Annotated in this window: 34 protein-coding genes and 4 pseudogenes; 24 read left to right on the top strand and 14 right to left on the bottom strand. The window is 69.1% G+C overall.

The features are described 5' to 3' along the window. The first annotated feature begins 255 nt into the window (after positions 1 to 255). The 10 genes from ACGFZW_RS36870 to ACGFZW_RS36825 all read left to right on the top strand — a co-directional run bounded on the left by ACGFZW_RS36870 (position 256) and on the right by ACGFZW_RS36825 (position 22,868). Positions 256 to 3,144 carry a type I polyketide synthase gene (locus ACGFZW_RS36870; RefSeq protein WP_393897696.1) on the top strand — a complete coding sequence of 963 codons (2,889 nt, stop codon included), beginning with the start codon at positions 256 to 258 and terminating at the stop codon, positions 3,142 to 3,144. Between the two features lie 27 nt (positions 3,145 to 3,171). Further along, complete coding sequence (locus ACGFZW_RS36865) at positions 3,172 to 14,718, top strand: type I polyketide synthase (RefSeq protein WP_393897695.1); 11,547 nt, start codon at positions 3,172 to 3,174, stop codon at positions 14,716 to 14,718. A gap of 80 nt (positions 14,719 to 14,798) precedes the next feature. Further along, the gene (locus ACGFZW_RS36860) at positions 14,799 to 15,569 is read left to right on the top strand and encodes a thioesterase II family protein (protein ID WP_393897694.1); all 771 of its coding nucleotides are present in this window, start codon (positions 14,799 to 14,801) and stop codon (positions 15,567 to 15,569) included. 115 nt (positions 15,570 to 15,684) lie between these two features. After that, positions 15,685 to 16,935 carry an activator-dependent family glycosyltransferase gene (locus tag ACGFZW_RS36855; RefSeq protein WP_393897693.1) on the top strand — a complete coding sequence of 417 codons (1,251 nt, stop codon included), beginning with the start codon at positions 15,685 to 15,687 and terminating at the stop codon, positions 16,933 to 16,935. Next, entirely contained in the window at positions 16,932 to 17,534 is a 603-nt protein-coding gene (locus tag ACGFZW_RS36850; RefSeq protein ID WP_393897692.1) for a dTDP-4-dehydrorhamnose 3,5-epimerase family protein, read from the top strand. Before ACGFZW_RS36855 ends, ACGFZW_RS36850 begins: the two co-directional genes overlap by 4 nt. Before the next feature lie 159 nt (positions 17,535 to 17,693). After that, a complete protein-coding gene (locus ACGFZW_RS36845) occupies positions 17,694 to 18,602 on the top strand; it encodes an ABC transporter ATP-binding protein (RefSeq protein WP_393897691.1) in 909 nt (302 codons plus the stop codon). Positions 18,603 to 18,711: 109 nt separating this feature from the next. After that, positions 18,712 to 19,449, top strand: a complete 738-nt coding sequence (locus ACGFZW_RS36840) for an ABC transporter permease (RefSeq protein WP_393897690.1) — start codon at positions 18,712 to 18,714, stop codon at positions 19,447 to 19,449. A gap of 100 nt (positions 19,450 to 19,549) precedes the next feature. Further along, on the top strand, positions 19,550 to 20,494 hold the full coding sequence (locus tag ACGFZW_RS36835; protein WP_393897689.1) for an NAD-dependent epimerase/dehydratase family protein: 945 nt from the start codon (positions 19,550 to 19,552) through the stop codon (positions 20,492 to 20,494). A gap of 11 nt (positions 20,495 to 20,505) precedes the next feature. Beyond that, positions 20,506 to 21,492 carry an aldo/keto reductase gene (locus ACGFZW_RS36830; RefSeq protein ID WP_393897688.1) on the top strand — a complete coding sequence of 329 codons (987 nt, stop codon included), beginning with the start codon at positions 20,506 to 20,508 and terminating at the stop codon, positions 21,490 to 21,492. Beyond that, positions 21,489 to 22,868 (top strand): NDP-hexose 2,3-dehydratase family protein, encoded by a 1,380-nt coding sequence (locus tag ACGFZW_RS36825; RefSeq protein WP_393897687.1) that lies wholly within the window; start codon positions 21,489 to 21,491, stop codon positions 22,866 to 22,868. Before ACGFZW_RS36830 ends, ACGFZW_RS36825 begins: the two co-directional genes overlap by 4 nt. Positions 22,869 to 22,946: 78 nt before the next feature. On the opposite strand, the gene ACGFZW_RS36820 is transcribed toward ACGFZW_RS36825, so the two are convergent. The 3 genes from ACGFZW_RS36820 to ACGFZW_RS36810 all read right to left on the bottom strand — a co-directional run bounded on the left by ACGFZW_RS36820 (position 22,947) and on the right by ACGFZW_RS36810 (position 24,624). Continuing rightward, entirely contained in the window at positions 22,947 to 23,804 is an 858-nt protein-coding gene (locus tag ACGFZW_RS36820; RefSeq protein WP_393897686.1) for a maleylpyruvate isomerase family mycothiol-dependent enzyme, read from the bottom strand. A gap of 290 nt (positions 23,805 to 24,094) precedes the next feature. Continuing rightward, the gene (locus ACGFZW_RS36815; protein ID WP_393897685.1) at positions 24,095 to 24,427 is read right to left on the bottom strand and encodes a winged helix-turn-helix domain-containing protein; all 333 of its coding nucleotides are present in this window, start codon (positions 24,425 to 24,427) and stop codon (positions 24,095 to 24,097) included. Further along, positions 24,424 to 24,624 carry a hypothetical protein gene (locus tag ACGFZW_RS36810; protein ID WP_393897684.1) on the bottom strand — a complete coding sequence of 67 codons (201 nt, stop codon included), beginning with the start codon at positions 24,622 to 24,624 and terminating at the stop codon, positions 24,424 to 24,426. Before ACGFZW_RS36810 ends, ACGFZW_RS36815 begins: the two co-directional genes overlap by 4 nt. Before the next feature lie 1,417 nt (positions 24,625 to 26,041). Between ACGFZW_RS36810 and ACGFZW_RS36805 the strand changes: the two genes are divergently transcribed. Next, a complete protein-coding gene (locus tag ACGFZW_RS36805; protein WP_393897683.1) occupies positions 26,042 to 26,590 on the top strand; it encodes an ATP-binding protein in 549 nt (182 codons plus the stop codon). Between the two features lie 66 nt (positions 26,591 to 26,656). Here ACGFZW_RS36805 and ACGFZW_RS36800 read toward each other — a convergent pair whose 3' ends face one another. Next, positions 26,657 to 29,302 carry a LuxR C-terminal-related transcriptional regulator gene (locus tag ACGFZW_RS36800; protein ID WP_393897682.1) on the bottom strand — a complete coding sequence of 882 codons (2,646 nt, stop codon included), beginning with the start codon at positions 29,300 to 29,302 and terminating at the stop codon, positions 26,657 to 26,659. Between ACGFZW_RS36800 and ACGFZW_RS36795 the strand changes: the two genes are divergently transcribed. After that, on the top strand, positions 29,196 to 30,221 hold the full coding sequence (locus ACGFZW_RS36795; protein ID WP_393897681.1) for a DUF4158 domain-containing protein: 1,026 nt from the start codon (positions 29,196 to 29,198) through the stop codon (positions 30,219 to 30,221). The genes ACGFZW_RS36800 and ACGFZW_RS36795 overlap by 107 nt on opposite strands. Next, positions 30,215 to 30,846 (top strand): annotated as a pseudogene (locus ACGFZW_RS36790) (Tn3 family transposase); the annotation flags it as partial. The gene ACGFZW_RS36795 and the pseudogene ACGFZW_RS36790, both read left to right, overlap by 7 nt. Before the next feature lie 379 nt (positions 30,847 to 31,225). Here the strand turns inward: ACGFZW_RS36790 and ACGFZW_RS36785 are convergent. Both ACGFZW_RS36785 and ACGFZW_RS36780 read right to left on the bottom strand, forming a co-directional pair. Continuing rightward, complete coding sequence (locus tag ACGFZW_RS36785; RefSeq protein WP_393897680.1) at positions 31,226 to 32,410, bottom strand: DUF418 domain-containing protein; 1,185 nt, start codon at positions 32,408 to 32,410, stop codon at positions 31,226 to 31,228. A 123-nt stretch (positions 32,411 to 32,533) separates the two neighbouring features. After that, complete coding sequence (locus ACGFZW_RS36780; RefSeq protein WP_393897679.1) at positions 32,534 to 32,887, bottom strand: hypothetical protein; 354 nt, start codon at positions 32,885 to 32,887, stop codon at positions 32,534 to 32,536. Between the two features lie 194 nt (positions 32,888 to 33,081). Between ACGFZW_RS36780 and ACGFZW_RS36775 the strand changes: the two genes are divergently transcribed. The 4 genes and pseudogenes from ACGFZW_RS36775 to ACGFZW_RS36760 all read left to right on the top strand — a co-directional run bounded on the left by ACGFZW_RS36775 (position 33,082) and on the right by ACGFZW_RS36760 (position 36,060). Continuing rightward, positions 33,082 to 34,245, top strand: a complete 1,164-nt coding sequence (locus tag ACGFZW_RS36775) for a sensor histidine kinase (protein ID WP_393897678.1) — start codon at positions 33,082 to 33,084, stop codon at positions 34,243 to 34,245. Between the two features lie 2 nt (positions 34,246 to 34,247). Continuing rightward, positions 34,248 to 34,910, top strand: coding sequence for a response regulator (locus ACGFZW_RS36770; protein WP_393897677.1), 663 nt, complete (start codon positions 34,248 to 34,250; stop codon positions 34,908 to 34,910). Positions 34,911 to 35,164: 254 nt separating this feature from the next. Next, a pseudogene (locus tag ACGFZW_RS36765) lies at positions 35,165 to 35,578 on the top strand (recombinase family protein); the annotation flags it as partial. Between the two features lie 113 nt (positions 35,579 to 35,691). Then, the gene (locus tag ACGFZW_RS36760) at positions 35,692 to 36,060 is read left to right on the top strand and encodes a hypothetical protein (protein WP_393897698.1); all 369 of its coding nucleotides are present in this window, start codon (positions 35,692 to 35,694) and stop codon (positions 36,058 to 36,060) included. A gap of 107 nt (positions 36,061 to 36,167) precedes the next feature. Here ACGFZW_RS36760 and ACGFZW_RS36755 read toward each other — a convergent pair. From ACGFZW_RS36755 to ACGFZW_RS36745, 3 genes and pseudogenes are all read right to left on the bottom strand, one after another. Beyond that, positions 36,168 to 36,370 (bottom strand): annotated as a pseudogene (locus ACGFZW_RS36755) (transposase); the annotation flags it as partial. 50 nt (positions 36,371 to 36,420) lie between these two features. After that, entirely contained in the window at positions 36,421 to 37,539 is a 1,119-nt protein-coding gene (locus ACGFZW_RS36750) for a lipocalin-like domain-containing protein (protein WP_393897676.1), read from the bottom strand. 32 nt (positions 37,540 to 37,571) lie between these two features. Then, positions 37,572 to 38,396, bottom strand: a complete 825-nt coding sequence (locus ACGFZW_RS36745; RefSeq protein ID WP_393897675.1) for a crotonase/enoyl-CoA hydratase family protein — start codon at positions 38,394 to 38,396, stop codon at positions 37,572 to 37,574. A gap of 59 nt (positions 38,397 to 38,455) precedes the next feature. Here ACGFZW_RS36745 and ACGFZW_RS36740 point away from each other — a divergent pair, with 59 nt between their 5' ends. After that, positions 38,456 to 39,418, top strand: a complete 963-nt coding sequence (locus tag ACGFZW_RS36740; protein ID WP_393897674.1) for a GlxA family transcriptional regulator — start codon at positions 38,456 to 38,458, stop codon at positions 39,416 to 39,418. Positions 39,419 to 39,535: 117 nt separating this feature from the next. On the opposite strand, the gene ACGFZW_RS36735 is transcribed toward ACGFZW_RS36740, so the two are convergent. Together ACGFZW_RS36735 and ACGFZW_RS36730 are read right to left on the bottom strand one after the other, a co-directional pair. Beyond that, the gene (locus ACGFZW_RS36735) at positions 39,536 to 40,339 is read right to left on the bottom strand and encodes a phosphatidate cytidylyltransferase (protein ID WP_393897673.1); all 804 of its coding nucleotides are present in this window, start codon (positions 40,337 to 40,339) and stop codon (positions 39,536 to 39,538) included. Further along, positions 40,336 to 42,114, bottom strand: a complete 1,779-nt coding sequence (locus ACGFZW_RS36730; protein WP_393897672.1) for an aminotransferase class I/II-fold pyridoxal phosphate-dependent enzyme — start codon at positions 42,112 to 42,114, stop codon at positions 40,336 to 40,338. The genes ACGFZW_RS36735 and ACGFZW_RS36730 overlap by 4 nt, the downstream gene beginning before the upstream one ends. 414 nt (positions 42,115 to 42,528) lie before the next feature. On the opposite strand from ACGFZW_RS36730, the gene ACGFZW_RS36725 reads away from it, so the two are divergent. The 4 genes and pseudogenes from ACGFZW_RS36725 to ACGFZW_RS36710 all read left to right on the top strand — a co-directional run bounded on the left by ACGFZW_RS36725 (position 42,529) and on the right by ACGFZW_RS36710 (position 46,318). Next, positions 42,529 to 42,675, top strand: a complete 147-nt coding sequence (locus ACGFZW_RS36725) for a hypothetical protein (protein WP_393897671.1) — start codon at positions 42,529 to 42,531, stop codon at positions 42,673 to 42,675. An 82-nt stretch (positions 42,676 to 42,757) separates the two neighbouring features. Beyond that, complete coding sequence (locus tag ACGFZW_RS36720) at positions 42,758 to 43,438, top strand: DUF4232 domain-containing protein (RefSeq protein WP_393897670.1); 681 nt, start codon at positions 42,758 to 42,760, stop codon at positions 43,436 to 43,438. Positions 43,439 to 43,640: 202 nt separating this feature from the next. Beyond that, a pseudogene (locus ACGFZW_RS36715) lies at positions 43,641 to 45,413 on the top strand (RiPP maturation radical SAM C-methyltransferase); the annotation flags it as partial. After that, on the top strand, positions 45,410 to 46,318 hold the full coding sequence (locus tag ACGFZW_RS36710) for a DUF5825 family protein (RefSeq protein ID WP_393897669.1): 909 nt from the start codon (positions 45,410 to 45,412) through the stop codon (positions 46,316 to 46,318). The pseudogene ACGFZW_RS36715 and the gene ACGFZW_RS36710, both read left to right, overlap by 4 nt. A gap of 79 nt (positions 46,319 to 46,397) precedes the next feature. Here ACGFZW_RS36710 and trpS read toward each other — a convergent pair whose 3' ends face one another. Together trpS and ACGFZW_RS36700 are read right to left on the bottom strand one after the other, a co-directional pair. Next, positions 46,398 to 47,510, bottom strand: a complete 1,113-nt coding sequence (gene trpS, locus ACGFZW_RS36705; RefSeq protein ID WP_393897668.1) for a tryptophan--tRNA ligase — start codon at positions 47,508 to 47,510, stop codon at positions 46,398 to 46,400. 337 nt (positions 47,511 to 47,847) lie between these two features. After that, the gene (locus ACGFZW_RS36700; protein WP_393897667.1) at positions 47,848 to 48,306 is read right to left on the bottom strand and encodes a winged helix-turn-helix transcriptional regulator; all 459 of its coding nucleotides are present in this window, start codon (positions 48,304 to 48,306) and stop codon (positions 47,848 to 47,850) included. A 120-nt stretch (positions 48,307 to 48,426) separates the two neighbouring features. Here ACGFZW_RS36700 and ACGFZW_RS36695 point away from each other — a divergent pair, with 120 nt between their 5' ends. Next, positions 48,427 to 49,701: an MFS transporter gene (locus ACGFZW_RS36695; protein WP_393897697.1), complete on the top strand. Its 1,275-nt coding sequence runs from the start codon at positions 48,427 to 48,429 to the stop codon at positions 49,699 to 49,701. Between the two features lie 758 nt (positions 49,702 to 50,459). Here the strand turns inward: ACGFZW_RS36695 and ACGFZW_RS36690 are convergent. Beyond that, the gene (locus ACGFZW_RS36690) at positions 50,460 to 52,133 is read right to left on the bottom strand and encodes a sigma-70 family RNA polymerase sigma factor (RefSeq protein ID WP_393897666.1); all 1,674 of its coding nucleotides are present in this window, start codon (positions 52,131 to 52,133) and stop codon (positions 50,460 to 50,462) included. A gap of 579 nt (positions 52,134 to 52,712) precedes the next feature. On the opposite strand from ACGFZW_RS36690, the gene ACGFZW_RS36685 reads away from it, so the two are divergent. Further along, on the top strand, positions 52,713 to 53,060 hold the full coding sequence (locus ACGFZW_RS36685; protein ID WP_393897665.1) for a hypothetical protein: 348 nt from the start codon (positions 52,713 to 52,715) through the stop codon (positions 53,058 to 53,060). The last annotated feature ends 268 nt before the right edge of the window (positions 53,061 to 53,328 follow it).

The raw sequence follows: 53,328 nt of genomic DNA, 5'->3' as shown, positions 1-53,328 counted from the left end.
GTGCGGGAGGCGGTGCGCTTTCACGACGGGATGCGTGCACTGTCGGCTCGCGGGGTGAATCGGTTTGTGGAGTTGGGTCCGGCCGGTGTTCTTTCGGCGATGGGTGAGTCGTGCGTTGAGGAGGGCGAGTTCATTGCGTTCTCGCGGAAGGGGCGGGGTGAGGAGGAGTCGGCGGTAGCGGCATTGGGCTGGATGCATGCTGCGGGGGTTGAGGTCGATTGGCGGGCGTTCTTCGAGGGGCGTGGTGCGCGTCGGGTGGATCTGCCGACGTATGCCTTCCAGCGTGAGCGGTATTGGCTGGATGTGCCGGTGGGTGTGGGGGATGTGGTGTCGGCGGGGCTGGGTGTGGGTGGTCATCCGTTGGTGGGTGCTGAGGTGTCGTTGGCGGGTGGTGATCGTCTGGTGTTGACGGGGCGGTTGTCGGTGCAGGCTCAGCCGTGGTTGGCGGATCATGCCGTGTCGGGTGTGGTGTTGTTTCCGGGGACGGCGTTTCTTGAGCTGGCGGTGCAGGCGGCGGACCGGGTCGGTTGTGAGCGGGTTGAGGAGCTGACGTTGGAGGCGCCTTTGGTGCTTCCGGAGCGTGGTGGTCTGGCTCTGCAGGTCACGGTCGATGCCCCCGACGACAACGGCATTCGCTCGCTGGGCATCTACACCCGGCCGCAGGACGACGACTCCTCGCAGGCGTGGACCCGGCACGCCACTGGTGTCGTCGGCCCGGAAGGGGACGAGGGTTCGTACGACCTCCAGGCGGCCTGGCCGCCGGAGGGAGCCACCCCGATCGATGTCAGCAATCTGTACGAGCGGTTCGCGGAGAACGGCTTCGGCTACGGCCCGGCCTTTCGGGGGATCCGGACGGCGTGGCTGCTCGGCGACGAGGTCTACGCCGAGGTGCGGCTGCCCGAGGACCAGCAGACCGCAGCCGGCGACTACGGACTGCATCCGGCACTGCTCGACGCAGCCCTGCACAGCATCGCCCTCAGTCCGTCGCTGCAACTCGGCGGAGGGAAGCTGCCGTTCTCCTGGACGGGGGTGACCCCGCACAGCTCGGGCGCCGGTGAGGTGCGGGTACGACTGACCCCCGACGGGTCCGGCGCGGTGTCACTGCTCCTGGCGGACACGATCGGCCGGCCGGTGGCCACCGTCGATTCGCTCGCCCTGCGGGCGCGGCCCGAACAACTGGGCGCCCCCGCCTCGGAGAACTCGCTGTACCTCCTGGACTGGACCGAGGTGGCACCGGAAGATGTCACCCGGCAACCGGCCGGGAACACGGGGTGGGCCTTGCTCGGTGACGACGGCCTCGACGTGGTTGCCGGCCTCGGACTTCCCGCCTACCCGGATCTTGAAGCCCTTGCGGCGGCAGACCCGACGGCGCTGCCCGAGGTCGTGCTCGTGACCTGCCCACCGGAGTCCGGACCCCTCCCCGAGACCGTACGCACGGCCCTGGGGCGGACGCTGGAGCTGGTCCAGGGCTGGCTCGCCGATGAGCGGTTCGCCGGATCACGGCTGGTCTTTCTCACCCGCGGCGCTGTTGCCGTCGCCGGCGAGCAGGTGACCGATCTGTCGCACGCCGCGGTCTGGGGACTCGTCCGCTCGGCGCAGTCGGAGAACCCGGACCGGTTCGTCCTGGCCGACGTCGACAGCTCAACGGATGCCGCGGGCGTGCTCGCACTGCTCCAGGCGCTCACCGGTGACGAACCGCAGCTGGCGCTGCGCGGCGGTACCGTAGGGGCCGCCAGGCTGGCCCCTGCCCACCCACCGACCGGCGCCACCGAGCCGACGGCATCTGACCGGGGCACCGGGACGGTGCTGATCACCGGTGCCACCGGTGTGATCGGCGGCGTGATGGCACGTCATCTGGTGACCAGTGCCGGAGTACGTCACCTGCTGCTGACCAGCCGCCGCGGCAACGGAGCAGACGGTGCCGGGGAATTGTGCGCGGAGCTCAGGGCGCTCGGCGCCGAGGTCACCATGGCGGCCTGCGATGTCGCCGACCGCGAAGACCTCGCCGCACTGCTGGCCACCGTCGACGCGGCACACCCGCTGACCGCGGTGGTGCACACCGCCGGTGTGCTGGACGACGGCATCGTCGGATCCCTCACCCCCGAGCGGCTCGACGGGGTGCTCCGCCCCAAGGTGGATGCGGCGGTCAACCTGCACGAGCTGACCCGCGACCTCGGGCTCTCCTCTCTGGTGCTGTTCTCCTCCATCGCCGGCACCTTCGGTGGCATGGGCCAGGGCAACTACGCGGCGGCGAACGCCTTCCTCGATGCGTACGCCACCCACTGCCGGGCCCAGGGCTTCCCCGTCCAGACGATGGCCTGGGGCCTGTGGGAGCAGCGCAGTGAGATGACCGGAAAGCTCGCCGACGCGGACCTCTCACGGCTGGCACGTGGCGGCATCGCCCCGTTCTCCTCCGCCGAAGGCGTCGCACTCTTCGACGTCGCGCGGACGCTGGATGCCCCGGTCGTGCTGCCGATGCGGCTGGATCTCGCGGCACTCGCGGGCGGCCCCGGCCCCGTACCGCCGCTGCTCCGCGGCCTGGTCCGGACCCCGGTCCGGCCTGCCGCCCGCCGCGCCACGGCCGTCGGCGCCACGGCCACGGGCGGCACGGCCGCCGACGGCGCCGACGGGCTGATGGGACGGCTGGCCGGGCTTCCCGACGCGGAGCGTGACCGGTTGCTGCTGGACCTGGTCAGGACAGAGGCGGCAAGGGTTCTCGGGTTCACCGACTCCCATGCGATCGACGTGGACCGAGGGCTGCTGGAGCTGGGCTTCGACTCGCTCACCGCGGTCGAACTCCGCAATCAGTTGGGTCGGGCGACCGGACTGCGGCTACCCGCGACCCTGCTGTTCGACCATCCGACGACGAGCGCCATCGCGGAGCACCTCGCGGCGCAGGTCACACCGGCCGAGCCGGCGGCCGCCCCGCTGGCCTTCCCCGAACTCGACCGGCTGGAGTCGGACCTGACGCGGGTGGCCGCGGACGAGGCGTCCCGGACGAGACTCACCACCCGCCTGCAGGACCTCTTGTCGAAGCTGGGCCAGGCCCAGGAAGCGGCGGGCGAGGTCGAGGTCGCCGAGCTCGAATCGGCGTCCGACGACGAGATCTTCGACTTCATCGAAAACGAACTTGGCCTTTCCTAAGAAAGCGGCGGTTGAACGGTGAGCACCGTGAGTGAAGACAAGCTTCGCGACTATCTCAAGCGAGTGACGACGGACCTGCACCGCACTCGCCAGCGTCTGCAGAAGATCGAGGAGCGGGACCAGGATCCCATCGCGATCGTCGCCATGAGCTGTCGCTACGCCGGAGGCGTCTCGACCCCGGAGGACATGTGGCGGCTCGTGGTCGAGGGGCGCGACGCGGTCGGTCCGCTCCCCGCGGACCGGGCATGGGACACCGAGGCCCTGTACGACCCGGACCCGGACGCGAAGGGCAAGAGCTACGTCGAGGAGGGGGCGTTCCTCGACGGGGCGTACGACTTCGACCCGGGGTTCTTCGGCATCTCGCCCCGGGAGGCGCTGGCCATGGACCCCCAGCAGCGGCTGCTGCTGGAGACCGCCTGGGAGACCTTCGAGCGGGCCGGCATCGACCCGACGACGCTCAAGGGCAGCCGGACCGGTGTGTACGCGGGAGTGATGTACCAGGACTACGGCTCCCGGCTGACCACGGTGCCCGAGGACGTCGAGGGCTACCTCGGCGCGGGCGGTTCCGGCAGCGTCGCCTCGGGCCGTATCTCCTACACTTTCGGGCTCGAAGGGCCCGCCGTCACGGTCGACACGGCGTGCTCGTCGTCGCTGGTGGCGTTGCACCTGGCCACCGAGGCACTGCGCCGCGACGACTGTTCGATGGCCCTGGTCGGGGGCTCGATGGTGATGTCCACTCCGGTCGCGTTCATCGAGTACGCCCGGCAGCGGGCGCTGTCCTCGGACGGCCGGTGCAAGGCATTCGCCGACGGGGCGGACGGGACCGGCTGGGGTGAGGGCGTCGGCACGGTGCTGCTGGAGCGGCTGTCCGACGCGCGACGCAACGGGCACCCGGTGCTCGCGGTGGTGCGTGGTTCGGCCGTCAACCAGGACGGCGCAAGCAGTGGGCTGACCGCGCCGAACGGGCCCTCGCAGCAGCGGGTGATCCGCGCCGCGCTGGCCAACGCCCGGCTCTCCGCATCCGAGGTCGAAGTGGTGGAGGCGCACGGCACCGGCACCAGGCTCGGCGACCCCATCGAGGCCGGTGCGCTGCTGGCCACCTACGGCCGGGAACGCGCCGAGGGCCGGCCGCTGTGGCTGGGCTCCCTGAAGTCCAACATCGCGCACACCCAGGCCGCGGCCGGAGTCGGTGGCGTCATCAAGATGGTGCTGGCACTGCAGCACGCGATCCTTCCCAAGACGCTGCACGCCGGCAACCGCACGGCCATGGTCGACTGGGAGTCCGGCGGCGTCGAGCTGCTGACCGAGTCCCGGCCTTGGCCGCAGACCGGAGCCCCGCGCCGGGCCGCCGTGTCCGGGTTCGGCTTCAGCGGCACCAACGCGCATGTGATCCTGGAACAGGCCCCGGAGCCCGCGGCCGCCGACGAGGACACGGCCGCCGCCGCTTCGCCGGGCGCGGCCGACGCCCCCGTCCACGAAGGCCCCTCGGCGCTGCCCTTCCTCGTGTCCGGCAAGACCGATCAGGCGATACGGGCCCAGGCCGCGCGGCTCCTCGACCATCTGACCGCCCACTCGGACGTGGCCACCGCCGACTTCGGGTATTCGCTGGCCCTGGAGCGCGCCGCTCTTGACCACCGCGCCGCGGTCATCGCCCAGGATCGGGACGGGCTGCTGGACGGTCTGCGGGCCCTCGCCGACGGTGAACCCGCCGCACAGCTCGTCCAGGGCCTGGCCGGCGGCCGACGCAAGACCGTGTTCGTCTTCCCCGGCCAGGGATCGCAGTGGGTCGGCATGGCCCGGCCGCTGCTGACGTCCTCTCCCGACTTCGCGAAGCAACTGCACGCATGCGACCAGGCATTGGCCCCGTACCTGGACTGGTCCGTGGTCGATGTCCTCCAAGGCGGGGCCGGCGCGCCCTCGATCGACCGCATCGACGTCGTCCAGCCGGTGCTGTTCTCCGTGATGGTGTCGCTGGCCGCCCTGTGGCGCGCACACGGCGTCGAGCCCTCCGCGGTCGTCGGCCACTCCCAGGGCGAAGTGGCCGCCGCCTACGTGTCGGGTGCACTGTCGCTGCCGGACGCCGCCCGGGTCGTCGCGCTGCGCAGCAAGGCGTCGCGGGAGATCGAAGGCAAGGGCGGCATGCTCTCGGTGCTGGCCTCCGCGGAGCAGATCGCACCGCGGATCGAGGACCGGGCCGACCGGATATCCCTGGCGGCGAGCAACAGCCCCGCCTCCGTGACGGTCGCCGGGGATCGCGACGCCCTCGACGAGTTGCTGGCGCAGCTCACCGCCGACGGCATCAAGGCCCGCAGGGTCCCCGGAGTGGAGGTTGCCAGCCACTCGGCGCACGTCGACCCGCTTCGTGAGCGGCTGCTCGCCGACCTGGCCCCCGTCGAGCCGCAGGCTTCGCAGATCCCGTTCTACTCCACCGTGACCGGCGCACCGCTGGACACCCGGGAACTCGACGCCGGCTACTGGTACCGCAACATGCGCCAACCGGTCGAGTTCGAACGGGCCGTTCGGGCGCTGCTCGCCGACGGCCACAGCGCCTTCATCGAATCCAGCCCGCACCCCGTACTCGCCATGGCGATGCAGGAGACCTTCGAGGACGCCGCCTCAAGTGCCGTCACCGTGGGGACGCTGCGGCGCGAGGAGGGCGGCCATGACCGCTTCCTCACCTCCCTCGCCGAAGTACACGTCATGGGTGGCTCCGTGGACTGGCAGGCGGTCTTCGCCGGTACCGGGGCGCGCAGCACCGAACTGCCCACGTACGCCTTCCAGCGACAGCGCTACTGGCTGGAGGCTCCGGTGACCGCCGGCGATGTGGCGTCGGCCGGTCTCGGCGCGGCCGACCATCCGCTGCTCGGGGCGGCTGTCCATCTGGCGGACGCCGACCGGCTGCTGCTGACCGGCAGGCTCTCCCTGGAGACCTCCCCCTGGCTGGCCGACCACGCCCTCACCGGCACCGCGCTCCTGCCCGGAACGGCCTTCCTGGAGCTCGCCGTGCAGGCCGCCGACCGGGTCGGCTGCGCCCGGGTCGAGGAACTCACGCTGCACGCCCCGCTGCTGCTGCCCGCGACGGACGGCGTGGCCGTGCAGGTCACAGTCAGCGAGCCGGACACCGCGGGCCGCAGGACGGTGGGTATCTATTCCCGTACGGAGGACGCCGCGGAGAACGCCTGGGTCGCGCACGCCTCCGGCACCGTCCTGCCCGAAGCGTGCCCGGCTTCCTTCGACCTCTCGGAGTGGCCCCCGGCCGGCGCCGTACCGGTGGCCGTCCAGGACCTCTACGAGCGGTACTCCGAGAACGGCTTCGGCTACGGCCCGGCCTTCCGGGGCCTGCGGGCGGCCTGGCGGCTCGGTGACGACGTCTTCGCCGAGGTACGGCTGCCGGAGGAGCACCAGGAGGACGCCCGTTCCTTCGGTCTGCACCCCGCACTGCTCGACGCGGCGTTGCACGGCATCGCGCTCGGGCCGCTGTTCGAGGGCGCGGGGGACAAAAGCGCCGGGGGGACCGGGCGGCTGCCGTTCTCGTGGGCAGGCGTCACCCTGCACGCCGACGGCGCCGCCGAGCTGCGGGTACGTCTGTCCCCCGCGGGCCCGGAAGCGGTCGCCGTCCAGGTCGCCGATTCCGTCGGCCGGCCGGTGGCGTCGGTCGACGCGCTGCTGCTGCGCGAGATACGGCCGGAGCAGCTCTCCGGTACACAGGCCGGACTCACCGACGCGCTGTTCCGGGTGGACTGGAAGCCGCTGACAGCCACCACCGCCGGACTTCCCGCCCCGTGGGGCGTCTGGGGCGAGGACCGGCTCGGGCTCGGCGCGCTGCCGGGCCTGGAGCCGCTCGACCTGCCCGCCCTGGAGGCCCTCGGCCGCCCGGTGCCGGAGGTCGTGCTCGTCCCCTGTGCCCCTCAGTCGCACGCCTCGGGGACCGGTGACGGGGCCGACGGCCACAGCTCCGCCGACGCCGGGGCGGCGCACGCCGCAGCCGGACGAGCCCTGAGCCTGGTGCAGACCTGGCTGCGCGACCCACGCTTCGCCGCGTCCCGGCTGGTGTTCGTCACCCGCGGTGCCACTGCCCTGCCCGGCGAGGACGTGCCCGACCTGGCGCACGCCCCAGTGTGGGGACTGGTGCGCTCCGCCCAGACGGAGAACCCCGGCCGGTTCGCCCTGATCGACATCGACCATCACCAGGACTCCGTCCGTGCTCTCCGGGCCGCGCTGGCAACCGGCGAGCCGCAACTGGCCGTCCGCGAGGGTGTCGTACACGCTGCCAGACTGGCCAGGGTGACCGCCGTGTCCCCGGCCGAGGCGCCCCTCGGCTGGGACGTCGACGGCACCGTGCTGATCAGCGGCACGGGCACGCTCGGTGGCCTGCTCGCCCGCCACCTGGTCACCCGTCACGGCATTCGCCACCTGCTGCTGACCAGCCGCCGCGGTCCTGAAGCCGACGGCGCCGACGCGCTGCGCGCCGAACTCACGTCGCTCGGCGCCGAGGTCACCATGGCCGCCTGCGACACCGCGGACCGCGACGACCTCGCCGGGCTGCTTGCCCGCATCGACACGGCACACCCGCTCACGGCGGTCGTCCACACAGCCGGCGTGCTGGACGACGGCGTGGTGGACGGACTGACCTCGGGTCAACTGGAGCGGGTCCTGCGCCCCAAGGTCGATGCGGCGGCCAACCTGCACGAGCTGACCGCGGGCCTGGACCTGTCCGGCTTCGTGCTGTACTCCTCGGGAGCCGGCGTCCTCGGTGGCCCCGGTCAGGCGAACTACGCCGCGGCGAACGCCTTCCTGGACGCGCTGGCTCAGCACCGCCGTTCCCGTGGCCTGGCCGGCCAGGCCCTGGCCTGGGGCCTGTGGGCCGACCGCAGCGGCATGACCGACCACCTCGACGGCACGGACACCGCGCGCTCCACTCGCTCGGGAGTGGCCCCGCTCTCCGCCGAACAGGGCATGGCGCTCTTCGACATGGCCGCGGACCGCGACGAGCCCGTGCTGGTGCCGGTCCTGCTCGACACCGCCGCGCTGCGGACCTACGCCGCCACCGGCTCCGTACCGGCCCTGCTCCAGGGACTCGTACGGACCCCGGCCCGCCGCGTCGTGGAGGCCGGAACCTCGACGGACGGTCCGGACTCGCTCGCGCAGCGCCTCGCCGGGCAGAGCGAGACCGAACAGCGTCGCTTCCTGCTGGACATGGTCCGCTCCCGGGTCGCCGCCGTGCTGGGGCACCCGTCGTCCGAGTCGGTCGCCGCCGACCGGGCCTTCCAGGAAATCGGCTTCGACTCGCTGACGTCCGTGCAGCTGCGGAACCGGCTGAACACGGCCACCGGGCTCCGGCTGCCGACCACCCTGGTCTTTGACTATCCCACTCCGGCGGCGCTCGCCGAGTACCTGCGTACCGAGGCGCTCGGTGAGCAGCTCCGGTCTGCTGTCGCCGCGGCGACAGCCGTGCCTCCGGTCGACGACGACGCGATTGTGATCGTCGGGATGAGCTGCCGTTTCCCCGGCGGGGTGCGGAGCCCGGAGGACCTGTGGCAGTTGGTGGCCCAGGGCACCGACGCGATGGCCGCGATGCCGGCCGACCGCGGCTGGGATGTGGACGACCTCTACGACCCCACGGGCCGCCTGCCCGGCAAGTCCTACGCCAACGAGGGCGCGTTCCTCTACGACGCGTACGACTTCGACCCGGCCTTCTTCGGGATCTCGCCGCGTGAGGCGCTGGCGATGGACCCGGTGCAGCGGCTGCTGCTGGAGACCTCCTGGGAGGTCTTCGAACGGGCGGGCATCAACCCGTCCTCGATGAAGGGCAGCCCGACCGGTGTGTTCGCCGGTCTGATGTACCAGGACTACAGCCTCCGGCTGCCGCAGGTACCGGAGGACCTTGAGGCGTATGTCGGCAGCGGCAGCTCCGGCAGCGTCGCCTCCGGTCGTGTTTCCTACCTCTTCGGTCTGGAGGGGCCCGCCGTCACGGTCGACACGGCCTGCTCGTCGTCGCTGGTGGCCCTGCATCTGGCCGCGGAGTCGCTGCGCCGTGGCGAGTGCGCGATGGCGCTGGCCGGCGGCGCCACCGTCATGTCGACCCCCAACCTCTTCGTCGACTTCAGCCGCCAGGGCGGCCAGGCCCCCGACGGCAGGTGCAAGACCTTCTCCGCGCAGGCGGACGGCACCGGGTGGGGCGAGGGAGCCGGGATGCTGCTGTTGGAGCGGTTGTCGGACGCGCGGCGCAATGGCCATCAGGTGCTGGCGGTGGTGCGGGGTTCGGCGATCAATCAGGACGGTGCGAGCAACGGTCTGAGTGCGCCGAACGGTCCGGCGCAGCAGCGTGTGATCCGGGCAGCTCTCGCCGGGGCAGGGCTGGCTTCGTCCGATGTGGATGCGGTGGAGGCGCACGGGACGGGGACGTCGCTGGGCGATCCGATCGAGGCGGGCGCTTTGCTCGCGACGTATGGGCAGGGCCGTTCGGTGGAGCGGCCGCTGTGGCTCGGTGCGTTGAAGTCGAACATCGGTCATACGCAGGCTGCTTCGGGTGTGGCCGGTGTGATCAAGATGGTGATGGCGATGCGGCATGGAGTGTTGCCGCAGACGTTGCATGTGGATGAGCCGACGCCGCACGTGGAGTGGTCTGCGGGTGCGGTGGAGTTGTTGACCGAGGCCCGGGAGTGGCCGCGGACGGGAGCGCCGCGTCGTGCCGGTGTGTCGGCATTCGGGATCAGTGGCACGAATGCCCACGCCATTTTGGAACAGGCGCCGGCCGTCGACGCCGAGGCGGCCGATCGGTCAACTGCTGTGGTGCCGTGGGTGGTGTCGGGCCGGTCGGTGGGTGCGTTGCGGGCGCAGGCGGAGCGGTTGCTTGCGCATGTGGCCTTGTCGCCGGAGGCGTCGCCGGTTGACGTGGGTTTCTCGTTGGCAACGGGGCGCGCGGTGTTCGAGCACCGTGCTGTGGTGGTCGGCCGGGAAAAGGAAGAATTGCTCGCCGGATTGCAGGAGTTGGCGTCTGGGCGGGCGCCGGGGTCACAGGCCTTTGATGCTTTGACGGCGTTTTTGTTTACGGGTCAGGGTGCGCAGTGTGTGGGGATGGGCCGGGAGTTGTATGGGGTGTTCCCGGTTTTTGCTGCTGCGTTTGATGAGGTGTGTGCGGTGGCGGATGGGCTTTTGGGGTGTTCGCTGGGTGAGGTGGTGTTCTCCGGTGTGGCGGGGCCTGGTGGGGTTCCGTTGTTGGAGGGTACGGGTTTTGCTCAGGTGGGGTTGTTTGCTTTTGAGGTGGCGTTGTTCCGGTTGGTGGAGTCGTGGGGTGTGCGGCCGGATTTTGTGATGGGGCATTCGGTGGGGGAGTTGGCTGCGGCGTTTGTTGCGGGGGTGTGGTCGCTTGATGATGCGGTTGCTTTGGTGGTGGCGCGTGGTCGTTTGATGCAGGCGTTGCCGGTGGGTGGGGTGATGGTGTCGGTGGTGGCTTCGGAGGAGGAGGTCGCGCCGTTCTTGGTGGGGTGTGGGGATGGTGTGTCGGTGGCTGCGGTGAATGGTCCGCGGTCTGTGGTGTTGTCGGGTGTTGAGGATGCGGTGTGTGGGGTGGTGGCTTCGGGTGGTTGGAAGTCGTCGCGTCTGCGGGTTTCTCATGCTTTCCATTCGGTGTTGGTGGAGCCGGTGTTGGAGGAGTTTCGGCGGGTTGTTGAGGGGGTGGTGTTTCGGGAGCCGCGGTTGGGGTTGGTGTCGAATGTGACGGGTGAGGTGGCTTCGTCGGGGTTGGTGTGTTCGGCGGAGTACTGGGTGCGTCATGTGCGGGAGGCGGTGCGCTTTCACGACGGGATGCGTGCGCTGTCGACTCGTGGCGTGAATCGGTTTGTGGAGTTGGGTCCGGCCGGTGTTCTTTCGGCGATGGGTGAGTCGTGCGTTGAGGAGGGCGAGTTCATTGCGTTCTCGCGGAAGGGCCGGGGCGAGGAGGAGTCGGCGGTAGCGGCATTGGGCCGGATGCACGTCGCGGCAGTTGAGGTCGATTGGCGGGCGTTCTTCGAGGGGCGTGGTGCGCGTCGGGTGGATCTGCCGACGTATGCCTTCCAGCGTGAGCGGTATTGGCTGGATGTGCCGGTGGGTGTGGGGGATGTGGTGTCGGCGGGGCTGGGTGTGGGTGGTCATCCGTTGGTGGGTGCTGAGGTGTCGTTGGCGGGTGGTGATCGTCTGGTGTTGACGGGGCGGTTGTCGGTGCAGTCTCAGCCGTGGTTGGCGGATCATGCCGTGTCGGGTGTGGTGTTGTTTCCGGGGACGGCGTTTCTTGAGCTGGCGGTGCAGGCGGCGGACCGGGTCGGTTGTGAGCGGGTTGAGGAGTTGACGTTGGAGGCGCCTTTGGTGCTTCCGGAGCGTGGTGGTCTGGCTCTGCAGGTCACGGTCGATGCCCCCGACGACAACGGCATTCGGACCATCAGCGTCCACTCCCGGTCGGAGAGCGCCGACCTCTCCGAGCCGTGGACGCGGCACGCGAGCGGTTCCCTGAGCGCCGAGGGCGCCACGGGCAGCTCCGTCGACCTGAGCGTGTGGCCTCCGGCCGGCGCGGAGCCGGTCGAGGTCGGCGATCTGTATGAGCGGTTCGCCGAAGCCGGCTTCGGCTACGGGCCTGCGTTCCAGGGGCTGCAACGAGTGTGGGCGGCCGACGACGAGGTCTACGCCGAGGTGCGGCTGCCCGAGGACCAGCAGACCGCAGCCGATGCCTACGGCCTGCATCCGGCACTGCTCGACGCCGCTCTGCACAGCATCGCCCTCGGCTCGCTCTTCGAGAGCGGAGAGGGAGAGGGCCGGCTGCCGTTCTCCTGGACCGGCATGTCTCTGCGGGCGTCCGGAGCGACGGAGCTGCGGGTGCGGATCGGTGCCGCGGGCACCGACGCCGTGTGCGTAACGGTCGCGGATTCGTCGGGCAGCCCGGTCGCGGACATCGACGCTCTGGTGCTGCGAAAGATGTCGGCCGCGCAGGTCGGGGCATCCTTGCCGGTCGGATACGAGGCGCTGTTCCGGGTCGGCTGGCCGTCCGTGCCGGCCCCGGCACTGTTGCCGTCCGGGGCCAGACTGGCGCTCGTGGGGTCGGACGATCCCGAGGAGGCTCAACTCCTGGACCGCTCCGGATTCTCCCTGGAGTCCTACTCCGACCTGGGAGCACTCGGCGGCGCCGCCGACTCGGGCAGCTCGGCTCCGCCCATGGTGCTCGTCTCGTGCCCGCCCGCCCCGAACTGCGCCGCATCGGTACGGGACGCCACCCGGCGCGCTCTGTCGCTGGTCCAGGATTGGCTCGCGGACGAGCGGTTCGCCTCGTCCCGGCTGGTTTTCCTCACCCGTCGTGCGATCGCCACCGCTCCCGGTGAGGACGTATCCGATCTGGCCAACGCAGCGCTGTGGGGCCTGGTCCGCTCGGCGCAGTCGGAGAACCCGGAGCGCTTCGTGCTGATCGACATCGATGACGTGGAGGCGTCCGGCAGGGCTCTGGGCGCGGCGCTGCTGTCCGGCGAACCGCAGATGGCGGTGCGCGCCGGCGAACTCATGGTGCCGAGGCTGGACAGGGTGCGGACCGCCCCGGATACCGACGAGCCGGCGTGGGACCCCGAGGGCACCGTGCTGATCACCGGAACGGGCGTCCTGGGCGGCTTGCTGGCCCGGCACCTCGTACGGCAGCGAGGCATCCGCAGTCTGGTGCTGACCAGCCGCCGTGGCCCGGCCGCCGAAGGTGCCGAGGCACTGCGGTCGGAACTCGCCGGACTCGGTGCCCAGGTCACGATCGCCGCCTGCGACGCCGCTGACCGCGAGGCCCTGGCGGAGGTGCTTGCCGCGATCCCCGCCGACCGTCCGCTGACCGCCGTGGTGCACACCGCGGGTGTCGTCGACGACAGTCTCATCGACGGACTCACCCCGGAGCGACTGGAGGCGGTGCTGCGGCCCAAGGTGGACGCGGTGCTGAATCTGCACGACCTGACCCGGGACCGGAACCTCGCCACCTTCGTGGTCTACTCCTCGGCGGCGGGTGTGCTGGGCAGCGCCGGGCAGGCCAACTACGCCGCGGCCAACGCCTTCCTGGACGCCTTTGCGCACAGCCGGCGCAGCCAGGGCCTGCCTGCCACGTCGCTCGCCTGGGGCCCGTGGGAGGAACTCAGTGCCATGACCTCCACGCTTGACGAGAGTGACGTCGCCCGTGCGGCGCGCGCCGGTGTGGGCGGGCTGGCCACCGATCAGGGACTGCGGCTGTTCGACATCGCTCTCGGCCTTGAGGACCCGTTGCTGGTGCCGGTCCGCATCGACACCTCGGCCCTGCGGACCGGTGCGTCGGACATCGCTCTGCCCGCCGTGCTCCGCGGACTGGTGCGCGGCCCTGGCCGCCGGGCCGTGGCCGCGGTCGGCACCGACGGCACCAAAGCGCCGTCATCGGCCGCGCGTCTGGCGGCGTTGCCGGAGGCCGAGCAGCTCGGCGCGCTGCTCGACCTGGTGCGCCTCCACGTGGCCGCCGTGCTCGGCCATTCGGGGGCGGGGTCGGTGACGGCAGACCATCAGCTGGTGGATTCCGGATTCGACTCGCTCACCGCCGTCGAACTGCGGAACCGTCTGAACGCGGCCACCGGTCTGCGGCTGCCCGCGACACTGGCCTTCGACCACCGTACTCCGGCCGAGCTGGCGGAGCGGCTGAGCCATGAGCTGGCCGCGGCGCCGACCGCCGCGGAGCGCGCCTCAGGTCCTGCGGCTCCCGCCCAGGCCACCATCAACGACGGCTCGGCCACGCTGAGTTCGCTCTACATGGGGGCGTTCCAGAACGGCAAGTGGGGCGAGGCGTTCGACCTGCTGCGAGCCGTCGCGGCGCTGCGGCCGCAATTCAGCTCGACTGCCGATCTCGCCAAGCCGCCCACACCCGTCAGGCTCGGCCGGGGGGAGGCACGGACCCAGGTGTTCTGCCTTCCCTCCTGTCTCGCCGTGGCCGGTCTGCACCAGTACGCACGGTTCGCCTCGTCCTTCCGGGGGCTGCGCGACGTATCGGCGCTTGCGCTGCCCGGGTTCGTCCGGGACGAAAGCCTCCCGACGACGATGGACGCCGTGGTTCAGGTCCAGGCGGAGGCCATCGCGCAGGCCGCCGGCGGTGACCCGTTCGTTCTGCTCGGAACGTCGGCGGGTGGCTGGTTCGCCCAGGCCGCGGCGGGCTGCCTCGAAACCCTCGGCATCCAGTCGGCCGGTGTCGTCCTGGTGGACACCTATGTACCCAAGAGCAACTTCGTCAACCAGTTCGGACTCGCCCTGATGGACGGCATGTCGGAACGCGAAGGAACCTTTGTCGCGATGGACGACGACCGGCTCTCGGCAATGGGCTGGTATCTCGACATCTGCAAGGAGTGGGAGCCGCAGCCGGTCTCCGCGCCCACCCTGCTCGTCCGGGCCGAGGAGCCGCTGGCCGGCGCCAACACCCCGGCGACCGCGGAGGCATGGCGGTCCTATTGGGACCTGCCCCATGACGTCGTCGACGTACAGGGCAACCACTTCAGCGTGATGGAGGACCACGTCGCTTCGACCGCGGCGGCCATCGAGACATGGATCTCGGGCCTGTCCTCGCGGTGACTTCATGCGCGGCCCCGCCGCCGTGCCGCCGCGTGGGATACGCGGCTCGACCAGTACCCCGGAAAGGGACACATACCACTATGGCATCGCCGACCCGTGACGACAGCCTCTGGCTACGCCGCTTCCACCCTCAGCCCGACGCCAAGGTGCGGCTGATCTGCTTCCCGCACGCAGGAGGATCTGCGAGCTTCTTCTTCCCGATGTCCGAGGAGATGTCCTCCGGGATCGAGGTGATGGCCGTCCAGTATCCCGGGAGGCAGGACCGGCGCATCGAACCGCCCGTCGAGAGCGTCCAGGGGCTGGCCCGGGAGATCTTCACCGTGCTCACGCGATGGACCGATATGCCGCTCGCTCTCTTCGGCCACAGCATGGGCGCAAGCGTGGCCTTCGAGGTGGCGCGGCTGCTGGAGCAGGAAGCCGGCATCCTGCCGGCCGCCCTGTTCGCCTCCGGCCGGAACGCGCCGTCCCAGCACCGCAGCAATGAGATTCATCAGCTCGACGACGACGGCATCGTGGCGGAGCTGCAGCGGCTCAGCGGCACCGACTCCCGGATCCTGGGCGACCTGGAGCTGCTGCGCTTCGCGCTCCCCGCGATCCGCGGCGACTACAGAGCGGCGGAGACCTACCGCTACGTGCCCGGCCCCCTGCTGCGCTGCCCCATCGTGGGGCTCGGCGGCGACAGCGACATCCGTGTCACCGTCGACGACGTGGCGGGGTGGGCGGATCACACCTCGGGAACGTTTGAGTTGCAGGTGTTCCCCGGAGGCCACTTCTATCTCGGCGACCAGAAGGCCGCCGTCGTCAACACGGTCTCGGATTTCCTTATCTCCGCGCGGCATCCGGGGAGTTGAATTCCAGCTGAAATGGAGCGCCGGCCATGAATAGGGGGTCGGTAGGGGTTGGCGTCAGGTCCTGCCTCAGCTTTGCTGAAAGTGCGTGATGGGCCTGAGGAAAGAAGAAATACACATGCGCGTGCTGTTCGCCACCGTCTCCGAGAAATCCCACTTGTACACCATGGTTCCGTTGGCGTGGGCATGCGCTGCAGCCGGGCACGAGGTGAGGGTCGCCAGTAACCCGGCCCTCACCGAGGCCATCACCCGCACCGGTCTCACCGCCGTTTCCGTCGGCAGTGACCATAATCTGCACGAGATGTTCGCCATGCACCACGACCAGCTGGAGAACGAGATCTCCGACTGGTCGGAGCCGTTCACCGACCGGCAGACCTGGGAGAAGGTGCTCACGAAGTACCGCATGAGCGTCCAGTTCGCCTACCAGATCTACAACGACTGCATGGTCGACGACATGGTGGCGCTCGCCCGGGACTGGCAGCCGGACCTGGTCATCTGGGACCCGCTTACTTTCGCGGCGCCGGTGGCAGCCCGGGTCGTCGGTGCCGCCCACGCGCGCATGCTGTGGGCGGTCGACATCTACGCGGCGATGCGCAAGACCTTCCTCGAACTGAAGGAACAGCAGCCGGAAGACAAGCGGGAGGACCCCCTCGCCGCTTGGCTGTCCGGCCTGCTCGCCCGTTACGGCAGTGACTTCCACGAAGAGCTCACCACCGGTCAGTGGACCATCGACCAGATCCCGGAAAGCCTTCAGCTGCCGTTGGACGGGCCGCGTGTCCCGGTGCGCTGGGTGCCCTACAACGGGCCGGCGGTGGAACCCGCGTGGGTCCGTGAGAAGCCCCAGCGCCCCCGGGTCTGCCTGACCTCCGGAGTGTCCTTCGGCGCGCTGGGCGGCTCCTTCGTGCCCGTCCAGGAGATCCTCGACGCGGTCGCCGACCTCGACATCGAACTCGTCGCGGCGCTGCCCGAGGAGGTGTCGGCCGGACTGGAGCGGGTGCCGGACAACACCCGCCTCGTGGACTTCGTGCCACTGCACACCCTGCTGCCCAGCTGCTCCGCGATCCTCCACCACGGCGGCTTCGGCTCCTGGGCGACCGCACTGGTCGACGGGGTGCCGCAGCTCATGGCCCCGATCCGGTTCGCGGACTGGTGGTCGAAGGCGACCGCGCTGGATGCCGCGGGTGCGGGCCTGTACGTGCATGCCGCCGAGCTCACCGCCCAGGGGGTTCGCGAGGGCATTCAGCGCCTGCTGAACGAACCGTCCTTCCAGGAGTCCGCCGACCGGCTCCGGCACGAGATATTGGCGACGCCGAGCCCCGCCGAGCTGGTTCCGGTGCTCGAGAAGCTGACCGCCGAGCACCGCTCGTGAGCGTACGGGAACTGGTCATCGGGGGCGCCTACGAATTCGCGCCCGCGGTGCACGCCGACGACCGGGGAACGTTCTGCGCGAACTACACCGAATCCTCCTTCGCCGAGGCTGTCGGGCATCCGCTGCGACTGGGGCAGTACCACAACAGCCTGTCCCGGCGCGGCACCATCCGCGGGATCCACTTCGCGGACGTGCCCCCCGGACAGGCCAAGTACGTCACCTGCACCCGGGGCTCGATGCTCGATGTGGTCGTGGACCTCCGGGTGGGCTCGCCGACCTTCGGGCAGTGGGACTCGCTCGTGCTGGATTCCCGTACGTGCCGAGGGGTCTACCTCGCCGAGGGACTCGGCCACGGGTTCATGGCCCTGGAGGACGACACTGTGGCCGCGTACCTCTGCTCGACCGAGTACAACCCGGGCGTGGAGCACGAGGTCGATCCTCTCGACCCCGCCCTCGCCCTCCCCTGGCCGGACGGCATCCCGCCGATGCTGTCCGACCGGGACCGTGACGCGCCCACGCTGGCACAGGCCCGGCAGGCCGGCGCGCTCCCCGACCACGACGCCTGCCTGACCCGCTATGAGGCGCTGCGTCGACTCTGACCGCTCCACCGACCGGTGGACCCCCATGGCCGGTCGGTGGAGTCGCACCATTCACCGAACTGGATACGTCCAAGGCCCACATCGGCCGATCCGGCACGGGCATGCCTGCGGCACGCAGGACCGATTGTGGAATTCCAGTAGAGGAGAGACGGAGAAGATATGCCGGTGATCGAGGTTCGGAAACTCCGGAAGAAATACGGCGACCGTGTCGCGGTCGACGATGTTTCCCTGCACGTCGAAGAAGGTGAGGTCTTCGGCATTCTGGGCCCCAATGGCGCAGGCAAGACGACAACCGTGGAATGCATCGAGGGCCTGCGCCGGTACGACGGAGGCACGATTTCCGTCATGGGCCTCGACCCCCACCGGGACAGGACCGAGCTGCGGCAGCGCATCGGTATCCAGCTCCAGGAAAGTGAGCTTCCGCCCAGACTCAAGGTCTGGGAGGCGCTGCAGATGTACAGCACCTTCTACCGTGAGCCCGCGGACTGGCGGAAGCTGATCAGCGACTGGGGACTGGAGGGGAAGCGCAACAGCCAGTTCGGACAGCTGTCCGGAGGCCAGAAGCAGCGGCTGTCCATTGCCCTGGCACTCGTCGGCAACCCACGGATCGCGGTGTTCGACGAGCTGACGACCGCTCTCGACCCCCGGGCGCGGCGGGAGACCTGGGAGCTGGTGGAGAGAGTCCGCGCCCAGGGTGTGACCGTCCTGCTGGTGACCCACTTCATGGAGGAGGCGGAGCGGCTCTGCGACCGCATCGCGGTCATCAAGGACGGGCGGCTGGCGGCCCTGGACACCCCGGCCGGTCTGGTTTCCGCCACCAGCACCCAACAACGCGTCCGCTTCAAGCCCTCCGAGCCGCTGGACGACGCCCTGCTGACCGCGCTGCCCGACGTCGTATCGGTGACCCGCACCAACTCCCAGGTGACGGTGACCGGTACGGGGAACATGGTGTACGCGGTGATCGCGACGCTGGCGCACCACCGGATCGTTCCTGACGAACTGCGCCTGGAGCAGCCCACACTCGAGGACGCCTTCGTGAAGCTCACCGGTTCGACGCCCGATCACTGACGCCGTGCCACCGGCCGGCGTGCGGCCGTACCGACCCCAAAGTGACGTGCCGGGCCCCCGCGGCAGTCACGCCGACCGAGGACGGCCCCCGGCCGCCAGGAGGACATCCATGACCGGACGTTCCCAGCTCACTCTCGTTGAGACGAAGCTCTTTCTCCGCGATCCGACCGCGGTCTTCTTCGTCCTCGCGCTACCCATCATGCTGCTGGGCATCTTCGACATCATCACCGGCAAATCGCACGACACCGCGGCCCAGAAGGCATCAATGGCGGCGTTCGTACCGGCCATGGCGATGTCGATGTGCCTCACCATGCTGTCGCTGAACCTACTGCCCACCACCCTGGCGACCTACCGGGAGAAGGGCATCCTGCGCCGCATGGCGGCCAGTCCCGTTCACCCCGTCAACCTGCTGCTGGCCCAGCTCATCATCAACCTGGCAACCGCTGTAGTAGCGGCGGCGCTGGTGCTCGGCGTCGGACGGCTCGTGTTCGACACAGCTCTGCCGGATCAGGTGCCGGCCTTCCTGCTGGCATTCGCCCTGGGTGCCTGGGCGTTGTTCTCCGTGGGGCTCGTGGTGGCCGCCGTGGCGCCGGGAAGCCGCGCGGCGACATCGATAGGGCTCTCGCTCCTGTTCCCCAGCCTGTTCTTCGGTGGAGTGTTCCTCCCCAAGGAGCAACTCCCGCACACGGTCTCCGTCATCGGTGACTACACACCGCTCGGGGCCACCCTGCAGGCGCTGCGGGATTCCTGGGAAGGAAACTGGCCACACACACAGCACCTGCTCGTCCTCGCGATCATCGGAGCGCTGTGCAGCGTGCTTGCTGCCAAGCTCTTCCGGTGGCAGTAACGGTCGGTGGACACGTGCACACCACGCTCCTCTCCCTGGAATCCACGCCCACACGAACAGCGGTTGTTGCCGCGGTTCCGCGCTCCCACGGCCGGTCGGTATGAGCTCGGCCAAGAAACCGTGCGTCGCGGTCATCGGTGGCACCGGATTCCTCGGCCGACACGTCTGCGCAGCGTTCACCCGCCGTGGATACCGCGTGCTCGCGGTCGGCCGGAAGCCGCCCCGAGAAGCACCTGAAGCCGAATTCATCTCCCTCGACATGCTGGGCACCTCCGCGGAACTCATCGGCGAGGTGCTCGCCGTCGCCGACGCCCGGGTGGTCGTCAACGCAGCCACGGACTCCTGGTCCGGCACGGACGCGCAGATGGCCCGCTCCCATGTCCAACTGGTCGAGACACTCGTGGAGGCGCTGGCAGGCATTCCGCAGCGGCCCCGGCTGGTCCACCTCGGCTCGGTGCACGAGTACGGGGAGTTCCCGCCCGGACTCTCCGTGGCGGAGGACTGGCCGCCCGCCCCCGCCACCCTCTACGGGCGGACCAAGCTGGCGGGAAGCCGGACGGTCCTGGATGCCGCCCAGGCCGGCCGTATCGATGCCCTCGTCCTGCGGATCACCAATGTGTGCGGCCCCGGCGCTCCCCGCGCCACCTTCCTGGGGAAGGTCGCCACCCTGCTGCGCCGGGCGACCCCCGGTGAGCCCGTCCGGCTGACGATCGCCGAGGCCCGGCGCGACTTCATCGACGTCCGCGATGTCGCGGACGCGGTCCTCCGGGCCGGCGAATGCTCCCTGACGGGCGAGACGGTGAACATCGGTCAGGGGTCGGCCGTGTCCCTGCGGGACGTCCTGGGCCTGCTGGTGTCCGCCTCCGGAGTGCCACCGCATCTCGTCCAGGAGCTGGACGGACCGGTACGCCGGAACGGCGCGGACTGGACACAGGCGGACATCCGGCGGGCGCGCGAGGTGCTGGGGTGGTCGCCCCGGGTGCCCCTGGCGCGGTCGATCGGTGACCAATGGGCGGCGGCGGCCGAAGAGAATCAGAATCTGTAAAGGAATACCAGATGGAGTACACCTACCTCGGTCGCACCGCCCTCCAGGTGAGCCGGCTCTGCCTGGGCACCCTGAATCTGGGCGTCCGGGCGACCAAGGAAGAGAGCTTCGAGATCTTGGACCGCGGTCTGGACCGGGGCATCAACTTCCTCGACACCGCCAACCAGTACGGCTGGCAGATCTACAAGGGCTTCACCGAGGAGCTTCTCGGCGAGTGGTTCGCGCAGGGCGGCGGACGCCGCGACCAGGTCGTGCTCGCCACCAAGGTGTACAACGCCATGAGCGACCGGCCCAACGACGGCGGCCTGTCCGCCCGCCACATCATCGCGTCCTGCGAAGCCTCGCTGCGCCGGCTGCGGACCGACTGGATCGACCTCTTCCAGATGCACCACGTGGACCGCCACGCCCCCTGGGAAGAGGTCTGGCAGGCCATGGAGATCCTCACCCAGCAGGGCAAGGTGCGGTACGTGGGCTCCTCCAACTTCGCCGGCTGGCACCTCGCCGAGGCGCAGGAGGCCGCGGTACGCCGCAACTTCCTCGGCATCGTGTCCGAGCAGTCCGTCTACAACATGGTCACCCGCTATGTGGAACTGGAACTCATCCCGGCCGCACAGCGCTACGGCGTGGCCGTCCTCGCCTGGTCGCCGCTGCACGGGGGGCTCCTGAGCGGCGCGCTGCGCAAGCTGGAGGAGGGCACGGCCGTCAAGACCGCTCAGGGACGGGCGATGCAGGCGCTGGAAGCGCATCGCGACGCCGTCGCCGGATACGAGAAGCTGTGCGCCGGAATCGGCGCCGACCCGGCCGAGGTCGGCATGGCCTGGGTCATGTCCCGGCCCGGCGTCACCGCCCCGGTCATCGGTCCGCGCAGCATCGGTCAACTGGAAAGCGCGCTGGGCGCGTTGGACCTGAACCTGACGGACGAACTGCTGGCCGAGATAGACCAGCTGTTCCCGCCGCTCGGCAACGGCGGACCCGGGCCCGAGGCGTGGGCCTGGTGAGCGCCCTCGCCCACCGCGTCCTCGCCCACCGCGTCGCGCGCTCCGCGCTCGCGGCCGACAGCTCCACCGCCCCTCTGCCCGACTTCCACGGCTGGTTCGACGAACGCAACCGGGCAGACACGTCACGGATCGAGCGCATACCCTTCGCGTCCCTGCGGGGCTGGAACTTCCAGTCGGGAACGGGAAACCTCGTCCACGACAGCGGCCGGTTCTTCAGCATCGAAGGCTTGGACATCCGGATGCCCGGCCGCGCCGTCGATGCCTGGACCCAGCCGATCCTCCATCAGCCGGAGGTCGGCATCCTCGGCATCATCGCCAAGGAGTTCAACGGCATACTGCACTTCCTCATGCAGGCCAAAATGGAGCCCGGCAACTGCAACGGTCTCCAGCTCTCGCCGACCGTACAGGCCACCCGCAGCAACTACACACGGGTCCACAAGGGCGCGGCCGTTCCGTACGTCGAGTACTTTCAGCGGCTCGGGCAATACCGGATCCTGGCCGATGTACGGCAGTCCGAGCAGGGTTGCTGGTTCTACCGCAAGCGGAACCGGAACGTCGTCATCGAGGTGCACGAGGACATCGAGGTGCTGGACGGATTTCGCTGGCTGACCCTCGGACAGCTGCACCAACTGCTCGCTGTCGACGACCTGGTCAACATGGACTCCCGCAGCGTCCTCGCCTGCCTGCCCTTCCCGTTCCACGGAGCCGGTACGAGTGGCGCAGGCCACCACTCCGCGCTCATCGGAACGGACCTGCTCAGTTGGATCACAGAGGCCCGCACCCGGTGCGACCCCCGCGTCGAGCGTTTGCCCTTGGACAGGGTCCGGCACTGGCAGCGCTCGGCAGACCGGATCTCCCACGAGTCCGGCCGCTTCTTCAGCGTCATCGCGGTGGACGTCCAGGCTGGCGGCCGCGAGGTCCGCAGCTGGTCCCAGCCCATGATCGAGCCGCACGGCACCGGCGTGTCGGCCCTCCTGACCCGACGCGTGGACGGCGTCCTGCGGGCGCTTGTCCACGCGCGCCCCGAACCGGGCTGCACCGACGCACTCGAACTTGCCCCCACCGTCCAGTGCACGCCGGCGAACTACACCCACCTGCCCGCGGCCGCGCGTCCACCGCTCCTCGACCAAGTGATCGAGGCCGCGCCCGAGCAGGTGTTGTTCGACTCGGTGCTCTCGGAGGAAGGCGGCCGCTTCTACCACGCCCGCAACCGCTATCTCGTCCTCGATGCCGACCCGGACCTTTCGAACGTCGACCTCGGCCCCGACTACCGCTGGGTTCCCGTTCCGGAACTCATCGGACTGATCCGGCACAGCCACTACCTCAACATCGAGGCACGCACCCTGATCACCTGCCTGCAGAGCCTCGACGTGTGACAGACCGGCCGAACTCCTTGACTCCGTGGCTGAGTTGCTGCGGCATTGCCGGTGCGTGCCGGACGGCGAGGTCCAGCATCAGTAGATGATGGACACGATCTGGCAGGTAGCTTCGGCCAGTTGCCGGTCACCGGTGACGTGGGCACGGGCGAGCGCGGTGGCCGGTGTGATGCCGCGGGTGCACAGCCGCCACGCAGAATCCGCGTCCATCCCGACGCGAGCAGCGGTCTGTCCGGCGTGCGGCTCGGACAGCGACCAACGCTCCCCGGTAGCGGTGACGGCCCAGGTGCCACCGGCCGGGCCGTCGACGCTCACCTGGATCTGCGTGCCGACGGCCGCAGCCGTGTGCCGCAGGGTGTGCGGCAGAGCCCGCATGAAGATGTCCAGGACCACCGAGAGAAGGTGTGGGTTCAGGTCGGTTCCCTGGCCGACGGCGTGCCGGATCTGCTGACGGTGGGTCCAGAACTCCGTCAGGTCGCGTGCGCAGTCCAGCCACATCGGCGCGGGATCGATGCCGGCCCACGACACCCCGAGCGAGGGAGCGCCGGGATCGGTGGTCTCGAAGAACCGGGTGACCTGCCCGCCGACCAGATCCAATGTGTCTGTGAGAGCGGCGGGGCTTACCCGCGCCAAGGCGTCGATCCACTCCTGGTTGATGCGGTGGATGAACCTCTCCAGCGTCTCACCCGGCGCGAAGCGGGGCCCTTCTTGGTGGCCGTCACGGTCGCGGGCAAGGCGACCGTAGAAGTCACCCAGGATGTGCGTGGCGAGAGCGCGGACGGACCAGCCCGGCACCGCCTCCTTCCCCCAGTCGGCCTGCTCCAGGTCACGTAGCGTGGCCATCAGCGCCGCTTGCTCTACGGCGAACAAGGGGCGGACGTCGATCGGGGCACCGAGCCAGGAATATCGCGGATCATGTGCGAGCCGGCGTTTCATGGCCAAATGATGCCAAGCGCATGCGCGAGCGACCATGATTTTCTTCCGAACTGGGGCCGTAGGCAGTGACAGTAGGGGTCGTCCCACAGCGTCCGCTCGGGACCTGGTGGCGTGATCACGGCGTCACGTGTGAATTGGCGCAGCTCGGCCCGCGTACGCGCTCTTTGATGCGGACGGCACGTCGATCGACGCTGCGGACACCGCACGCCGGGGAACGTGGGCGGCATCGCCATGAGTCGGTATGACAGCGTCCACTTCGCGGTGCTGGACGAGTTCCGCTCCATTGGCCTCTAGGTACTGTCCGACGGGGGAGTGTGTGCCTCGCCGGTCGCTCGGGCCTGGGTGATGATCTCTTGCAGGGCCGCGATGTGGCTTTCCAGGGCTTCCCGGCCGGCCGGTGCAAGGTTGATCCAGGTGCGGCCCCGCTTGCCTACGTATCCGCGACGGACCTCGACGTAATTGCAGTCGCTCAGCTTGGTGACCTGCTTCGACAACGCCGAATCGGACAGGCCGACCGTGTCGCGGACGAAGGCGAACTCCGCCCACCGTGCTGTGCTCAGCAAGGACAGGATGGACAGCCGTGTCGGATCGGCCAGGAGCGGGTCGATGGGGTTCGCGGTCACTGCATCCTCCGCTTCGAGGTCAGCTTGAACAGCCACTTCCGGAAGCGGGTGTCGAGCGAGGTCAGGGCGGTGGTCACCATGATCAGCAGGAGCATGCCCATCGTGTGCCAGTAGGGCACGTGGTCGTTCAAGTAGGCGGTGTGGGGGGTGATGCTGAAGTAGCCGACCGCCATTAGCACGGCGACGGCGGTGAGCACTGCCAGGACGTAGGCCGGCGGTCGGTTGTGGGCTCCGGTGGTGCATAGCCGAGCAGAGCGGCTCCGCGCGGGGTCCTGAAGGCGATTTTGTGGGTCCAGAGGACGGCGGCCACCATCAGGACGGGCGTCGCCCCCGGATCGTCGAACACGTCGTACCACGCGCCGAACGCCAGCCCCACCAGAGTCAACGCGACCTTCACTCTCAACGGCTCCTGACGCGCCGTCAACGCCGCACCCTGGTACACCGGCGTTCCGCGCAGAGTCAGAGCAGCCCGCTTCGGACTCGGTCGATCCGTCATGTGAGCTGCCTTGCTTTCCGTAAGGAAAAGCTCTTTCCTAGTTGGAAAGCTACACCATGCTGTCCCGAAGGTCGATTTCCCCAACCGGGATGTTGAGTACGCCGGCGATCTGAGTAATGCGTGCTCGGGCAAGGCCGCGGACGGCTCAGTAGCGTTCAGGGGAGGGGTGCTCGTGAAGACCGATTCCTGTCGGCACGGCGAGCAGTGGACCGACCGAGGGGACGCATGAGCACAAAACCTGGTCGCGGAGCGGGAGACGGCGCGCGCCGGACGACCGTCTCCCGTCCCGCCGCCACTGAGCGCATTACCCGACGGAGCGCGATGGGCCTACGTCAGAGGTCACCGAGGGGATCACGTTCGAGAGCCCACCTTCCCGGAGCGGTTCCGGTGACCCACCGATGATTGAGTAACGATCACTCCCCCAGGGTGCCAGGACGGTGATCCACTGGAGACCAGCGGCAGGGAACTGGGGAAGGCGCCCGCCGCAGGACCTGGGCCGATCTCCCTTGTGCGGTCCGGGGCCGATTCGTCTCTGCCCTCGTGAGTAGGAGCGGAAGCCCACGGGGGTGGAGGCGGAGGGGCCAGCACGCGGACGGCAGGAAGTGCCGTCGTGCATCCGGTGACCGGGCCACCGAAGGGCGGATGCGGCCGCGAATCTCTGTCAGGGGAATGCCGGTTACTCATCCGACTGGGGCGACCGCATACGACGTTCCCGGCATCGCTCGTCCGAAGGCCGGGGGAGAAGGGCAACCGATGAGCATGTTGAGTTCGTTCCCTGCGCCGCTCCTGCTGAATACCGTAGCGGCGGTTCTCCTGGTGATGAAGTACGGAAGGTACCGGTAATCCGTACAGGGGCACGACGCGAGTCCGTCGTCGGCAGGACGTGTGTCGACGCAGTGGAGGAGCTGCCCGCTGGGCTGCGGGCGGGTGGCCGAGGCGCTCGACGGGGCAGGTGGCGTGGACCACCGGTGCAGACCGCGAACGGGCCGTAGGGCTCCCGGGAGAGCGTTTCGGTTGATTTGAGTCATTGCGACTCAAGCAATCCCTTCCTGTGACTTGCACAGTAGGCGCAGGCAAAGCCGTCCGGATACCCAGAAGCTGTATCGGAGGGATTCTCCATGGAAGGTAGTGCTGCGCCCGGTAGTCCTCCCGTCACCGATCTGCAAGGCGCTGTGACGACGGTCGTCCCAGGTCCCCAGGCGCTGTCCGACGGGGAAGGCGCGCCCTGCGGTGGCGCAGCGTCGTGTGCGCTGTACGAGCCTCACCACGGACGTACGGGTGGCACGGTACGGTCCTGGGACCTCCCGCACGACCTCCGTTCCGCGCCCTTCGTCCGAGATCTGATCGGTTCCTGCTGCCAGCGGTGGAATCTCTCCGAGCGGTGTCTTCAGGACTGCTCGTTGGTCGCCTCCGAGCTGGTGTCCAATTCGCTGACCCACGCCCTCCCGCCGATCACCGTCTCGGTGATTCTGCCGCCGTGCCGGCAGCACATCCGGCTGGAGGTGTCGGACGGGGGGAGTGCCGGCGTCGAGGCCGAAGAAGGGCTGGATCCTGACGAGCACGGCCGGGGCAATATCGTCATTTCGACGATCGCCGCCTCCAGTGGCCATGGGGTGAGCGGTCAAGGGCTGCACATCCGCTGGGCGGCGCTGCCGACTTGTCCGTGAGGAGGGGTGGCGCGGGGCAGCGCGTCGAGTGAGGCGGCTCTGCCCGGCCGAGGCGTCGTACACAGCTCAAGGCTGATCTTCCTGCGGCAGGAGTCCGTCATTGACGATGCGCGCCAGTTCGCGGCGGTTCTTCGCGCCGACTTTCTGGTAGATGCGATACAGGTGATTGCCCACGGTGCGGACCGAGATGCTCAAGGAATCAGCGATCTCCTGGTTCGACATGCCCCGTCCGATGAATCCCGCCATCTCGTGCTCGCGCATGGTCAGCAGAGCGGGCATGTCGGCCAAGCCGATACCGAAGACATGGGCGCCCCCGCACTGCGCGTACAGCGCGGACGCCTTGCGGCCGGCGGAGACCGCCGCCCGGGTGTGTCCGATGCGGCGTTGTGCTGCCGCGGCGGCGTGGTAACTCTCGGCGGCGAACAGGGCGAAGCCCATCGCATCCCACCTCTCCGCCACTGCCAGCAGGGGCGCGGGCTCCTGCTGGTCGAGGGCGGCGGCGCAGGCGGCGCGGGCCGTCGGCACGGGACTGTCGCAGACCCTTGCCAGCTCCTCGAGGCGCCGTCGCACACGGCGAGCGCCACCCAGCCGCGCCACGTCCATCAGCAGCTCGCTCTCCTGGGCGAGACTGCCGAGCGCTCGGGCGCGCTCCGCTTGCTCCATGAATCCTGCGCAGGCCTCACTCAGCCTGCCGTTGAGAGCCATCTCCCACGCAGGAAGCGTGGCGACATCGGGTCGGGTGTACCCGGCAGGTCCCAGATCGCAGACCTGCTTCCAGAGTGCCGCGACCTTGGCGCGGTTTCCCAGTGCGGCCGTGACCTGCGCAAGTCCCGACACCGACAGCCACTGAGCGCCCTTGAAACGGGCGTCGGAGGCCAGCGCCGCAGCGGTCGTGAACCACTCGACGGCGCGCGGCAGCCGTCCTGCGAAGTACTCGACCTTGCCCAGCCCCACCGCGATCCAGACCTGGCAGAACAGTGAATGGTCGGCGGACGCGAGGGCGTAGGTTTCCTCGCCCAGCGTCCTGGCCTCGGTGAGCCGTCCGGCCTGTGCCAGCGCATGCAGCTTCGAAACGAGCTGCATGCGCGGGTCCGCCACCGCGATGATGCTCTTCGCCGCAAGGTGCTCTTGGTACGCCTCGTTCGCCAGCCGCAAGGCCTCTTGGTTGCGCCCGGCCTCGGAGAGGGCATAGACGACGGGGATCGCACCCATGACGCGCGCCCGGGCGTTGTGCATGTGCTCCAGGTCGTTCAGGATCCGGAGGGTTCTGCCGTAGTCGCCCAGAAAGGCGCGCACGCTGGCCTCGTCGACGCGCAGTTCCTCTTCGGCCTCCGTGCTGGTCAGTCTCAGTCGCGCGGCCTTGTTCGAGGTGAGTGCCTCGTCGAGGCGTAGCGCGCCCCACGCCAGGGTGTGCGTGCGCAGAATCGTCGCGTGGAGTACTTCCTCGTCGCCCTGCGCGACCGACGCGGCATCTGCCAACGCCTGTTCGGCATCGTCGAACCGGCCGAGTTTGAAGAGCGCGTCACCCAGGACGAGCCGTGGTTCGGAACCGGGCTGCAGTCGGCACAGTGCCTGGGCGATGCGCACCACTGACTCGTAGTCCTCGGCGCCGCGGGCCATGGCCAGGGCACGTGTCAGGAAGTCGGGGTCCGCGGTGCCCGTGGCGTCCAGCGACCACTGCGCGGCCAGCAGTGGATCCCCACGCCGTCGGCGACCGGTCCTCTCCAGCCATGCGACGCGGTCTGTGAGCAGCTGTTTACGGAATACGGAGGAGACCTGCTTTCGGAGAAGTTCCCCGTAAAGCGGATGGGCCAGCGCCAGTGTGGCCCGTCGGCCGTCGGTCTCGACCCGGGTGAGACCGGCGCGCTCCAGTTCGTCCAGGACGGTGGGCGGCGGTTCAGCGGCGCCCACCGAGCCGCAGACCGCGAGCGCTTCCAGCGCTGTTCTGCCTTGCGGGCTCACCGATTCGATGCGGCCCTGGAGCATTTCCGTCAGGCGCCGCGTTCCGCTCACGGGGCCCGTGCAACGCCAGACGCCGCCGTCCCCCACGAGGACGCCACTGTGCAGGGATCCGCTGACCAGCTCCCGCAGGAAGAGCGCGTTGCCTTGACTGGCCTGGTGTAGCAGCAGTGCGGTTCCTCGTTCGACGGGGCCGCCCAGGACGGTCTGCAGCACCGTCTCCACTTCCTCCGCGGTCCATGGTTCGATGTCGATGCGGTGCGTCCGGTCGCCCCGGTCCAGGCTTCCCACGGCCTCCGACAGAGGCTCGCCCGAGCGGATGGTGGCCAGCAGGTATATCTCGCGTGCGTCGACGAGCTGCCCGATCAGAACGGCCGACGTGGCATCGAGGAGATGGAGATCGTCGACCAGCCACACGGAGGCGTGCGCCTTCTTCCGCTGGGCTCTGAGATGTTGTACAGCGGGGTGGAACAGGCCGCCGGGGTCGCTGACGATTGCGGCGGACAGCAGATGGGTGATCGCGCCCAGCGGAATGGTCCGGGTGGCGGCCGTCGCGATGACGCGGGAGCATGCGTAGCCCTGGGCGGCGGCCTCGGCCAGGCATTCTTCGGCCAGCCGCGTCTTACCGACGCCTGCCGAGCCGCGGATGGTGCAGTTGCCGAGATCGGCTGACGCCAGGTGCTCGCGGAACGACTGGACCTCATCGAGACGGCTGACCAGCGGCCATCGACCGTCTATGGAGCTGTTGGCCATGATCGGGACCTACGGGTTGGGGAGTCAATGGACGTCCGCATCTCTGACCAGGATTACACGCGCGACCGATGGCGATCGACTCTGCACGAGGGCCCGCCGTGGGCCTGCGTGGGCGCAGACGTTCCGCAGGGGGAACAGGTCGTTGCGGAACGGGCGGCTGATGCCATGCCCGCAGGGCGAGCGCGATGAGCAGCGTAGAGATACCGGACGATCACGTCGGGTGGCGGGCATTTTCGGTCGAGCGCGCCCCGGGTCGAGCACCGCGCCAACGCTCTCCGGGCAGCTAACTACAGCCGGGACCATGATCAATTTGAGCGGCCCTTTCGTTTGTGGGCGGTCTGCGGCCTTGGGGAACAGCGGTACAGCCGTTAGCGGGTGTTCGGGGAAAGATCGTCGGCGGGGTGTGGGGCGTCTGTACCGTCCGCCGGGTGGCGGTGAGGACCGGAAGCTGATCGCGAAGCGCCGCGGTGACCACAACCGTCTCGGCTTCGCCTTGCAGATGTGCACGGTCCGGTACATCGGGCTGTTCCTGGAAGACCCCCTCGCGGTTCCGTGGCCGGTGATCGAGCACGTGGGCGAGCAGCTGAGCACCGAGGACGTCTCGTGCATCAAGCGGTACACCGAGCGGCAGATGACCGCGTACCAGCACGCGTGGGAGATCCGGGACGCCTACGGCTATCACCCGTACGACGATGCGGAGTGGGGCCGGAATTCCGCACGTTCCTGCACGGGCGGGCGTGGGCGCACGCCGAGGGGCTGGTGGCGCTGTTCAACCAGGCGCGGTGGGCTGGCTGCGCCGGAACCGGGTGCTGCTGCCCGCGTCTCGGTGCTGGCCCGGCAGGTCTCCGAGGTCCGCCAAATCGCCGAGAAGCGGCTGCACGCCACCGTCGCGTCACGAACCCCGCCATCGAGGCCCTGACCCGCTCCCGCCTGGTGCATGTCGACCAGTTCTACCTGCGTAGCGACACGATCGCCGCGGCGAACGCGAAGCTGATCGCCGCCCAGGCGGAGGTGCCGATCGTCCGGTACTGGGGGGATGGGCTGCTGGCGTCGGTGGACGGACTGCGGTTCGTCGTGCCTGTGCGCACGATCAACGCCGCGCCGTCGCCGAAGTACTTCGGCTTCAAGCGCGGCATCACCTGGCTCAACGCCGTGAACGACCAGGTCGCGGGCATCGGGCAGATGGTGGTGCCGGGCATGCCGCGCGACTCGCTGCACATCCTGGACCCACGGCAAGCGCGGCACCATCCACCAGGCGTACCGCGACGGCATGGAGGACCAGCTCGGCGCTCGGCCTGGTCCTCAACGCCATCGTGCTCTGGACGACCCGGTACATCAACGCCGCCGTCGCCCAGATGAAGGCCGAGGGCCACGAGATCCGCGAAGGGGACATCGCCCGGCTCTCCCCTCTGAAGCACAAGAACCTCAATGTGCTGGGCCGCTACAGCTTTACCGCGTCCGTCCCGGTCGGCGGCCTGCGGCCGTTGCGCGACCCGGACGCGGCCGGACTCGACGAGGACGACGAGGAGATCCCGGACATCTGACGGCGGTCGGCTGCAGCAGCTTGGGGGGTGGGCTGCCAGGAGGGGCGGGCTGAAGTGTGAACCTGCCAGTTACGGAGGGGGCTGCCATCCGGAGACGGGCGCGATTTCTCATGATCCTCCTTTCAGATAGTTCCCCAGCGCCTCCAGGCGCGCCTGCCAGAACCGCTCCATGCTCCTGAAGCCACTCCCGCAGCGCGGTGAACGCCTGCCGACTCAGCGCGTACCGGCGCGAACGGCCCTCCGGGGCCACCGCCACCAGATCCGCCGCCAGCCGCTCCAGCAGCATCCGACGTGTCGGATCCGCCAGCGCTGCGAACGCATCCGTCCCCTGCGCGGCCGGCCCCTCGTGCCAGTCACACCCCCGGAGTCATCAATTTTGTTATCTGTCGAGCGGGTGGGGGGCTCGGTCCCGGCGCCAGCGGGGCAGGGCCAGGTGGGTTGCGGCGCGCAGCAGCCATTCCAGGGGGCCGTAGGCGTGGGTGCGCATCCAGCGTGCAGAGGCGTACAGCTGGCAGGTGTACAGGGCCAGGGTGAGGAGAAGGACAGAGGCGGGGTGAAGCAGACCGACGGCGGCGAGGCCGTAGCCGGTGAAGACGAGGGCGAGCACGGCGGACTGGGCGAGGTAGTTGCTCAGTGCCATGCGGCCGGCGGGTGCGAGGGCGCCGCTGATCCTCTGTCCATGGCGGCTGTGGAGCAGGCGCAGGAGTGTGGCGGCGTAGGCGGCTGCGAGGGCGGGGGCGGTGAGGACGTCGACGGCCAGGGCGTAGGTCTCGCTGGGGGTGCCGGTCCAGTGGGTGGTGGCGTGGGTGTAGAGGGCGGCGCCCGCGAGTCCCACGGGGAAGCCGATCAGCTGGATGCGGCGCAGCAGGACGGTGCTGGCGGGCCGGGTGAGGAGGCCGAATTTTCCAGCGGCGAGGCCGAGCAGGAACATCGCCAGGGCGCAGGGGGCCTGGAACAGCAGCAGGAGGGCCGCAGTGTCGGGCAGCTCCTGCAGATGGGCGGTGACGACCTGTACAGGATCGCCTGCGAGAAGGGCTGCGGTGTGCTGGGCGTGGGCAGTCGCGGCCTGGGCGTCCAGGGTGCTCGGAGGGCCGAAGGCGGCCTGGAGCGTGCCGAGGCCGGCGTACACGGCAGCGGTGACGACCAGCAAGACGCAGGCGGCGGTGGCCGCGGTGCGCACCCGCAGGCCGCCGGCCGCGAGCAGGACCAGCCCAAGGAGGGCGTAGGTGGTCAGGATGTCGCCGGTGAACAGCAGCACCGCGTGGGCTGCGCCGATCACGAACAGGGCGGCCAGGCGGCGCAAAAACGCGGCGGTGAACCGGGTGCCGCGGCGCTCGGCGGACAGGCGTTGCAGGGTGAAGGAGTAGCCGAACAGGAACGAGAACAGCAGGTAGAACTTCGTCTCGAACAGGAGGGTGATGAGCGTACTGGCGGCCCGGTCGGCGACCGTGGTGACGGCGGGGTCGTCGACGCCTGTGCCGTGGAAGGCGGAGGCGAAGTAGGTGGCGTTGACTATGAGGATGCCCAGCAGCGCGAAGCCGCGCAGAGCGTCCAAGTCCGTCACACGCGTACGGCCTGCCACGGCCGCAGATCTGGTATCCGCGCCAAGAGGTGGATGCATCACGAGGTGTTCCCTTTCCAGAGGTTGAAAGGAGGCTGAGCCCGCAGGGCGGAAGCGGGGGCAGGGTTAGCCGTCGGCGGCGGTCCGCTGGTGGAGGACGGTGCGGGCGTCCTGGTGCAGTTCGGTGATGCCGTAGAGGGTGATCACCGCGTACAGGGCGAGGAGGGCGAGGCGGTGGTTATGGGTGCAGAGCACGGCCTGGCTGGAGGCGGCGAGGACGAACAGGGTCCGCAGCGGCAGCCGCCAGGTGGGGCGGGCAAGGATCCCGGCGGTGAGGAAGGACAGGCAGACGGCAAGGCCCAGTCCGTCACGCTGCACGAGGTTCAGCACGGCGATGGCGGCCACCAGCGCCATCCACACCGGCTCCGGCGGCCGGCGCAGCATCGCACGACGGCGATTGTTATGAGGGGGCTGGTCCACGGACTCTCCTTCGGAAGCGTTGTCGAGGGACGCTTCAACGCTAGGAATCGCAGGGGCAGTAGGGCGTCGGGCGCACGTCGGGGTTGTCGGTGAGACGTTCGTCGGACGCGAGCCGGTCTGGGGAGGGCGCCCATGCGACCTTCGTCGTATGCGGCACGCCCAGGCAGGGCGTTGCCGGTTCCTAGACTGGCGAGGTGACCGTGAACCCTCTGCCACCTCGTCTTTCGTCCTCGGCCGCCGCCTGGTGGGGCGGCCTCGCGGCGGTGGTGTTCGCCGTGGTCGCCACTCGCGAAGCCGCCTCCTCGGCTGACCTGGCCGGGCCGGTGTGGCTCAATGCTTTGTGCGCGCTCGGGATGGCCGTGCCGCTGGCTGCCGGCCGCCGACAAGCGGTGGTGTCCGTGATCGTCACAGTGATGGCGGCCATGGCGCAGACGACCTGGCTGACGCCGTCCACGAACCTGGCGATGCCGTTCCTCGCCCTGCTCGCCGCAGCGTTCACCGCAGGCCGGTACGCATGTAGCCGCCGGATGTCCCTGATGCTGTTGGGGCTGTGCCTGGCGGAGGAATGGGCCGGCCCGATCGCCGTCAACGGCGACCCCGTCTGGGACGCTGTGTTCGTCAGCCTCGCCCTGTGGGCGGTCTGGCTGCTTGGGCGCTCAGCGTTGGCCCGCTTCGACCTCGCCCGGGCCGAGCAGGCGCGGCGCGATGCCGAACACGAGCGCACCGAACAGATCCGCGCGGCCGTCACTGCCGAGCGCCACGCCGTGGCCCGGGACCTGCATGACACGGTCGCCCACGCCGTCACCCTGATGGTCCTCCAGGCCACCGGCACCCGCCTGATTGCCCACAAGGACCCCAATGCCGCCGTCGGCGCCCTGGCTTCCATCGAGAAGGCCGGACGGCAGGCCATGGAAGACCTCCGTGCCATGCTCCACGTCCTACGCCAGGACCCCGACAGCCCCGACAGCCCGCCGCCCAACCTCGAACAGCTGGCCGCCCTCGTCGATGCCGCCCGCTCCAGCGGCGTCGACGCCTGTCTCGACACCAGCGCTCTGACCACGGAACTGCCCCGGCCGCTGGCCGTCACCGCGTACCGCACCGTCCAGGAAGGCCTGACCAACGCCGCCCGCCACGGCCCCGGCGCCCGCGTCCGCATCACCCTGCGCACCACACCCGGTCAGCTCACCATCACCGTCACCAACGGCCCACCCGCCGCCGACCAGCCTTCGCCCACGACGGGAAGCGGGACCGGCCTGGCCGGACTGCGCGAACGCGTCACCGCCCTCGGCGGCACCCTGACCGCCGGCCCGCAGCGCGACGGCGGCTACACCCTGACCGCCGCCCTCCCCCGGAGCTAAGCATGAACCAGATCCGCGTCCTGATCGCCGACGACGAAACCCTGGTGCGTGGCGGGCTGTCCCTCATCGTCAACGCCGCCGACGACCTCACCGTCGTCGCCGAAGCCGCCTCCGGACCAGAAACTCTCGCCCAGACCGACCGCGCCCGCCCCGACGTCATCCTGTTGGACATCCAGATGCCTGGCAGTGACGGCATAACCGTCACCCGCCAGCTCCGCGACCACCCGCACCGCCCCCGCATTGTCATCGTCACCACCTTCGGCCTGGACACCTACCTCCACCAGGCCCTCGACGCCGGCGCCGACGGCTTCATCCTCAAAGACGCCCCCGCCGAACTCATCCAGCAAGCCATCCGCTCCGCCCACCGCGGCGACGCCGTCCTCTCACCCCAGATGACCCGCACACTCATCCACCGCTACACCAGCCGCCCCGGCCCCGATCCCGCCCCACCCCCCGGCTACGACCAGCTCACCGCCCGCGAACGCGAAGTCCTGACCCTCCTTGCCCAGGCCCACTCCAACGCCGAAATCGCCGCACAGCTGTACATCAGCGAAGCGACCGTCAAGACACACATCACCCGCATCCTCATGAAACTCGGCCTGCGCGACCGCGCCCAAGCTATCGTCCTCGCCCACCGCCACGGCCTGGACCGCCCCACACCGTGACGACATGCCATCTTCAACATCCACGGCCCAGCGGCGACATTGCATCGAACGACAGCAGCAATGGGCCCTCGCATAAATGACCATCTGTGAGAGTTCTGCGAGAGGCCCGGAACGATCACGTTTCCGCAGGTCGCCCTTCGCAAAAGTCCTCTCGAAACCCGCGCGTTGTGCGAGACACTTCTGAGAGACCGCCCGCATGGATCTCACGCCCGATCAGGCAGCACTTGCAGTAGAACGTCACGACTGCCCGAACTGTGACGCGCCCGCCGGCAGCGCCTGCCGCACCCGGGGTGGGAAGACCGCCGCGAAGTACCACACCCCCCCGCTTCGTCCTCGTCCCTGCACTCCGCGAGGAACTGGAGATCCCCGTCCCCGCCGACCGCCACCCCGGCCGCGCATGGAAGCAGGGCCCGGCTCTCACCGAGGTGCCCGCGCCCCGCACCGAGCGGCCGGTGAGGATCGGGTACGCCCGCACCTCGACCGTCCGCCAGGAGCTGGCGAGCCAGCTCGAAGCCCTCCACCTCGCGGAGTGCCACAAGGTTTTCAAGGAACAGATCAGCACCCGCGTCAAGGCCCGGCCCGAGCTGGAGAAGGCGCTCGCGCTGGCCCACCAGTTCAAGGAGGCCGCCCCCGAGACGCCGGTAATCTTCACCGTGCACGAGCTGAAGCGTCTGGCCAGGAACGCGGCCGAGCTGATGACGCTGTCCGCCGAGCTCCAGGCCGGCGGCTCCAGCTCGAACTCCTCACCGGACCGCTCACCGGGATCTACGACCCCAACGGCATGGGCGCCATGTTCTTCGCCGTCCTCGCGGTCGCAGGGCAGATCGAGCGCAACCACATCCGGGAAGAGACCCTCGAAGGCCAGGTCATCGCCGCGTCCAAGGGCAACCACGGCGGACGGCCCAAGGTCATCGACGACGACATGCTCACCTTCGCCGTCGCACTCAAGGACAAGGGCGTCGCCGTCCCCGAGATCGCCAAGAAGCTCACCATCAAGGCCGGCAAAAACGCGGGCAAGTCCCCCTCGGTCGCCTCGCTGTACCGGGCCCTCGCGGAAGCCGAAGCCGCCGCGGTGGACGACGGCCTGCCGCTAATCGACCTGCGCGACCGGCTCCAGTCCCAGCCCCACCCGAACACCGAGATGCGGTAGGGCCTTCCGTGCCTGGCTTGGGGCTCACCTCGGTCACCCGCGGGGAGCGAGGGCCGACCATGATCAACGGCTTAGCGCTAACGGCTGTACCGATGTTCCTCAAGGCCGGTCTGGAACGATCCGCGTTCACCTGGCAGGTCCGCGGGCGAGCAGGTGCGGTAGGTCCACGCGATGGCTTCAAGGGGACGGCGGTGGTCGGCCACCGCCGTCCCTTGACCGGATCGGCCGACATCACCGGCTCGATCCGATGCCGCATCGCCTCACTGACCGTTGACCGGACCGACACACCCGACCAACCGCCAAGTGACATGGGCCAGTTGCGCTGCGGCGACTTGATGTCGTCCGTCGGTGGTCGGGGCGTCAGGCATGGTGGCCTATGACCGGGATACGGACCCGACCGGTGTCGTGCGGGTCGGCACCCGAGCCGGCCTCTGCACTGCGGGTCGTGTTGCTGTCGAAGTGGAGCAGTTCCCAGAGCGTGCGTCCCTTCACCGTCTCTACTTTTTCGCTCCCGTCGGTCGCCGTACGCTGAAGAGTCACCTCACCGAGAAACCGGTGGTAGGCACCAGCCGATCCGAAGTTCAGCAGGAAGGCGTCCTGGTCGCGCTGGAAGGTGATCGTGTACGTGGAATCGTCGTCGGCACACTGGTACTCCAGGCGATCGGCCACCGGGAATTTGCTGTCGTCGTGGACGAAGAGCTCCCCCTCGGTGCAGTCAACGGCGTCCGCGCCGATCGCGGAGGCGATGATCCGGCCTGACTTGGCCACCAGCACGGCGGGAAGAACTGCCTTGTCGTAGCGTTGGTGGCTGGCGAACATCAACGTGACGACCGTGTACTCGCCCAGCCGGGCGCGGCCCCAGTACCAGTGATCGAGCACCTTGCGAGGAGCGATGTTGCCCCAGTTGTGGTCGTGGTAGCCGGTGCCGGTGAGCCGTTGGGTTTCGCCGCCAAAGGTCACTCTCGCGTCGACCTTGCCGTGGGCGACGACGGGCAGCCACGCGATGTAGTGCTCCTCGTCAGGGCCGAAGAAGGCGTGCCCGGTCTCCGGCCGCCAGGGCGGTACCTGCGCGGTGAGGGTGAGATCAACGACGGTGTCTTCGATCTCGACATGAAGGGTGTAGCCGTCGGGGCCGGAGCGGAAGGTGTGGGGGCCGATCGCCACGTCGCATTTTTCCCGTGAAGCGGTGAAGTCCGCGGGTTCCCCGGTGTATTGCCTGTCGGTCCGGGAACCGTCCGGGCGGGTCAGCGTCAGCAGGACGAACGGAGTGAGCGGTGCCCGGGGGGAGACGAAAGGCGGCTTGGTGTGGAATTCGACGGTCAGGGTGGAGCCGTCGTCGAGATGGGCGTCGCAGTACCACCACTCGAATGTTCCCTGAGCGGGGTCCGTGCGTAGCCCGTCCTCCCATGGCTGGACGACGTCAGGTGTGAGGTTCAGCCGCTCGTAGTGGCGCGGCAGGCTGCCGATGACGGCGTGCATGACGGGTTCCTTCGGTGACGGTGAGGTGGGGTTCAGGCGCCGGTGTAGACCGGAGTACGGCGCTCGATCAGGGCGCTGATCCCTTCGGCGGCGTCGGCAGTCGCGAAGAGTCGGGGACCCACCTCACCGCGCAGGCTGGCGGCGGACGCGGCGATCGGTCCGCGAAGGGCCGCGCGGGCATCGGCGAGAGTGGCCTGGACGGCGAGCGGTGCCTGTTGCGCGATGCGGTGGGCGAGTGCCGTCGCACGGTCGAACTGCTCACCGGGGCGGACGACTTCCTGGACGACGCCCATGCGCCACGCTTCTTGAGCGTCGAACTGGTCGCCGGTGAGCAGGTAGCGCATCGCGTTGCCCCAGCCGGCACGGTGCGGCAGCCTGACCGTGGCACCGCCCAGGGCGACGATGCCGCGGGTGACCTCCTGCTGGCCGAAGAGGGTGTCAGCCGAGGCGACACACAGATCGGCGTTGAGCACGAGTTCCAGACCTGCCGTGAAACAGCGCCCGTGGACGGCGACCACGACGGGTTTCGTGGCCGACTCCCCGTACATGCCCCAGGGGTCGCGGCCGGTGGCCGGGATGAGTCCCTCGCCGCCGGTCGCCAGGCGTGGGGCGAGCGAGGCCAGGTCGAGTCCGCCGGTGAAATGAGGGCCATTGCTGCGGACGACTGCCACCCGCAAAGTGGGGTCGTCGGACAGTCGGGCATAGGCATGAGACAGACCCTCGATCATGTCGGCGTCTATCGCGTTGGCCTTCTCCGGCCGGTTGAGGGTGATCGTGAGCACCGCGCCTTCCCGGCCGACGAGCACCTTCTCGGTGGGGGCGGCTGCGGTGGGAGCGGGGTTTCTTGTCGAGGACATGGGTTTACCGTAGGAAGGGCAACGGCAGCGATTGCGACATCGGACGGAGCTCCTGCGACATGCATATCGGAGTGGTGGCGCTCCCTGGTTGCTGGGACTCGGGGCTGACCACCGTCCTGGATGTCCTGCGGACGGCGAACGCCGCCCGCAGGCAGGTCGACCGGGAGATCCCCGCCATCACCGCGGTGACGGTGGCTGCCGGGTGCGACCCAGTGCCGACCGCAGGGGGTCTGCTCGTACCGGTCGCCCGCACCCTGGACGACTGTGTGGCCACGGCCGACCTGGACCTGCTGCTGGTACCCGCGCTGGCCGCGGAGAGCCCCGCCACCATGGTGGATGCTCTGATGCGCCCCGAAGTACGGGCGCTCCGCACGGCCCTGCTCGACTGGTCCGCCGACGGTCGTGAACTCGCCGCGGCGTGCACGGGCACTTTTGTTCTTGCCGAGGCCGGGCTGCTCGACGACCGGCAGGCCACGACGAGCTGGTGGCTGTGGGATCTCTTTCGCCGGCGCTATCCCCGGGTCGGACTGGACGTGTCCCGCATGGTGGTCCGGGACGGCACTGTCGCCACCGCCGGTGCGGCCTTCGCCCATATCGATCTGGCCATGAGCCTGGTGGCGAGGGTCAGTCCGCAGCTCGCCCACGTCACGGCGACTGCCCTGCTCATCGACGAGCGTCCCGCGGGCAGCGTCACCTCGGTCACCGGGCACCTCGCCGAGAACGACCAGTTGGTCAATGACTTCGAGAGCTGGGTACGGTCCCATCTCCAGCACGACATCGCAGTGGTGGACGCCGCGCTCGCCCTCGGCACCACCCGCCGGACTCTCGAGCGGCGGGTGCGGGAGCGCCTCAACATCACCCCGTACGGCTTGGTGCGCAGGTTGCGCGCCGAGCGGGCCGGGCACCTGCGCCGGACGACCGATCTCACGATGACGGACATCGCCCGGTTGGTCGGATACCGCAACGCCTCTTCGCTCCGAGCCCTGCTCAGGGCGGAGTCCGAGAGCCCTGACGGCGTGTGACGGGGTCGGCGACGTCGCATCCGTTCCCCGTCTCCGGGCTTTGCGGTGATCGTCATGCCCCACCCGCTTCCGTCCCCTGCCGCCGACCGACGGCACCCCTGCCGCCGCTGTGGACATTCAGCGCAGCACCAAGAGGACGGCCAACGCGATCAGGAGGGAGTCGATCCGGTCCAACAGGCCTCCGGAGCCGGGCAGCCAGCGGCCGGCGTCCTTGGTCTGCGTGCCCCGTTTGACCATCGATTCGAAGAGGTCGCCAGCCGGACCGCCGACCGCCACCGCCGTCGCCATCGGCAGGCTCCACGCGGACAGTAGGGCGAGCACGCCCACACCGGTCGCGGCCCCCGCCAGGGTTCCGCTCCACCGCTTGGCCGGGGAGAGGGGTGACAGCCGTGGCCCTCCCAGCCGCCGGCCCGCGAAGTACGCCACGATGTCCGCGACCGAAACCGCCACGAAGAGAGCGAGCGCGTCGGCCCCGAGCGGCACCAGCGCGGCCAGCAACCCGAGCCAGCCGAGCCCCAACAGCCCGGCACCGACCCGGCGCAATCCCTGTTCGGCGTCGCCGGCCAGCAAGGGCACCGCGGCGACCGCGAGTGCCCCGGCGCCGACCACCCTGGGCAGCTGCCCCGGCATCAGCCAGGCAGCCAGGACCACGCAGACCACCGCCGCGGCCAGCACCGCCCGGTCCGGCCGGCCAAGGCGCAGCAGCGCGCAGAATTCCACCGTCGCCACCACGCCCGCTGCCGCGGCAAGGGCTGCGGCGCCCGGGCGGCCCAGCCAGAACGCACCGGTGACCAGCGGCACGCCAACCGCCCAGGCGCACCACCGCATCCACAGCTCGCGCTTTCGGGACGCGAGCACAGCGATGCCGCCGAGCACGAGACCCCCACCGAGGAAGGGAGCCAGGCGGGCCACGGTTGTCACCGGCCGCCCCCGGCGTCCGACCCGCGCCACGGCGCCGTCCAGGGCCTGCGATCCGGAGGCCGCAGCGCATCGAGTGAGTCTGCGTACGCGGCCACGATGCGCGCGTTCTCATCGGTGTCCCTGACGGCGATCCGTACGCAGCGCCCTTCATAGCCGGGCGAGAGCGGCGACAGGTCCCGCAGGTAGACATCGCGCCGGCGGCACTCGTGGATCAGCTGGGCGGCGCTCGGCCCGTAGCGGGGCAGGGTCACGGTGAGGTGGTTGGCCACGGACTCGTCGATCACGGCCGAGACGTCCGCACCGGCCAGGTCGGCGGCCAGTCGGCGGCGCAAGGTGTGCGTACGGTCCCAGCAGCCGGCGTAGTAGTCGGGATCGCGCAGCGCCGCCACCGCAGCCATCTGCGCCGGCAGGCTGACGGCCCAGGGAGGTGTCCAGCGGCGCAGGTGAGCCGTCGTGTCCGGTTCGGCCACCAGGAAGGCGGCCCGCACCCCGGACAGCGCGTACATCTTGGACAGCGAACTGCAGACCACCACCCGCGGGTCCGCGGTAGCCACCTCGGCCAGTGACTCCGCCATGTCGACGTAGCCCATGTATGCCTCGTCGATCCACCACCGGGTGCTGCCCGGGGTCGCCGCGATCACCCGGCGCAGTTCCGCTGCCGGCAGGTGCCGTCCGGTGGGGTTGTTCGGGTTGACCACTACCACCAGGTCGTAGGTGCCGGCACGGGTGCACGCGGCGAGCCGGTCCGGATCGATGCGCCAGCCGTCTTCCCGGCGCAGCCGGAAGCGGTTCACCCGGCACCCGATCACGTCCTCGGTGACATGTGCGTACTCGCCGTAGCCCGGGTCGATGAGCAGGACTCTGCTCCGGGGGGTCAGCCACCGGCCGAACGCCCGGAAGATGAGATCGGACGAGCCTGCGCCCACCGCGAGCGTCTCTTCCGGGAGGGAGCGGGCCGTAGAGATCTCGGCCAGCAGCCCTTCGGCACCGGTGGGCGGGGAGGTCCGCGATATCCACGCCAGGTCTTCCGCGAGCAGGGCCCGGACACCGGGGGCCGGCGGGAACCAGGCATCCAAGACATCTGCCGCCACGATCTGGTGACGCCGGTCCAGATCACGGAAGTCCGCGCCGATGGCGGTGAAGGAGGCGCCGCCGTGCTCGCAACCATCCGGCCGCGGAGCGAACGCCGCGTCCAGATGCCAGTCCACATCACTCCCCATGCGCCGCACTGTGGGGCCGTATCGATCCAGAGTGGCCCTCGTCAGGTCTTTCACGGTGCCGGTAAGCACCTCGAAGGTCACCGCGCCGCACCGCACGGTGTGACCGGTCGGCTGAAGGCCGGCGGCCGTATACATGGCGAGGAGCTGGGTGCGGCCCATGGCCACCACCCGGCGGCCGCCCCGGGCGGCGATCCAGCGCAGTGCCGCGTACATCAGCAGCAGCGCCGCCATGGTGTTCCGCCGGTGCGGCTCGACGGTGAGAAGACGAACCTCGAACAGGCCCTCCTCGGCCAGCAGCGGCAACTCTTCGCGGGTTAGGTACTTCTCCAGCCCGTACCGGCCCACCCATGGCGGGGTGATGCTGACGCAGCCGATCCGTTCCTCACCGCGCGCCACGACGAGGTAGACGTTCTCCCCGTCCAGCCCGTCGCGCAGCCGTCCTTCCGGAACCGGGTCATGCTGGCCGAGTTCCTGCGCGTACACCCGGTGCCGCACCTCATGGATCCAGTCGACATCCTCCGGAGTAGCAGCACGCAGCTGCAAAGCACGTTCCACAAGCAACCTTTCGATGTGACGGGCGGCGGCCGCGCCGGATCCGGGGACGGCGTGAAGGATGGTCCGCCCTCGCCGCCCGGCCATGGTGCGGCACGCGGCTCGGCCGCGCCTGAGTAGCCGTACTCAGACGCGGCCCGTCCGTCGAGACCTTGCGGGGCGCTGGCGTCAGCGTGCTCTACGGACCGGGTGGGTTTGAAGGGCTGGGCTTCCCCTGCGATGTGGGTGTCGGGGAGTTCAAGCCACTGGTCAGACCTGGCCGCCGCCGACGGACATCGATCGCGTCGACCGGACGTACACCGAGGGGAGCGAGCGCACGAGGACTCCACCTGCCGGGACGCCCCTTCGGGCAGTGCAGTTGAGTAATGACTCCTCATGCCCGGCCAGGCGGACCGGCCCTACCGTGCCCAGGGGCTCGTGTCCGATGCTCAGAGCCTCAATCCGTCCTTCGGACAAGGGCGTGCCGTCGGCAGCGTCGACTCCTGGGAGTTCGCGCGGCCACTCGGGCAGGCCGACGGTTACTTCAGCGGGTTCGACGTCGTCCTCGGCCCCGCCGTGAGTTGACGGTGTGACAGGGCCCTGGCGCTTCCGCGCGCCCGAGGCCGCTTGATAGTAGATGGAGAGAGAACCAGTGAGGATACGCAGCATGGGCGTTCTGTTGTCCGCCGCGGCGATGACAGTGGCCCTCACGGGATGCAACGACGGGGACGCAGACGCGGCCAAGGGGGACGGGAAGACGCAGTCCACGCCCGCAGGGGATTCCACGCCATCGAAGGGCAAGGGCAAGGGCGAGGGCGTCGCCAAGGGCGAGCCGGACCCCGCCTCGGGCGGTGGTGACGCCGACGGTTCGGGCGGCGGGGGGGCCACCGGGGCCAACGGCTCGGGTGGCTCGGCCGACTCCAGCGAACAGAGCACCCACCCCTGCTCGCACCCTGACCTCAAGGTGACCCTGACGGTTCAGCCCGGTGAGCAGAACGCGGGCGCCGCCACGGTCCAGGCCAAGAACACCGGCTCCGCGGCCTGTCACCTCCCGAAGGTCCTGGACCTTCGGTTGTGGGAGAACAGCAAGGAAGTTCCGGTCGAGCTGCAGGCCGACCCCACGGGGGAGGGGCTCAAGCTCGCCCCGTCCCAGTCGGCCTTGGCGTACCTCACCTTCGGTCTGCCGGAGAAGGGTGAAGAGGTGGGCAGCCTCGTCGACAGCGCACAGTTCGAGTTCAACGAGGTCGGAAAGGTCGAGGCCGAACTGAAGGCCGGGATCGGCATGGAGGGGGAGGGCATGGTCGTCATGGACTCGGACTTCACCCTCTCCGATTTCCAGCGGGACTAGCTTGCGGCACCCGGCCGCCTCGACGGTGGCCGCCGGCGTTCCCGACCCAGGCGAAGGCGTGCCCGCGACCTGGGCGCTCTGATTCGGTCGGGGTGCCCGTCCAGGGCGCCACGTCGAAGCCCGGCGACCGGGCGGCCCCAGCCGCCCTCTCCTCCGCCTCGGCCCCTACACCCAGGGTCGGCACGCCGGCCGCGCCGCTGACTGGACCGTCGATGAGCTGTACGCCAGCCTCCGATGGGCCGAATGCCTGATGCGTGAGAGCAAAGGCTCCATCACGTGCGAGGACTACAGGAACGTCGCGGATCAGGTCTTCCACGGCGTGGGCGACTGGGTGTTCACCCCAGCGCTGTACGACGTCGACAGCTATCAGGTTGATGAGTACTCGGAGTTCCTTGAGCAGCGGGACATAGACCCGGCGCTGCCCGTCGAGATGCAGAAGTACGCCCGGGGGTTCATACGGGATCTTGCGGCCGAGATAGCTGCCGATCCACCCGACGTGGTCGGGTTCACGAGCACCTTCATGCAGAATGTGCCGTCGCTGGCACTGGCCAGGGAGCTGAAGAAGCTCGTACCAGGCATCCGCACGGTGCTGGGCGGCAGTAACTGCGACGGAGCGCAAGGTCCTGCCCTGCACCGGAATTTCGAGCAACTCGACTTCGTGATCAGCGGTGAGGGAGAACGCGCACTGCCTGCGTTGCTGAATCGCATCGCCAAGGGCGAGTGCCTCGCTGACGTTCCGGGGCTCAGCTGGAGGGGGGAAGACGGGCAGACGGTGGCGAATCCACCGGCCAAGGCGGCACTGCCGTTCGGCATGGTGCCCGCGCCCGACTACGACAGCTACTTCCAGGCGCTCGAAAGGTCACCCGCCCGGCGCCACGTACGCCCGATGCTGGTCCTGGAGACCTCCCGCGGTTGCTGGTGGGGAGATGCTCATCAATGCACGTTCTGCGGACTGAACGGATCGAATATCGACTTCCGGAGCAAGGCTCCTGAGCGCATCGCCCAGGAAGTCCGGGAGCTGGCCGAGAGCTACCAGGTTCTCGACCTGGTCACGGTGGACAACATTCTCGACATGAAGTATCTCAATACGGCCATGCCGGAGATAGCTGCCCTGGGCTGTGATCTGAGAATCCACTACGAGATCAAGTCCAATATGAACAGGGAGCAGTTGAGCAAGCTGAAAGAGGCGAACGTCCTGTTCGCGCAGCCCGGTATCGAGAGCCTGAGCAGCCACGTGCTGCGCCTCATGGACAAGGGCGTCAGTGCCGCGCATAACGTGCGGATGCTGCGTGACGGGCAGGACCTCGGGCTCAACGTGACATGGAGCATCCTCTACGGTTTCCCCGGTGAGACGGAGGAGGACTACCGTGGGCTGCTCAAGAAAATGGTCACGCTCGAGCACCTGGAACCGCCGACCGGAGCCTGGCGCATTGCGCTGGAGCGGTTCAGTCCTTACTTCGAGGATCCCTCCCAGGGGTTCATGTTCCGCCAGCCCTCGGCGATATACGACTTCATCTATCAGGTCCCACGGGATCAGCTGTACGACATGGTGTTCTTCTTCGACACCAGTGTCCAGGGAATCTCGGGTCCCATCGATGACGAGACGAAGCAGGCGTGCGAAAAATGGGCGAAGGCGTACCCGCAGAGCACCCTGTCCTATTGGACCGATGACCGAGGCCGGGTCGTCATCGAAGATCGCCGTGCCAGCTGGCCGGAGGAAGTGATCGAGCTGGACGACGTCCAGAGCAATGTGTACCTCGGCATGTTCCAGTGCGCCGCCCGCGAGGGTATACGCCGGCGACTTGCCGACAGCGGGCACGCCGTCAAGGAGGGGAAGATCGAGGAGATGCTCCGTTACTTCGTCGATCGTGGCCTGGCTTTCGAGGACGAGGGGCGCTACGTGAGCGTCGCCGTTGAGGTTGACCCGTATCGCCGAAAGCTGGTCGGCGGCAAGGAGGTGGCGGCTTCACTATGAGCGCGTTGATGGACATCGATGAACTCAGGACACGCGGCGCGAATGACGGGCGGGGGCCTGCCGGTGGCCGTCCCGCGACCTTGACCCTCGGATCCGACTGGGCCGAACTTCCCGTCGCCACCGAGCTGGCGGCGCTCCTGCCCCGGGTACCTGTCGCCGGGGTGCGGCTCGCGGAGCCCGCCGACTTCTCGGTACTCCCCAGTCAGGTGATCGTGCGGATCATCGCGTTGATTCGCGAATGTTCCTCGATCGGTACCAGGGGCACCTGGTCACTGATCCTCGGCGACGAACAACTCGCCCTGGTCTCACGTCTCGATCACCTGCCCGCCCCCGACAGCATCACGGTGCTGGAGAAGGGGACTCCGTCCGTCGGCGAGTGGCGGTCTTCCAGCAATTTCGGACTTCTCTACTTCCGCAAAGGTCCGAAATTCCTGTCTGTCGTCGATCAGCGCCCCGAATCCAGCCGCGAGATCATTGTGGACGATCCCGTCCTGATGGACGTCTTCCTCCAATGTCTGGACGGATGCGCGTGGGCCGAGGTGACCCGGAACTCGCGATACGCCGCCGCCGCGCGGGACCTGGTGAGCAATGGCCTGGCGATGCGTGTCGGCGATCATTGCGTGACTCTTCCAGTGCACATGCGTTCGTGGCCCCTGGGTGTGGCTCTACTGGGGGGACCTTGGCTGCCGCCGGGAAGAAATCGGACGGTGCGGAGTAGTTCGCGCGCGGCCCCGGTGATATCGCCGGGGCCGACAAGAAGCACATCGCCGTCGAGTTGGCCGATGCGCTTGCCGGGCCGGCGGCGCGACCGAACGACACCGCCATCGTGTCCCTTGACTAACCGCACCCCCCCCGGCCTGCCCTCAGGTAGGGCAACGAGATCTGCCTGTCCGGCCCTGAGCTGACGGGCGATCGGCGCGGGCTGGGGCGGTGAGACACCGATACGTCGCAAGAGGACGGCGGTGTCTCACCGTGCCGGGGTCGTCAGTAATCGCTGTTCATGGCCGCACGCACCTCGGCGAGAGTGGCATCAGCCGCAGCTCTGGCCCGCTCGTTGCCTTCACGCAGCGTCCGGCGGAGGTAGGTGGGGTCCTGTGCATATTCGGTTCGGCGAGCCCGGATCGGGGCCAGGTACTCGTTGACCGCCTCGGTCACGGTCTTCTTCAGCGCGGCGGCTCCCGCAGAGCCGATGTCTGCGGCCACTTCCTGGGGGGTGCGGTCCAGGCAGAGGGACGCCAGCAGGAGGAGGGAGGAGACATTTGGGCGAGTGGCCGGGTCGTAGGTGATGTGGCGCTCGGAGTCGGTCTTCGCCCCCTTGACCAGGCGGGCGGTCTCGTCGGCGTCGGCAGCCAGGGTGATGGCGTTGCGGCGGCTCTTGCTCATCTTGGTGCCGTCCGTGCCGAGCAGGAGCGGTGCGCTCGACAGCAGGGCATCGGGCTCGGGGAACACGGCGGTGCCGTTGCCGTAGCGGTCGTTGAAGCGGCGGGCGATGGTGCGGGTCAGTTCGAGGTGAGGGAGCTGGTCCTGGCCGACCGGGACCAAGTTGCCCTTGCAGAAGAGGATGTCCGCGGTCTGGTGGACGGGGTAGGTGAGCATCAGGCCACTGACGGCGGACTGGCGCGAGTGGGCGATTTCGTCTTTGACCGTGGGGTTGCGGTTCAGCTCGGCGACGGAGACGAGGCTGAGGAAGGGCAGTAACAGCTGGTTGAGCGCGGGGACGGCGCTGTGCGTGAAGATCGTGCTGCGCTCCGGGTCCACGCCGATGGCGAGGTAGTCCAATACCAGTTCCTGGACGTGCTCGGTCAGGTTGTCCGCTACATCGCGGTCGGTCAGGACCTGGTAATCCGCGATGATCACGAACATCTCCACTCCGAGGTCCTGAAGGCGTACTCGGTTCTGGAGCGTGCCGAAGTAGTGACCCAGGTGCAGGCGGCCGGTAGGGCGGTCGCCTGTCAGTACACGGAATTGTCCGGGGTCCTTGAGGATCAGTTTTTCCAGCACCGCACTTCGGGCCTGCGCGGCAGACGTCCCGAGCGTGTTGGCGGAGGGGCCTGAGGCAGGGGCGTCGGGGCCTACGGCCTGGGGGGTGGTGTTCACAAGGTCTCCTGGTGGGTCGATCTCGCCGTCCGGGTGAGACGAGCCCTGGTCCAGGGACGCGAAAGGGCCGTCCATTCGAACGGCCCGGTCATGCATGAGAGGCGGCCGCTCCTACAAGGAGCGCCACCAGCTCAGACACGAGGAAAGATGCATGCGGCCATCATAACGGCATGCACCACAACCATAGGCGAATTACTGACTCAGGACACTAGGGCCCGCGCCTGGCTCAGCGGCGTGCGAACGGCCCAAGGTGCGCAGGCGTACCTCCGAGACCGCCTCCTATTACCGGTGCGTGGGGGCGGGTGTCTGCGAGGTCTGAGGGTGCCGAGTCTGCTTATTACCGGGTCTTCTGCACGTGGGTCGTGTCGATGTCGAGGGAGGTTCCGTCGACGCTGGTCGGCGCGAGTTCCGGCACAGGGTTGCCGTGCTGGTCGACCAAGGTGGAGTGAGTCTCACCGGGGGCGAAGGCATGGCCTTCTCCCCACTGTCGCAGAGTGAGGATGACGGGGAAGAGGTCGCGGCCGGCGTCGGTGAGCACGTACTCCTGGCGGCGGCCTGTTGGTGCGGTGCGCTGGACGAGGAGCCCGTGAGCGGTGAGCCTGCGGAGGCGGTCGGTGAGGATATTGCGGGCGATGCCGGTGCGTCGCTGGAACTCGGTGAATGATCGCGCCCCGTCCATCGCATCACGGATGACGAGAAGACTCCACCTGTCGCCGACGAGGTCGAGCGTGCGGGCGACGGGGCAATCGGGATCGGTCCAGTCGAGGTCTGCGGCGCGCAGGGTGGTGCGCGACATGACACCTCCCGGTGGGTTGTGGATTGAAACCATCATGCCGTACAGCTCAATCGGTTGCAATCTGCTACCACCATGCCGTACGGTCAAATCGGTTTCAAATTGCTACCGATTGGAGATGCGATGAACGTGTGGCGGCGGTTGCTGCTCGCGGTGGTGTGTGGTGTCGCTGTGGCGAGCGTCTATGCCGCCCAGCCGGTCCTGGAGGTAATGGGACGCGATCTCGGTGTGCCGGCAGAACTCACTGGGTGGATCGTCGCGACCGGCCAATTCGGCTATCTAATTGGGCTGCTGTTGCTGGTGCCGCTTGGCGACGTGGTCGCCAACAGGCGCCGGCTCATCGCCGGGCACCTGGCGATCACCGCAGTGGGCATGCTCGTGACGGCCTTAGCTTCAGCGGCATGGATGGCGTTCGCGGGGCTCGCGGCGGCTGGGTTGTTCGCGGTTGTGGTGCAGACCACGCTGGCCTATGCGGCGTCAGTCTCGCTGCCCGCCGAGCGCGGACGGAACATCGGTGTCGTCACCTCGGGCGTTGTGGTCGGCATCCTGGGCGCGCGGGTCGTCACCGGCGCGCTCGCCGAGGTGTGGGGCTGGCGGAGCATCTATGCCGTGCTCGCGGTGCTGTCCCTGGGGCTCGCTGCCCTCGTCCTCGCGGTGCTGCCGCCGGAGGAGCGCGACGACCGATCTGCGGGGTACAGGCAGGCCGTCGTCTCACTCAAGGAACGGTTCAAGGAGCGCCTCTTCCTGACGCGCGGGCTCATCGCGTTCTTCTTGTTCGCATCGTTCGGAACGCTGTGGAGCGGGCTGTCCCTGCCGCTGGCGGGCTCGCCGTGGCAGTTGAGCGAGAGCCAGATCGGACTGTTCGGCATCGTGGGACTCGCAGGCGCGCTCGGTGCGGCACGCGCGGGACGGTGGGCGGATGCAGGACGGGCAATCCCGGTCACCGGTCTCGCGCTCACCCTGCTCATCCTCTCGTGGGCAGCGATCGCGCAACTGCCGTGGACACTGTGGCTCCTCATCGTCGGAATCGTGGCTCTCGACTTCGCAGTCCAGGCCGTGCATGTGAGCAACCAGCACCTGATCACCACCGCGCATCCGGATCGCACCAGCAGCGTCATCGGTGGGTACATGGTCTTCTACTCACTCGGCTCCGCACTCGGCGCAGCCGCAACCACCGCCCTCTTCACCACCTATGGCTGGGCGGGCTCCAGTCTCCTGGGGGCCGGATTCGCGGCCTGCGCACTGGTCGTCTGGGCGACCAACAGGCGACTGCCCCTCAGTAGCGCGAACCTCCGATCCGAGGAAGCAGGCCCGCGGGAGGAAACGCAAGAGACGGGCCAAGCCGGACAGGTGATGAATAAAAGGCGCTCTGTCGCACAGGACGGACGGAACAGTTGATCTGGGTCGGGGCCAGGCTGGCCGCGCCCGGGCAGGCCGGCCCCGGGGATGGGTGGGTGTGGTCAGGCGTCCGTGAGGCGCGTGAGCAGAGTCCGGCGCGGGAGGTCCGTGAAGGTGTGATCAAGGACCGGAGCTGGGGGAGGGGAACGAGGTAAGCCGATCTGGTGGTTTGAGGTCCTCTTCGACGGTGACACCGAGTCGCGCGTGTACAAGCCCGGTGAGATCGCTGTGGGGGGAGCCGGGTGAGTGTGCTGGCGAGGCAGCGAGGTAACGGCCGGGAGGTTTCTCGTAGCGGGTGGCGATGTCGCGCCATTGTTCTGTGAACACCCCCGGGGTCGAGTAGACGTTCACCCTCGCGCCCCGCTGAACCGGCCCCAGGCGGCCCCTACCGACCGACATCCAGCCAGCGCCACATTGTCCGCACCACCTCCCGGACGCGGCGACCCGCCGCACATGCGCGGTGGTCACCTCCCCTCGACGGTGCATAGCCAGCAGTCTGGTAACCGTTTGCTCACGCCCCACCACCCCCACCTGAGGCCTCTCCCCTGTCCCCAGCCCCGTCGCCTGGGGAGCTCGCCGCATCAGGACTGGCCGCAGGGCGGGTAGGGGCCGCGCAGCCGGACATCGGGCAACAACAGCGTGGTGCTGCCGTCTGGCTGGCTGAAGAGCTCCAACGCTTGTGCGGCATCAGCGAGGAGCGGAGCTGGACCCTTCTGGCGGCTGGCCGGGGCGCCAGGAGAGGCTTGCGGTGCTGGGGTTCAGCGACGGTGGCGCCCCGAGCGGTTCCAGATCCGGTCCTTATGAGGTTTCTCGGGTGCCGCCGTCGGGTGCCTGTACGCGGAGGTATCGCCCCGGGGGTCCCCCGTTCCTCCCGCCACGGATTCCGCTCGCTCTGCCCGGGCGCCGAGGGGCGACCCGACGCGAGTGTCGTCCCCGCCTCTTCCGCGACCCCCGCCGCTCTTCCCCGATCTGCCGGGGCGGTCCGGTATAGCGGCGTTCCCTCGCCCCGTCGGCTCGTCGCGGCCGCGCTTCCCCGTCGCCTGCGGAGCCCGTACCTTCGGCCCATTGCCCTGGCCCGGCCCGCGCCCTTCCCCCTCCTTCACCTTTTTCGGCTTTTCGGCTGACGACAGCTCACACTCCGCCGCAGCAACCGTCGCCCGGCCGTCCCGCAGCTCGCGAGAGACACCATGCGGCGGGTGCGGCGGGCCGCCGTGCGCGCCGGTCCCGCCCGGCTTGCCCGACGCCCCGGAAACCCCCCGTTCTCCCGGGCACCGCTGCGGTCGGCGAGGGAGGGGGACGGAGGAGGGGCCGCTCCGGACGGACCCGGGCCCGGTGACCGTCCCAGTGGGGCGGGGCGCGGGTGCGCCGGTACTGCGAACGTCCGGTCGGTGCGGGGACACCGGATGTGGCCCGGCGGCCGGGGTGGAACCGGGGACGAGGACGGCTACCGCGAGCACCGAGGCCGCTGTTCCGGCTATCAGCGTGCCGGCCGCCCCCGGAATCTTCGTGAACAGCGCGGACAGCTTGCCCATCAGCTGGGCGAGGCTGGTTGCCACGGGTGGCGCCGCGCCCGTGCCCGCCGCGGCGCCGCTCGCAGCGAGCGGGAGCCCGAGCCCTGCGGCGCCGAGCAGCGCGATCGGCACCAGGTCGTGCAGGCTGGAATTGAGATCGGTCAGCTCCGTGATGGCCAAGGCACAGCGTTCGCAGTCCGCCAAGTGGCCGCGTAGTTCACGTTTCGCGCGCTGCCGCAGGGCGCCTCTGGCGTACGCGCCGAGCCGTCCGGCGAAGGTCTCGCACGTCGCGTGGCGGGCCAGTGATTCGCTCACATGAGCCTGCAGATAGGCCTGTCGCAGCGCCTCGCGGGCCCGGTGGGCGAGCACCGCGGTGGCGTTCGCGGTGAGCCCCATCAGCTCGGCCACCTCCACCAGCGGCTCCCGTTCGACCACGGTGTGCCAGAGCACCGTCCGCCAGCGTTCCGGCAGCGCGCGAAAGGCCTGTAGAACCCGTGAGTGCTCAGCCTCCTGCATCACCTGGGCTGCCGCCGACTGCCCCGTATCGGTAGCGTAACGGTGCGGCGACCTGTCGGCCGGAGTCCCGAGCGGCTCGAAGTCCTGGACAAGGTGTTCGCGGCGGCCTGCCCGTGACCAGTCCGCGGCGACCCGGCGGGTGGTTGTGAGCAGGTAGGCGCGTACCGAGATGCCGGGGCCGCCTCCGCGGCGCAACTGGCGCAGTGTGCGGACGAAGACCTCGGCGGCCAGGTCCTCGGCTGTGTGGCTCTCCCGGCAGCAAGTGCGCGCGTAGCGCAGCACCGCTTGCGCATGACGCCGGTAGAGCTCCGCATACGCACTGTCGTCCCCGCCCCGTGACCGCGCGACCAGGTCCTGGTCGGTACTGCTTCCCTCGCGCGGACCGGGCGCCTGTTCACCCGACACTCGTCCCCCAACAGCTCCTCGTCATTCCGCCGGGGCGCGGGGCCGCTCCGCACCTCCCCCCGACACCGGTCTCCCGGGTAACGACGAGTTGATCAGGAAGTAAGTGAACAACTGGTCGGCACGGCCGGAATCACCTGGCCAACGGGCCCTAGGTGAGCGGGAACCCGCAGAGGAGCGCCTGCCCGTCGCCGCGAACTGCCTGGTGGCGGAGCTGTGTACAAGGGCTCCTCGCGGGATCCGCCGTGCAAACGCGGCAGACCGCACGGTGAATTATGGCCAGATCACGTCGCCGCCGATGGGCCGTGCCCGACCGAGCAACTTTCAGGTCCGGGAGCGGGCATTTCCCCATCGCGCGCATTCCTTGATCCACTCGACGCTGACAGAGGAGCGACATCACCGCGGTGAAGGTGCGGGGCACCATGTCCTCCGCGCGAGGATGGCGCGTGGGGGCCCGAGCTGCCGTCGCCGCTCCAGCAGCCAGTAGGCGGCTGGACTCGTGTTCGATGCAGACGCCGTACCGCCCCAGTCGCAGTGGAAGGGGCGCCGGGGAGCTCCAGTTCGTTTTACGGAGATGGCCCCTTGGTGCCCGCCGGGCAAAGAGGTGTCGCGCGGCCCCGCAAGAAACCCGACAGCGTCGCGGCGAACAAGACATACGGCAACGGGCCTTGCCGCAAGTACCTGCGACGACGCGGCATCCGGCGCACCCTCCCAGAGAAGACCGACAGTCAGGCCGCCCGCCTGCACAAAGGTTCACGCGGCGGACGGCCACTCGGCTTCGACGAAGAGCGCTACAAGAAACGCAACGTCGAACGAGCGATCAACCGGCTCAAACAACAACGAGCCGTCGCGACCAGATACGACAAGCGCGGTTACGTCTTCCTCGGCACCGCAACAGCCGCAGCCCTCGCTATCCGACGCCGAACATGATCGACCGGACAAGTCCGCCCGTCGGCCGTCTGACCTGACCCATCACGCCAAGGCGCTGGACCTCAAGTCTAGTTGAGCTTCTAGGTTGTTCCCATGACCACTTCGAGCAACACCTCAGCCCGCTTCGTTCCCTCCCACGACGACGCCGGCCTCATCGCTCAGCCCATCGGGTACTGGGCCAACGCGGCCGGTCAGGCCGTCGTCCAGAACATCCGGGCCGCGCTCGGCGCGCTTGGCCTGACCCAGCCCGCCTGGTGGGTCCTGCACC

The organism is Streptomyces sp. NPDC048248 (assembly GCF_043201875.1).
Classification (GTDB): Bacteria; Actinomycetota; Actinomycetes; order Streptomycetales; family Streptomycetaceae; genus Streptomyces.
This window is presented reverse-complemented; position numbering and strand designations above follow the sequence as displayed.

Excerpts from the sequence above, each read along its gene's own strand:
- ACGFZW_RS36750 (WP_393897676.1), bottom strand. The coding sequence starts at position 37,539 with ATGCACGCCGTCATCGGCAGCCTGCCGCGCCACTACGAGCGGCTGAAC.
- ACGFZW_RS36745 (WP_393897675.1), bottom strand. The coding sequence starts at position 38,396 with ATGTCCTCGACAAGAAACCCCGCTCCCACCGCAGCCGCCCCCACCGAG.
- ACGFZW_RS36700 (WP_393897667.1), bottom strand. The coding sequence starts at position 48,306 with ATGTCGCGCACCACCCTGCGCGCCGCAGACCTCGACTGGACCGATCCC.
- ACGFZW_RS36770 (WP_393897677.1), top strand. The coding sequence starts at position 34,248 with ATGAACCAGATCCGCGTCCTGATCGCCGACGACGAAACCCTGGTGCGT.
- ACGFZW_RS36805 (WP_393897683.1), top strand. The coding sequence starts at position 26,042 with ATGGAAGGTAGTGCTGCGCCCGGTAGTCCTCCCGTCACCGATCTGCAA.
- ACGFZW_RS36835 (WP_393897689.1), top strand. The coding sequence starts at position 19,550 with ATGAGCTCGGCCAAGAAACCGTGCGTCGCGGTCATCGGTGGCACCGGA.
- ACGFZW_RS36830 (WP_393897688.1), top strand. The coding sequence starts at position 20,506 with ATGGAGTACACCTACCTCGGTCGCACCGCCCTCCAGGTGAGCCGGCTC.
- ACGFZW_RS36860 (WP_393897694.1), top strand. The coding sequence starts at position 14,799 with ATGGCATCGCCGACCCGTGACGACAGCCTCTGGCTACGCCGCTTCCAC.
- ACGFZW_RS36800 (WP_393897682.1), bottom strand. The coding sequence starts at position 29,302 with ATGGCCAACAGCTCCATAGACGGTCGATGGCCGCTGGTCAGCCGTCTC.
- ACGFZW_RS36795 (WP_393897681.1), top strand. The coding sequence starts at position 29,196 with ATGGTGCAGTTGCCGAGATCGGCTGACGCCAGGTGCTCGCGGAACGAC.
- ACGFZW_RS36820 (WP_393897686.1), bottom strand. The coding sequence starts at position 23,804 with ATGAAACGCCGGCTCGCACATGATCCGCGATATTCCTGGCTCGGTGCC.
- ACGFZW_RS36740 (WP_393897674.1), top strand. The coding sequence starts at position 38,456 with ATGCATATCGGAGTGGTGGCGCTCCCTGGTTGCTGGGACTCGGGGCTG.
- ACGFZW_RS36695 (WP_393897697.1), top strand. The coding sequence starts at position 48,427 with ATGAACGTGTGGCGGCGGTTGCTGCTCGCGGTGGTGTGTGGTGTCGCT.
- ACGFZW_RS36720 (WP_393897670.1), top strand. The coding sequence starts at position 42,758 with ATGGGCGTTCTGTTGTCCGCCGCGGCGATGACAGTGGCCCTCACGGGA.
- ACGFZW_RS36710 (WP_393897669.1), top strand. The coding sequence starts at position 45,410 with ATGAGCGCGTTGATGGACATCGATGAACTCAGGACACGCGGCGCGAAT.
- ACGFZW_RS36760 (WP_393897698.1), top strand. The coding sequence starts at position 35,692 with ATGGGCGCCATGTTCTTCGCCGTCCTCGCGGTCGCAGGGCAGATCGAG.
- ACGFZW_RS36845 (WP_393897691.1), top strand. The coding sequence starts at position 17,694 with ATGCCGGTGATCGAGGTTCGGAAACTCCGGAAGAAATACGGCGACCGT.
- ACGFZW_RS36855 (WP_393897693.1), top strand. The coding sequence starts at position 15,685 with ATGCGCGTGCTGTTCGCCACCGTCTCCGAGAAATCCCACTTGTACACC.
- ACGFZW_RS36840 (WP_393897690.1), top strand. The coding sequence starts at position 18,712 with ATGACCGGACGTTCCCAGCTCACTCTCGTTGAGACGAAGCTCTTTCTC.